This is a genomic window from Chitinophaga chungangae (genome assembly GCF_017742215.1).
GTDB lineage: Bacteria > Bacteroidota > Bacteroidia > Chitinophagales > Chitinophagaceae > Chitinophaga > Chitinophaga chungangae.
Map to the genome: position 1 here is coordinate 483,319 of NZ_JAGHKP010000003.1, position 57,671 is coordinate 540,989.

53 protein-coding genes and 1 tRNA gene (2 of these 54 only partly in view) are annotated in these 57,671 nt (G+C 53.4%); 37 read left to right on the forward strand and 17 right to left on the reverse strand.

The window, feature by feature from the left end:
- The 4 genes from J7I43_RS16305 to J7I43_RS16320 form a co-directional block, all read left to right on the forward strand.
- Positions 1 to 302, forward strand: the 3' portion of a protein-coding gene (locus J7I43_RS16305) for an SRPBCC family protein (RefSeq protein ID WP_209146914.1). It extends 238 nt beyond the left edge of the window; 302 of the gene's 540 nt are visible here — the last part of the coding sequence; the start codon falls outside the window, past its left edge; the stop codon is at positions 300 to 302.
- 58 nt (positions 303 to 360) lie between these two features.
- Positions 361 to 621: a hypothetical protein gene (locus J7I43_RS16310; RefSeq protein ID WP_209146915.1), complete on the forward strand. Its 261-nt coding sequence runs from the start codon at positions 361 to 363 to the stop codon at positions 619 to 621.
- A 17-nt stretch (positions 622 to 638) separates the two neighbouring features.
- Positions 639 to 1,100 (forward strand): hypothetical protein, encoded by a 462-nt coding sequence (locus J7I43_RS16315; protein WP_209146916.1) that lies wholly within the window; start codon positions 639 to 641, stop codon positions 1,098 to 1,100.
- A gap of 197 nt (positions 1,101 to 1,297) precedes the next feature.
- Positions 1,298 to 2,302: a DUF6528 family protein gene (locus J7I43_RS16320; RefSeq protein ID WP_209146917.1), complete on the forward strand. Its 1,005-nt coding sequence runs from the start codon at positions 1,298 to 1,300 to the stop codon at positions 2,300 to 2,302.
- A gap of 92 nt (positions 2,303 to 2,394) precedes the next feature.
- On the opposite strand, the gene J7I43_RS16325 is transcribed toward J7I43_RS16320, so the two are convergent.
- The 5 genes from J7I43_RS16325 to J7I43_RS16345 form a co-directional block, all read right to left on the reverse strand.
- Positions 2,395 to 3,126 carry a hypothetical protein gene (locus J7I43_RS16325; RefSeq protein WP_209146918.1) on the reverse strand — a complete coding sequence of 244 codons (732 nt, stop codon included), beginning with the start codon at positions 3,124 to 3,126 and terminating at the stop codon, positions 2,395 to 2,397.
- Between the two features lie 18 nt (positions 3,127 to 3,144).
- Positions 3,145 to 4,065 (reverse strand): hypothetical protein, encoded by a 921-nt coding sequence (locus J7I43_RS16330; RefSeq protein WP_209146919.1) that lies wholly within the window; start codon positions 4,063 to 4,065, stop codon positions 3,145 to 3,147.
- Between the two features lie 403 nt (positions 4,066 to 4,468).
- Positions 4,469 to 4,981: a DinB family protein gene (locus tag J7I43_RS16335; protein ID WP_209146920.1), complete on the reverse strand. Its 513-nt coding sequence runs from the start codon at positions 4,979 to 4,981 to the stop codon at positions 4,469 to 4,471.
- Positions 4,982 to 5,073: 92 nt separating this feature from the next.
- Entirely contained in the window at positions 5,074 to 5,817 is a 744-nt protein-coding gene (locus J7I43_RS16340) for a DUF2625 domain-containing protein (protein ID WP_209146921.1), read from the reverse strand.
- Between the two features lie 92 nt (positions 5,818 to 5,909).
- Positions 5,910 to 7,421, reverse strand: coding sequence for a choice-of-anchor I family protein (locus J7I43_RS16345; RefSeq protein ID WP_209146922.1), 1,512 nt, complete (start codon positions 7,419 to 7,421; stop codon positions 5,910 to 5,912).
- Positions 7,422 to 7,528: 107 nt separating this feature from the next.
- Between J7I43_RS16345 and J7I43_RS16350 the strand changes: the two genes are divergently transcribed.
- Positions 7,529 to 8,386, forward strand: coding sequence for an aspartyl protease family protein (locus J7I43_RS16350; RefSeq protein ID WP_209146923.1), 858 nt, complete (start codon positions 7,529 to 7,531; stop codon positions 8,384 to 8,386).
- Here J7I43_RS16350 and J7I43_RS16355 read toward each other — a convergent pair whose 3' ends face one another.
- A complete protein-coding gene (locus J7I43_RS16355; RefSeq protein ID WP_209146924.1) occupies positions 8,387 to 9,400 on the reverse strand; it encodes a phosphotriesterase family protein in 1,014 nt (337 codons plus the stop codon). It lies immediately after the preceding gene.
- Between the two features lie 148 nt (positions 9,401 to 9,548).
- Between J7I43_RS16355 and J7I43_RS16360 the strand changes: the two genes are divergently transcribed.
- From J7I43_RS16360 to J7I43_RS16370, 3 genes are read left to right on the forward strand one after another with little or no spacing between them, the layout of a single operon-like run.
- Complete coding sequence (locus tag J7I43_RS16360; RefSeq protein WP_209146925.1) at positions 9,549 to 9,872, forward strand: ArsR/SmtB family transcription factor; 324 nt, start codon at positions 9,549 to 9,551, stop codon at positions 9,870 to 9,872.
- A gap of 4 nt (positions 9,873 to 9,876) precedes the next feature.
- Positions 9,877 to 10,368, forward strand: coding sequence for an SRPBCC family protein (locus J7I43_RS16365; protein ID WP_209146926.1), 492 nt, complete (start codon positions 9,877 to 9,879; stop codon positions 10,366 to 10,368).
- Positions 10,369 to 10,389: 21 nt separating this feature from the next.
- Positions 10,390 to 10,797 carry a VOC family protein gene (locus J7I43_RS16370; RefSeq protein WP_209146927.1) on the forward strand — a complete coding sequence of 136 codons (408 nt, stop codon included), beginning with the start codon at positions 10,390 to 10,392 and terminating at the stop codon, positions 10,795 to 10,797.
- A 77-nt stretch (positions 10,798 to 10,874) separates the two neighbouring features.
- Here the strand turns inward: J7I43_RS16370 and J7I43_RS16375 are convergent, their stop codons facing one another.
- From J7I43_RS16375 to J7I43_RS16395, 5 genes are all read right to left on the reverse strand, one after another.
- Entirely contained in the window at positions 10,875 to 11,807 is a 933-nt protein-coding gene (locus tag J7I43_RS16375; protein ID WP_209146928.1) for a type VI secretion system baseplate subunit TssG, read from the reverse strand.
- A 68-nt stretch (positions 11,808 to 11,875) separates the two neighbouring features.
- On the reverse strand, positions 11,876 to 13,030 hold the full coding sequence (locus J7I43_RS16380; RefSeq protein ID WP_209146929.1) for a hypothetical protein: 1,155 nt from the start codon (positions 13,028 to 13,030) through the stop codon (positions 11,876 to 11,878).
- 25 nt (positions 13,031 to 13,055) lie between these two features.
- Positions 13,056 to 13,946: a TssN family type VI secretion system protein gene (locus J7I43_RS16385; protein ID WP_209146930.1), complete on the reverse strand. Its 891-nt coding sequence runs from the start codon at positions 13,944 to 13,946 to the stop codon at positions 13,056 to 13,058.
- Between the two features lie 26 nt (positions 13,947 to 13,972).
- A complete protein-coding gene (locus J7I43_RS16390) occupies positions 13,973 to 15,814 on the reverse strand; it encodes a type VI secretion system baseplate subunit TssF (RefSeq protein WP_209146931.1) in 1,842 nt (613 codons plus the stop codon).
- A gap of 3 nt (positions 15,815 to 15,817) precedes the next feature.
- A complete protein-coding gene (locus J7I43_RS16395; protein ID WP_209146932.1) occupies positions 15,818 to 16,255 on the reverse strand; it encodes a GPW/gp25 family protein in 438 nt (145 codons plus the stop codon).
- A gap of 257 nt (positions 16,256 to 16,512) precedes the next feature.
- Here J7I43_RS16395 and J7I43_RS16400 point away from each other — a divergent pair, with 257 nt between their 5' ends.
- From J7I43_RS16400 to J7I43_RS16500, 21 genes are all read left to right on the forward strand, one after another.
- The gene (locus J7I43_RS16400) at positions 16,513 to 17,025 is read left to right on the forward strand and encodes a hypothetical protein (RefSeq protein WP_209146933.1); all 513 of its coding nucleotides are present in this window, start codon (positions 16,513 to 16,515) and stop codon (positions 17,023 to 17,025) included.
- Between the two features lie 49 nt (positions 17,026 to 17,074).
- Entirely contained in the window at positions 17,075 to 17,575 is a 501-nt protein-coding gene (gene tssO / locus J7I43_RS16405; RefSeq protein WP_209146934.1) for a type VI secretion system TssO, read from the forward strand.
- A gap of 13 nt (positions 17,576 to 17,588) precedes the next feature.
- Positions 17,589 to 18,509 (forward strand): PKD domain-containing protein, encoded by a 921-nt coding sequence (locus J7I43_RS16410; RefSeq protein ID WP_209146935.1) that lies wholly within the window; start codon positions 17,589 to 17,591, stop codon positions 18,507 to 18,509.
- A gap of 31 nt (positions 18,510 to 18,540) precedes the next feature.
- Positions 18,541 to 20,955: a type VI secretion system protein TssR domain-containing protein gene (gene tssR / locus J7I43_RS16415; protein ID WP_209146936.1), complete on the forward strand. Its 2,415-nt coding sequence runs from the start codon at positions 18,541 to 18,543 to the stop codon at positions 20,953 to 20,955.
- Positions 20,952 to 23,381: an ATP-dependent Clp protease ATP-binding subunit gene (locus tag J7I43_RS16420; protein ID WP_209146937.1), complete on the forward strand. Its 2,430-nt coding sequence runs from the start codon at positions 20,952 to 20,954 to the stop codon at positions 23,379 to 23,381. The genes tssR and J7I43_RS16420 overlap by 4 nt, the downstream gene beginning before the upstream one ends.
- A gap of 97 nt (positions 23,382 to 23,478) precedes the next feature.
- The gene (locus tag J7I43_RS16425) at positions 23,479 to 23,925 is read left to right on the forward strand and encodes a type VI secretion system contractile sheath small subunit (RefSeq protein ID WP_209146938.1); all 447 of its coding nucleotides are present in this window, start codon (positions 23,479 to 23,481) and stop codon (positions 23,923 to 23,925) included.
- 95 nt (positions 23,926 to 24,020) lie between these two features.
- A complete protein-coding gene (locus tag J7I43_RS16430; protein WP_209146939.1) occupies positions 24,021 to 25,409 on the forward strand; it encodes a DUF5458 family protein in 1,389 nt (462 codons plus the stop codon).
- 45 nt (positions 25,410 to 25,454) lie between these two features.
- Positions 25,455 to 26,024, forward strand: a complete 570-nt coding sequence (locus J7I43_RS16435; protein ID WP_209146940.1) for an NAD(P)H-dependent oxidoreductase — start codon at positions 25,455 to 25,457, stop codon at positions 26,022 to 26,024.
- A 187-nt stretch (positions 26,025 to 26,211) separates the two neighbouring features.
- Positions 26,212 to 26,613: a type VI secretion system tube protein TssD gene (gene tssD / locus J7I43_RS16440; protein WP_209146941.1), complete on the forward strand. Its 402-nt coding sequence runs from the start codon at positions 26,212 to 26,214 to the stop codon at positions 26,611 to 26,613.
- 131 nt (positions 26,614 to 26,744) lie between these two features.
- Complete coding sequence (gene tssD, locus J7I43_RS16445; protein WP_209146942.1) at positions 26,745 to 27,137, forward strand: type VI secretion system tube protein TssD; 393 nt, start codon at positions 26,745 to 26,747, stop codon at positions 27,135 to 27,137.
- Positions 27,138 to 27,206: 69 nt separating this feature from the next.
- Positions 27,207 to 28,118 (forward strand): hypothetical protein, encoded by a 912-nt coding sequence (locus J7I43_RS16450; RefSeq protein WP_209146943.1) that lies wholly within the window; start codon positions 27,207 to 27,209, stop codon positions 28,116 to 28,118.
- Between the two features lie 2 nt (positions 28,119 to 28,120).
- Positions 28,121 to 28,909: a hypothetical protein gene (locus J7I43_RS16455; protein WP_209146944.1), complete on the forward strand. Its 789-nt coding sequence runs from the start codon at positions 28,121 to 28,123 to the stop codon at positions 28,907 to 28,909.
- A gap of 30 nt (positions 28,910 to 28,939) precedes the next feature.
- Complete coding sequence (locus J7I43_RS16460; RefSeq protein ID WP_209146945.1) at positions 28,940 to 30,760, forward strand: type VI secretion system Vgr family protein; 1,821 nt, start codon at positions 28,940 to 28,942, stop codon at positions 30,758 to 30,760.
- 5 nt (positions 30,761 to 30,765) lie between these two features.
- Positions 30,766 to 31,653 carry a hypothetical protein gene (locus J7I43_RS16465; RefSeq protein WP_209146946.1) on the forward strand — a complete coding sequence of 296 codons (888 nt, stop codon included), beginning with the start codon at positions 30,766 to 30,768 and terminating at the stop codon, positions 31,651 to 31,653.
- Between the two features lie 20 nt (positions 31,654 to 31,673).
- Positions 31,674 to 33,005 carry a PAAR-like protein gene (locus J7I43_RS16470; protein ID WP_209146947.1) on the forward strand — a complete coding sequence of 444 codons (1,332 nt, stop codon included), beginning with the start codon at positions 31,674 to 31,676 and terminating at the stop codon, positions 33,003 to 33,005.
- Between the two features lie 14 nt (positions 33,006 to 33,019).
- The gene (locus tag J7I43_RS16475) at positions 33,020 to 33,829 is read left to right on the forward strand and encodes a PoNe immunity protein domain-containing protein (protein ID WP_209146948.1); all 810 of its coding nucleotides are present in this window, start codon (positions 33,020 to 33,022) and stop codon (positions 33,827 to 33,829) included.
- A 22-nt stretch (positions 33,830 to 33,851) separates the two neighbouring features.
- Entirely contained in the window at positions 33,852 to 34,628 is a 777-nt protein-coding gene (locus J7I43_RS16480; RefSeq protein WP_209146949.1) for a hypothetical protein, read from the forward strand.
- A gap of 793 nt (positions 34,629 to 35,421) precedes the next feature.
- Positions 35,422 to 36,225 (forward strand): SDR family NAD(P)-dependent oxidoreductase, encoded by an 804-nt coding sequence (locus J7I43_RS16485; protein WP_209146950.1) that lies wholly within the window; start codon positions 35,422 to 35,424, stop codon positions 36,223 to 36,225.
- 5 nt (positions 36,226 to 36,230) lie between these two features.
- Positions 36,231 to 37,049, forward strand: coding sequence for an RNA polymerase sigma factor (locus J7I43_RS16490; RefSeq protein WP_209146951.1), 819 nt, complete (start codon positions 36,231 to 36,233; stop codon positions 37,047 to 37,049).
- Between the two features lie 37 nt (positions 37,050 to 37,086).
- On the forward strand, positions 37,087 to 38,193 hold the full coding sequence (locus J7I43_RS16495) for an AI-2E family transporter (RefSeq protein ID WP_209146952.1): 1,107 nt from the start codon (positions 37,087 to 37,089) through the stop codon (positions 38,191 to 38,193).
- Positions 38,194 to 38,203: 10 nt separating this feature from the next.
- Entirely contained in the window at positions 38,204 to 41,962 is a 3,759-nt protein-coding gene (locus J7I43_RS16500) for a hypothetical protein (protein WP_209146953.1), read from the forward strand.
- Here the strand turns inward: J7I43_RS16500 and J7I43_RS16505 are convergent.
- On the reverse strand, positions 41,959 to 43,401 hold the full coding sequence (locus J7I43_RS16505; RefSeq protein ID WP_209146954.1) for a hypothetical protein: 1,443 nt from the start codon (positions 43,399 to 43,401) through the stop codon (positions 41,959 to 41,961). The genes J7I43_RS16500 and J7I43_RS16505 overlap by 4 nt on opposite strands.
- An 84-nt stretch (positions 43,402 to 43,485) precedes the next feature.
- Complete coding sequence (locus J7I43_RS16510; protein WP_209146955.1) at positions 43,486 to 43,734, reverse strand: hypothetical protein; 249 nt, start codon at positions 43,732 to 43,734, stop codon at positions 43,486 to 43,488.
- Positions 43,735 to 44,093: 359 nt separating this feature from the next.
- Here J7I43_RS16510 and J7I43_RS16515 point away from each other — a divergent pair, with 359 nt between their 5' ends.
- The 3 genes from J7I43_RS16515 (at position 44,094) to J7I43_RS16525 (ending at position 48,668) form a co-directional block, all read left to right on the forward strand.
- Positions 44,094 to 44,534 carry a YqgE/AlgH family protein gene (locus tag J7I43_RS16515; RefSeq protein WP_209146956.1) on the forward strand — a complete coding sequence of 147 codons (441 nt, stop codon included), beginning with the start codon at positions 44,094 to 44,096 and terminating at the stop codon, positions 44,532 to 44,534.
- A 266-nt stretch (positions 44,535 to 44,800) separates the two neighbouring features.
- Positions 44,801 to 47,269, forward strand: coding sequence for a sensor histidine kinase (locus J7I43_RS16520; RefSeq protein ID WP_209146957.1), 2,469 nt, complete (start codon positions 44,801 to 44,803; stop codon positions 47,267 to 47,269).
- On the forward strand, positions 47,244 to 48,668 hold the full coding sequence (locus J7I43_RS16525; RefSeq protein ID WP_209146958.1) for a sigma-54-dependent transcriptional regulator: 1,425 nt from the start codon (positions 47,244 to 47,246) through the stop codon (positions 48,666 to 48,668). The genes J7I43_RS16520 and J7I43_RS16525 overlap by 26 nt, the downstream gene beginning before the upstream one ends.
- Here J7I43_RS16525 and J7I43_RS16530 read toward each other — a convergent pair.
- Together J7I43_RS16530 and J7I43_RS16535 are read right to left on the reverse strand one after the other, a co-directional pair.
- The gene (locus tag J7I43_RS16530) at positions 48,650 to 49,195 is read right to left on the reverse strand and encodes a hypothetical protein (RefSeq protein ID WP_209146959.1); all 546 of its coding nucleotides are present in this window, start codon (positions 49,193 to 49,195) and stop codon (positions 48,650 to 48,652) included. The genes J7I43_RS16525 and J7I43_RS16530 overlap by 19 nt on opposite strands.
- 204 nt (positions 49,196 to 49,399) lie before the next feature.
- Entirely contained in the window at positions 49,400 to 51,961 is a 2,562-nt protein-coding gene (locus J7I43_RS16535; RefSeq protein WP_209146960.1) for a TonB-dependent receptor, read from the reverse strand.
- 211 nt (positions 51,962 to 52,172) lie between these two features.
- On the opposite strand from J7I43_RS16535, the gene J7I43_RS16540 reads away from it, so the two are divergent.
- The 5 genes from J7I43_RS16540 (at position 52,173) to J7I43_RS16560 (ending at position 55,690) form a co-directional block, all read left to right on the forward strand.
- On the forward strand, positions 52,173 to 53,138 hold the full coding sequence (locus tag J7I43_RS16540; RefSeq protein ID WP_209146961.1) for a glycoside hydrolase family 43 protein: 966 nt from the start codon (positions 52,173 to 52,175) through the stop codon (positions 53,136 to 53,138).
- Between the two features lie 29 nt (positions 53,139 to 53,167).
- The gene (xth, locus tag J7I43_RS16545; protein WP_209146962.1) at positions 53,168 to 53,941 is read left to right on the forward strand and encodes an exodeoxyribonuclease III; all 774 of its coding nucleotides are present in this window, start codon (positions 53,168 to 53,170) and stop codon (positions 53,939 to 53,941) included.
- 38 nt (positions 53,942 to 53,979) lie between these two features.
- The gene (locus J7I43_RS16550; RefSeq protein WP_209146963.1) at positions 53,980 to 54,678 is read left to right on the forward strand and encodes a hypothetical protein; all 699 of its coding nucleotides are present in this window, start codon (positions 53,980 to 53,982) and stop codon (positions 54,676 to 54,678) included.
- Positions 54,679 to 54,710: 32 nt separating this feature from the next.
- Complete coding sequence (locus tag J7I43_RS16555) at positions 54,711 to 55,097, forward strand: VOC family protein (RefSeq protein WP_378108776.1); 387 nt, start codon at positions 54,711 to 54,713, stop codon at positions 55,095 to 55,097.
- Positions 55,098 to 55,243: 146 nt separating this feature from the next.
- Complete coding sequence (locus J7I43_RS16560; protein WP_209146965.1) at positions 55,244 to 55,690, forward strand: hypothetical protein; 447 nt, start codon at positions 55,244 to 55,246, stop codon at positions 55,688 to 55,690.
- A 92-nt stretch (positions 55,691 to 55,782) separates the two neighbouring features.
- On the opposite strand, the gene J7I43_RS16565 is transcribed toward J7I43_RS16560, so the two are convergent.
- Together J7I43_RS16565 and J7I43_RS16570 are read right to left on the reverse strand one after the other, a co-directional pair.
- Positions 55,783 to 55,856, reverse strand: a tRNA-Pro gene (locus tag J7I43_RS16565).
- Between the two features lie 97 nt (positions 55,857 to 55,953).
- A protein-coding gene (locus J7I43_RS16570) for a DUF3472 domain-containing protein (protein WP_209146966.1) crosses the window boundary here: on the reverse strand, positions 55,954 to 57,671 show its 3' portion. Its footprint extends 145 nt past the window's final position; only the last 1,718 of its 1,863 coding nucleotides appear in the window; its start codon lies beyond the right edge, outside the window; it ends in the stop codon at positions 55,954 to 55,956.

The following is a 57,671-nucleotide window of genomic DNA, read 5'->3' on the forward strand; positions in this document are numbered from 1 at the left end:
TCATTTATCACTGGGACAGTCAGCATAAAAGCGTAGGCAAAGGTTCACAGGAGATCAAACGGATCGTGGACAATGAAAAGATCGATTATGAGGTGGTGTTCATCAAACCTTTCGAAGGCGTGCTGCAAAGCAGCCTGTATACGGCGCCCGTCGGGGAAAGCGGCACAAAAGTGACCTGGACGTCTGCCAGCCGCATGAAATACCCGATGAACCTGATGTTGTTGTTTATGAATATGGAAAATATGATCGGGAAGGATTTTGATGAGAGTTTACAGAATTTGAAGAAAGTATTGGAGAAGTAAGTCTGAAAATATTTGAAAGCCGTTCCGGGAGGAGCGGCTTTTTTTTTAGTGTTACGGAATGAAGACAATTTACGCGATCATTTTAATGGTGTGTTTTTCACTTACGGGAGCAGCACAAAAACGCCTCAATAAAATGGACGGTACGTTCATATCAAAAGAAGATGCGAAGGTTAAGCTAACCATTATCAGTGGGAAATACGTTTTGGCCGATCCCGGAAGAATGGCCACCCTGCTGCTTGATGCTGCGACACCATCACTTTCGCAAAAGTACGTTACGACAGCGACGGGTTGCTCATATTCAACAGCGACCCTTCCCTGAACCCTATTTTTGTTAATATGGAAGTGACCGAAAAGAAAAAACAAGGCGTCGATTCTGTGTTTTTCGAGATCACTAATCCCGTTGAACAGGCCTATGGAAAATATAACCCCGCCGGCGGCGATCTGATTTACACGCTTCTTGTTCAGCCGGTTTCAAACAGCCTGGATTACTTCAAAGAAAATAACCTTCCATTTACCGGCCGGCGGATACGTTTTTATAATCCTTCAAAGGTGGACGTCTTCAGTTTTTTGATCACGATTGTGCCGAAACGTTCTATACCCGTTAAGAATATTGCTGTCAGGGAATTGTATACGATGGAATATCACGTGAAAAACAAAGGGTCGAATTATTTTGAGATCAATATGCCTCAGCTTAATTATGGTTATATCAGTTACAAAAGGCTGAAAGAGGATTCTGCTAAAATAACGGCCCCGGATACGATTGTTTGGGATGGGGTGACTTTTGTAAGGGAAAATTAACCCCCAGATGAGAAAGTCGGGTTTGTTTCAAAACCGATCATTTTTTGTTATTAGATGTTTCAAATACACTTTCGATTTGTTAATTATTTCTTCATTTGGATTTTATTTCCATAAATTTACTCCCGTTCCCGTAATGCAGCAGGCCGCTACTTTTTATTCATCAAACTCACGTCTAACACCCTAAAACCACTCTACCCATGAGATCACTATTTGTTGTGACCGCACTATTGATGGCATTGTCGTGCAAAAGAGACAGCCAGCCGGTATCGCCCTCCCCCGGAGAACTCAACACCCGATCCGTTGTGGACGCCGCCGAAGCGACCAAAAAAGAGATCATTATCTGCGATCAGAAAAATGCCCGCATCATTATGGTAGACGTTGCCAACGGCAACGCCATCACCTGGGAATGGAAGGCCAACGCCTCCTATGCCATGATCCGCAGCGGCGCGCAGGGCTGGTTTTCCAACCTGAGCGAAGCCAAACTGGTGTATAATAACAATTACATCCTTGCCACCGCGTCCGGCGGTGGCGTGGCGCTGATCAATATCAGCTCCAAAAAGGCCATCTGGTACGACTATGCGGGAGGCAACACCCATTCCGCCGAGCTGCTGCCAAACGGCAATATCGTAACGGCTTCCAGCACGGGAGGTTACCTGAAGATCTTCGTGACCGATTCCTATATCAACGACGAATCCGCCCAAACCGGGCCCATCGCTTTCCCGGACGTGCACAACGTGGTGTGGGACCATGCGCGCCAGCAGCTTTACGCGGCCGGTAAAAACATCATCCGCGTATATTCCTACAACAACAGCTGCTACAGCCCGGCCCTTACCCTCAAAAAAACCTGGACGATGCCCGAAGGCAACGCCCATGATCTTTTCCCCGTGCACGGCAGCACAACGGACCTTTGGCTGACCAACTCGGGGCACATCTATAAGTTTAACGTAGTAACAGGCGCCTTCACCCTGCAAAAAACACAGTCCGCCGTGAAGGCCGTTACCTCCGGTCCTTCGGGCTATGCTACCATCCTCGCCCGCGCAACGGGCGTTGGCGGAGAAACCTGGAGAACAGACCAGATCATCGACATTGCGGGCGCCGTGGTGTATAAAAACACTTCGCTCGGCCTGTACAAAGCGCGCTGGAGACTGATCAACCTCTTCAGCTACCCGGCTAACGACGGTTTCCACGAGTGCACGCACTAAAGACCGCAAAAATTGCTGCTATATTACGCGTAACAAAAAGTCCCGGCGAAGGCCGGGATCTTTTTTTATAGATGATCTGCGGTATCATTACATCAAAGCACTTTTACCGGGATGCTTTTTTCGTCGGTATCACCTTCAGGATTCACCGCCAGAACGGTCACCTTTCCTTCGCCGGGTTTTTCCGCGAGATAGACCACTCGGTCGTTTTCCTGCAGGATCTCCCCGTTGTCCGTGGTAAACCGGTACCACAAGGGCCGCTGCACCGGGTCTTCCGCGCGAAGGTTCAGCACGGTGGCCCGGCCCGCCGGCATTTCACGCAGTTCCGCTTCGAACTGCAATATTTCCGGCCTGGTTTTGCCGTTGCCGGCGTGTTGTTTCCGGGTGAAAAGATTATCCACGTCAAACGCCAGCTGCTCTGTCCGCACCGTTTCGCGGCCGATGCTGTTGAGCATCACGATCATGTTTGCGCGGATAAAAAGCATATTTCGCATTTCGTCAGACGGCCCGGTGTACGCCACATCGCCCAGCAGCGCCATTTTATCGGGTACCGCGGGCAGCTGCAGGATCATATGTTCCTGCAACAATCCCCGGAAACCGGCCTGCGCTTCTTTCCACGAGGCAGTTGGGATCACGTCTATTTTCACCATCGCGTTTTTTTCCTGGTGCCGCCAGTAATATTCCAGTATGGGATATTCCTTGAAATGCTGGTTGGCCTTGGCTTCCGCCAGCACCCATCCGGGCAGTTCCTTTCCGCCCAGCGCAAATTGCCAGATGAAAAGGTTTTTGGTGACGTTCCATTTTTCAGGATGATATGCTGATGTCATGTTGATGCGGTTTTAAGTTTAAATGAGTGCTCTTCTTTTTCTTGTAGCGGGCGCGGGATTGCAATTGCCGCATCCGCCGGGCGTGTTGGGCGATAGCCGGAGCCGGTAACCCAGGCTGCTGCAATCGCCGAACACCATGTTGGTGGCAAGCACCGGCGAATGCGGCGCGCTGTCCGGCGCTGCGTCCGCATCCAGTTGCAGGCATGCGTCGAACACCGCTTCGGAAGCCGTGCAGGCGCCTTTCCAGGCTACTTCGTGGTAGGAGAATGAAGTGCCGCCCCAGTTGCTGCAGCCGGGGTACCACGCGCCGTAACCGACGGCGATAAACGGGTTTAGCTGAAAGCCATATTCCATGCGGCTTTGCCAGAGATCGCAGCCGAGAATATTGGCGAAGGTGGAAAGGATCGTGGCGCAGTCTGTACAATTCACCAGCTCGCCGTTGCCGGGCCCGCCGCGCAGCAATTCAAGGAATTTGGTACAGTCGAAACTGCCGATCGCATAATGCGTAGCGCCGCCGCCGGGACAATCATACCGCATAGTGCCCGGCCCCAGCGCGTACACGCGTTCGGTTACTTTAGTAGCGGCCTGGTCTATATCCCCGGAAAGAACGCCCCAGTCGCAGGCGTAATCGAGCACTTCCGTCCAGGGCAATTGCGTGCTGCCCGCGGTTTGCACCCAGGGAAGGGTAGGCGTGCGAAGGACAACATAAATACGGTGAGCGGTATGGCGAAGTTCCTGCCAAGGATCGCGGGCATTCAGCCTGTATTGCCAGCGCCATTCTGTGGTGCGTTTGCTTACGCCCGCGTTGGCGAGGTTGGTGTTGATGAGGGAGAAAGGAACGAAGCCGGAATCGCCCGCCGACAGGTCTACCCATCTTTCCTGCACTTCTCCGAGCACGTTCCCGGCAATGGCCTTCACAAACAGCCGGATAAGCTTCACGATAACGCCCGCGCAGCCGCCCCGGCCGGGAGGATCGGTAACCGCGTCGAGCGCGCACCTGTATGCGGCGGACCTCGGGGTCCGTGCTCTGAAACCTTGCCTGGATGGTAACGGTGTTGCCGTTCGTGTCCGCAATGCTGTATGCGGCAGGAGAATCTTCAGGGTTCACGCTTACCCCTTCGGTCCATTCGGGAACATTCACTGTTTGCGTGGCGTTCCTGCGGATGGTCAGCGCGTCGGTATTGCACGAGCCTGCGCTGTGGTTGAACTTGATCGCTTTGAGGGATATCATAACAAACGGGATTAACTTAATGCGAAGGTCCCGCTTTTACCAAATACGCAGCCGCGTATTTATACCTGATTTAACCGCATATGATATTTGTCGATGCCTTCCGCGAACCCGTTAATTCTTCCCATTCACATTATAAAAGTTATAATCCGTCATCGGCGCATCGGTGAACCCGAGGTTGCGCCCGATGGTCGTGATCTGCCCGCGGTGATATGTGCTGTGCGTTACAGCGTGGATGATGTATTCGAAATTCGGGAAGTCTGACTGGAACCAGGGGCTTACGATCAACGTGGTGCCAAGCACGGCGTCGGCGTTCAGGGTGCGGATAAAGCCCGCCATTTCCCGCGACTGTTCAAGAATGCCGCTGTAAGTGTCTTCCAGCGTGCCGGTGTATTCGTCGTAAGTTTGCGCTTCTTCTTTACGGAGTATCGACAGCCAGTAACGCTGCGTCTGCCAGATATGCACCAGCGTTTTCTGGATGCTGGGAAAGCTGGACGGCACTTCCCGGCCTACCACTTCTTCGGGCTTGGTGCGCAGCCAGTTTACCAGGCGCTCGTTGGCCCAGAGATTGTAATCCGCATAGTTCTGCACTAAATAAACCATGGGGGAAACTGTTGTCTGTTGCATGATGTCAGGTTTTATGGTACAAATAAAATATGGGCTTATGACAGCAGTATGTCAGGAGGTTAACCGGCTTGAAAAAATAATTTTCATCCGCTTTATTCCAGCTTCAACGTCTTCCGCATCCCGGTCATCATTTCATACAATTCCCCCACCGGTACGGCCTTTTTTGCGCGCTGGCCTTCCGCCCTTTCCTGCCGCAGCCAAAGGGCGGGAGTGAAGAGGTAGGACCTTTCAGGCCCCAGTTTCGCCACGTCTTTTTCCCATCCTTCCCAACGCTGGCCTTCGTAAAAACCTTTTACGTCGCCGCTGAAGCAGAAAAGCAGGAAATCGGTATAACTGATCTCCAGGTCTTCCCACTGCAGGTTGTCCGGCGCGAGGTAAAACACGTTGCCCTGGTTGAAACCGAACTTGCCGCCGTTGATGGCGAAGAACCCGCCGATGGCATCGTCCGCGACTAACAGGAAAAGCGGCCTTTCGCCGGCTTCCCTGAAGGATTTCCCGCGGTTCCAGTCTGGCAGCGAACGTTTGAATTTCGCATGGCCGGAGCCGAGTACGCGTATCCAGCCGCCGTCTATCAAAATGCCGCCGGTGTTGTAAATTATTGCGCCCATGGGCGAACGGGTGGTCACCTGCGTGGTGTAAAGCGCTTTGGCGGATTTTGACGTGTCTGCCGGGAATACCTGTACTTTGTTCGTTGCGGAATCAATCCAGCCTTTTATGACCGGCCAGGCGGGATCGTCTTTAACGAGCAGCGAATCCAGCGGGCGCATATGGAATTGCTGCGCATGGGCGGCGATGGAAAAGAAGAAAAACAGGAAGAGGAACGGCAGTTTTTGCATAATGTAACAGGTTGCCGCTAAAGTAATCAAAAAAAGAAAAACCGGCCCGCAATGCATGGAGCCGGTTTTGTTGTATGACTACCAGGGAACGCCTAGTTTTTGGGAGCGTAGATCTTGATCACGCCATCGTCTTCGCTGCTTACGATCAGCAGGCTCTTTTTATTGGGACTGTTCTTCGCGTCCACGAACAGCACGCCTTCCGGCGCGTCGCCGGATTTCAGGATCTTCAGGAAAACGGGCGCGGTGGGATTGGTCACATCATATACCGCTACTGCATCTACTCTTTCCATGCCAACGAACGCGATGTTTTTGTTGCCCATCGTGCCGAGGGTGATGCCTTCCGGTTCAATGCTTTTGTCGTCGCTGCGGCCGTCGTCGTAAAAACCGGCTTCTTTCACTTTCACGTCGAGCTCATTTTTGCTGTCGAACATTTGTGCGCCGGTGTTGCCGTTCCATACGGAGAAAGAACGCGCGCCGAAAGAGTAGAGCGATTCGTACAAGCCGTCCGCATTAGCGTCGCCAAGAGTTTTGGTAACGTTCAGGCGGCCCAGGGAAGCGTCTGCTTTCAATGCGGCGGCGTCGGGGAACGCGGTAGGGTCCAGCGAAAGGTTTTTCACCCTTTCGGCTTCGGTGATCGCATCGTATTCACGGGCGTCGCCTTCGTTGACGGTGAACAGGTGAGGGATGCCCGTGCCGTTCTGCAATACCGCGATGGCGTCCGGCATGTAAATGCCTTTCACCGGCGATTTTTTGAAGGTGATGCCGCCGTCTTTGTCGGAAAGATCGGTAGCGTTGGCGTCGGTGTTATAATCTTTGAAACCAAGGGGGAAGATGTCTGTAATGGTTTTGGTTTCCAGGTTGATCTTCGCGATGGCGTTGTTTTCCTGCAGGGTAACCCAGGCGGTTTTGGAATCGGGCGCCACGGCAATGTATTCCGGCTCGATGTCCTGCGCGAAAGTTGCGTTGGGACCGAATATACGGAGCCCTTTCTGCTGCAACGCCGCCCGCTGGCTGGCGAAACCGCTGAAATCCAGGTTTTGCACGCTGTAATTGTTGTCTATGCTGATAACGGATACAGAACCTGCGGGGTCTACGGAATAATCGCTTTTCGGTTCGCCTTCGTTGGCGGTGAGAATGAATTTTCCATCGGGGGAAAACGTTACCATGTCTGGCAAAGCGCCGGTAGCGATGGTTTTGATCACGCTGAGGTTTTCGGTGTTGTATACCGTCACGCGGCCTGCGGCCTGTTTGTCCGTTGCCTCGATGGCGGCGGCCAGTTTACCGCTGTGTACGGAAAGACTGTTCACCGCACCGGCATTGGTCAGGATGTCTTTGTTCAGGTCTGCGGGGTGAGCGGGGTCGGAAAGGTCGAGTACTTTAATGGCGTTGTAAGTTTCTTCGTTTTTTACCACGAACAGGCGTTTGGTGATGGGGTCGTAAGCGCTGATCTCGGCTGCGCCGGTCTCACCGATGTCGATGGTGCCGATCTCTTCGAAGGAAGACGGGTCTTCCATGGTTTCAGGGTCGTTAACGTCGTTTTTGGAACAGGCGGCAAAAGCGATCATGGCCGCAAGCGGCAACAGGTACTTGTTTTTCATTCGCATGTGTCAATATAGGTTTTAGATGGCGCAAGAGTAGAAAAGGGATGTAAACGTTGTGTGAAGCGCAGGTTATGATTTTGTTATTTATCTTTATTGAAACGAACAGAACCATGCTGAAGCGACTTTTTATCCTGGCTAACTTAACCATATGCAGCCTGGCGGTTTTCAGCCAGGTGCCCATCCAGGTGATGGAATCGGGGCACATTACGATCAAGGCGAAAGTAGATGGGGTGGAAGGGAATTTTATCCTCGACACCGGCGCGGGCCTTACGGTATTCACGAAGAAGTTTTTTGAGAAGATACCGCATAAATCCCCGGTAGACGGTGGTTTTACGGCGCATCGCGCTACGGGCGAGCGGCTGGATATCGATCTTTACAAAGTCTACGATTTCCAGCTGGGGGCTTTGCATAAGTCGGAAGACGAAGTAAGTTTCCTCGACATCAATCTCGGCGGCCTCGACGGTATTCTTTCACTGAAACTATTCGAACAGCAGCCTTTCACGATCGATTTCACCAAAAAAGAACTGGTGCTGGAAACGGAACGTTCCTTGTCCAACGCGAGAATGTCCGGCGAGCGTATTCCCTTACAACTGGAGCAGTCGCGCGGCAAAGCGCTGGACATATTCGCGTATTTCAGGGTGAACGATTCGCTGACGCTGCAGCTGTGCCTGGACAGCGGGGCGGGTAAAGACGTGTACCGTTTCAATTCAAAATACCTGCAAAAGCTCGGGCTGAAAGCGATCGATTCCACCGAACGAAAAAGCGAGATCAATACTTCTTTTGTTTCCAAAACCTACCGCGCCAACGTGGCAAAACTCGCGGCGGAAAGATCGCCGTCGATTGCGGTTACCGCATTCCGTGCGCAGTTCGTGGACGGGCTGATCTACGACGGCATCATGTGGATCAACTGGCTGGGATCGCGCATCACCGTGGACATCCCGGGAAAGGAACTGGTAGTGGTGAAATGATCATTGTCGGATAGTGAGCGCTTCCGCCGGGTTATTGACGGTCAGCATTCGTATGTCCGTTTCCGTGAAACCGTTTTTTTTCAGCATCGGTATGAATTGTTCCCACAGGAAATTATAGTCCCTGAAACGCCCGCCGTTGGGCTGGCCTACGTTATACCAGCCGGCGTCGTGCGAGAGGAGTGTTCTGTGCAGCAATCCTTGTTGTTTAAGCAATGTCAACCTTGAGAGGTAGTCGTCGGCGGATGAGGAACCAAGCCCATCCAGCGAAATAAAGGCGCCTTTTTTGGCCAGCCGTTCGTGGATGGAGCGGTCCTTTTCATTTTGCGCATGCACCCAAACGTAATTTTCCAGGCTTAAGCCATTGGATTGAAGGATAGCCGCTTCTTCCAGCGCGGCGGCGCCATCGCCGGTATGTATCCATACGGGCAAACCGGTGGCTTTGCATGTAAGCGCCGCCGCCTGCACGATCTTCTTTTGTAAAGGCGTCAGCGGCCCTTTATCGACGCCGCTTTTGATGAATCCCGGCTTCACGCCCGTGTTGCCGATCCCATGCGTGTATTCTTTGATCCACATTTCCGCGAGCTCGCCTGCGGTGGACGTTTCCACGTATGCGGGGAGATATTTATGTCCTGCCGCGCCGTACAGCCCGGTATTTGTAATGAACGTGATCCCGGAGGCTTTGGAAAGCCGCTTCAGCAGCAGCGGGTCGCGGCCGAGGAAGTTGGGTGTGCATTCTCCCATAGCGCTGCAACCGAGCGTTTTCAGTTTTTGAAGATAAGGCAGTACGATGTTGAACACTTCGTCCGGCTGATACCTTCCCGGTTTAATCTTGTCCGCGCCTATAAAATCCACCATCACATGTTCATGCGGCAGCACCGGCCCGAGCGCGGAAGGTTGTATCGCACCGTTCACCGTCATGATGAAAGGTGCTTTGGAAGCGGCTTTCAGCCAGGTGGCCGTGCCCAGCGCGGCGGGCAGCAGGGTGAGGAAATGTCTGCGGGAAAGGGTCATCATCCTAAAGATATTGTTTCTTTTGAAGAGGGTTTGAAATTTAAATAGCTGGTTTTCAACCAATTCTTATATCCGCTCAAAAAAATATTTCTCCGCAACCGAACGATTGCATATATTTGCAACCGAACGATTGCGAATTAAACTCCGAACCATGAGAAGAGACGTATTCCAGGCCATCGCCGACCCCACTCGCCGGCAGATCATCAACCTGATCGCCCAGCAAAGCCTGACGCCCAATGCCGTGGCAGACAGCTTCGATGTGAGCCGGCAGGCGATTTCCAAACATATCAAAATACTCACCGAATGCGGCCTGATCGTGATCAACCAGCAGGGGAGAGAACGGTTTTGTTATATCCAGGCGGAAAAACTAAACGAAGTAAGCGACTGGCTCGAAGGTTTCAGGCAATTGTGGCAGCACCGCTTCGAGAAACTGGACAAGGTCCTGGCAGATATGCAAAAACAACCCAAAAAATAAAGGCATGAAAACGAACAATCAAACCAAAGTAACCGCGGAGCCGGGCAAACAGGAGCTTTTTATCACCCGCCAGTTTGAAGCCCCGAGGGAGCTCGTATTTAAAGCGTTTACCGACCCCGGTATTGTATCGCAGTTCCTCGGCCCCCGCGATATGGTAATGACGATCGATCATTACAACATGAAGACCGGCGGGAGCTACCGTTACATCCACACCGATCCGGCCGGCAACGAATACGCGTTCAACGGCGCCGTGCATGAAGTGACCTTCCCGGAAAGAATGATCCAGACCTTCGAATTCGAAGGCCTGCCGGAAAGAGGCCATGTAAGCCTGGACACCGCTTTGTTCGAACCGCTTCCCGGCAACCGCACGCAGCTCACCATGCATTCGGTATTCCGCTCCGTAGCCGACCGCGACGGCATTGTGGCCGCTGGCATGGAACGTGGCATCAGGGAAGGTTTCGAGCGGCTCGACGAATTTTTTGTAAAAAACAGCTGATCATTTCTAAAACCAAACTATATGAAACAATTCTGGATCAATCTCCCAGTCAAAGACGTAAAAAGGTCAAAAGAATTTTTTGGCAAACTGGGCTTTCAATTCAATCCCCAATACGGCGACCAGCCTAACTCCGCCAGCCTGCTGCTCGGCGATAAAGGCGTGGTGGTGATGCTGTTCGACGAGCCTACTTTCAAAGGGTTTACCAACACGGAAGTGGCAGACAGGAAACAAACCGAAGTGTTGCTTTCCATCGACGCGCAAAGTAAAGAGGAAGTGGACGAAATGGCAAAAAAGGCTGTGGAAGCGGGCGGTGCCAGCAGTCACAAACCTTCGCAGATGCAGGGCTGGATGTATGGCTGCGTATTCTCGGACCCCGACGGCCACCGTTGGAACGTGCTGTACATGGACATGAGTAAGATGCCGAAATAAGCTGAAGAACATTTATTTCGATTCAGAAAGCCTTCAGTGTATGCTGAAAGCTTTTTGAGTTTGTGCGCATTCTTCGTTTACGCCAGGTGCATCACATACCCCAATGCGCCTTCTCCGCCCAGTACCATCGTTTTTTCCTCTTCTTTGAGAAGGATGTCGAGCCGCACGTCCAAAGCGGCCGGTACAAAATAAGCCACCAGCCAGCGCAGGATCTTTTCGAGGCGGGCGCCGGGCAATAATTGCAATGCCTGCTTCGAAGAAACAGGGCCTGCCGCGATCACGACTTCCCCGTCTCCTTCGGCGAACGAATCGCCGCAGATCATGTCTACGCCCAGCGTACAATCGCCAGCGCGGTTGCCGTTCAGCGGTGTGCCGGTCATGTTATGAAGCGGGGTGCCGACGGTTACGCTGACGGGCATTTGCAGCAGCAGCTCGGTGATGCTGGCCAGTTTTTCCATAACGCCTTTGGTTTCGTTGAGGTAGGGGATCATGTGCAGGAAAATATTGGCCTGCTGCTGATCGAGCAACGGGAAAATTTCCCAGGCGGAATGAAAAATGCGGATGAGGTCGTCATAAATACTTTTTTTATCGATCTTGTTTTCCCGCAGTTCAATGAGAATGCGAAACAGGTTGATCTCGGCTTCCAGCGGCAGGAAAAATTTCCGCGCTTCTTTTTCTTCCTGTTTATGCCGCCTGATCTGGCCGATGATCTCATCGGTGGTGCGGGTGGACGAATAAGGAACGGGCTGATGGAAAAGCCCTTCCGGCAGCATGTCGTACAAACCCTCGCGGCTGCTGCGGATGCAGAGCATTTGTTTGCCGCTGCCTTCGGGAGTGAACCATTCCACGCTCAGCACGTCTTTGGCGAAGTTGCGGCGGCTGTTGCCGGAAGGCCAGATGAAAATGTCTTCCGGGCTGAAGCCCGATTCCACCAGCTCGGCCGCCAGCACAGAGGCTTTGTAGTCCGTCTCGAAGTTGTTGAGGTTGAAAGATCGGGAATTGTCGTTCATGACAGAAATTGATCGTTCTGGAAATGTATGATTAGCACTTGCAAGCAGATGGATGCTGCCTCACTCCGTCAATCCAGCAAACTCCACGAGCTGCGCACGCGCGTTTGTTCCACCAGTTTCTGCTCCGCCACCACGATGTTCTCTTTCCGCTGGCCGATAAATTCAAGACTGGCCAGTTTGTTCCACAATGCGGCAAGCACCTGCATGCAGCTGTTCACCTGCTCCAGCGAAATCCGGATGTTGTAATGATCGTACACCACATCGATCGTGCGCATGAGCAGGTCTTCGAAATTGCCCGGCGTAACGTCTTTCCACTCGTAAAAATATTTCAGCATCTCTTCTTTTTCCCGCGCACCCGGGTAGTGCAGCGACGTATGGAAGATGTGCGCGAGGTTGGAAAAACAATTCACCAGCATCACCGGCGGCTGTTGATGCACGATGTTGCGGTACGGGAAAAATATCTGCGCGATATAATCCAGCAAACGTTCCGCGAGCATTTTGATGTTGGAAGCCAGCGGCGTGCGGTTGTCTCGCGCGGCCACTTTTTCGATGATGCGCAGGCTGCTGAGCTGTATTTCGTTGAGCAGGATGCTGAAACGCTCGTAATACCGGATCAACCCGGGGTGACTGATAACGGCCGCCGATGGCGGGATGTACAATTCGTTCACCGTTGTGCGGCCGTTTTGCCGGGTGAGTTGACCGATCACAAGATGATGCAGGCCCATTTCCGCGGCTTCCACCTGCGAAGCGGGCAATATATTCAGTTCGTAATGATGCGCGGCATAAGGATGGCGCGGCGGCGTTTCCTCCGGGTCGGGCACGCCCGCGGGCACACGTTCGTACGGGTTCATCGCCAGTACGATGCTGTAGGGAATGTTTACGTTTTCCGCCTCATCGTCTGCCTGGAAACTGAACTGTTTCACCAGCTGATGATCATATTCCTGCGGCATAAAATGGAACCGCACACCGCCGGACGTAATGGCGTTGCAATGCCGCAGCCGCACTTCCACCTGGCCCGCCATCCGCTCGGTGATCTCGAAATCGCAGGAAAGGCGCTGGCCGCGGTAAGGCGGCAGCAAACCGAAATCGTAACTGCGCAGGAAAACGGACGCGGTATCGCGCAGCGTATCCGTAAAATGATTTTCCGTATCGTTGAACTGGCGGCGGGAAATTTTCATTCCATCCACCCAGTTCACAGCATGGTGTTTGACAGGATATAACATAAGAATTCCGTTTCTGTGTAATGCCTCAGAGTATCACCACCCTGTCTTCCCCCGCGGCTTCGTGCTGCAGGCGGGTAACTCTCCGGGCGAAAATGGTATACTTTTCCCTGACCTGGTTCTTACCCACGCTGAGCGCCGGGTCTATAAACTGTTTCCTCCTGAAGAAAGACGGCTTCAGGTAAAATATCCAGCCGTATGCCTCGCCTTCCTCCGAACGGAAATGAATGCCGTTGCGGGGGAATTTGACATTGTAGTCGTCGATGAATTTTTTGAACCACTCGCCGAAATTCATTTCCGGCGGGGCTTTTACTTTTACTTTCAGCGGCGAAGGATCGGCCGCGCCTTTGAACAATTCCACTTCCAGTACTTTCAGCTTGTCGAGATCAACATCGTACATGTCCAGCAGCGGCGCTTTTTCAGGATAATACCATACGGTGTAGATCTCTGACGGGATGTCCGTCATGGCAATGTATGCCCACCAAAATACCGGCGGCACAAAAAACGCCAGCACCGAAGAGCCGGCCAGCCAGCCGTAATCGAGGCCATTGAAGCGGTTGAACACGAGCTGGAACAGGTAAATGCCGAGCAGTCCTACGATGAGGCCGAACAACACCAGCATGCCTTTGCGTTCCACGAGCGTTTCCGGCATATGCCGGTTCAGTATCACAACAGCCGTAACGCCCAGCAGCAGGTATGCGATCTGTGCGAGCAAATATCCCCAGGGCATAAACTGCAGCCCGAGCAAACCAAAAAATCCCGGCAGGCCCAGTGCGAGGCCGGTCAGCAAAAGGGCTACCACCAGCCGGCGGCTGCCCATGATGCGGTTCTTTTTGTTCAGCACGATCATTACCGCCGCCATGATCACGGCGATCAGCGGGAACAGAATATAACTGACGAAGGTCGATTTTACATCCATAATTATGGTCAACAGTTCGGATTATCTCAATCAAGGAATATACGGTAGCTCGCCTGTATGCCGCTGCGCGTGTTCAGTTTGTGCAGCAGCTGCTTGCCGGCGAGCTCCCATTCCTCGCGTGAATAAGGGTGATTGGGCGCCTGCGTGATATATACGTCGGTCGTTTTTTTTAAGCCTTCTTTCGGATGAACGGACGCCATCACGCCGCGCTTCACTTTCACTTCGGCCAAACGCTGGCCCAGCTCATGTTTACAGAAATTGCGGATGTCGTCTTCCGTCACGATCCTGTCCCGCGTGGTAAGCGCATATTTGTACGCCTGCAACAGGTCTCCCTGGTCTGCCGCCCTGCGCCCGCCCGCCGGTTTGCTCACCAGCTGCAGCGAATCCGCCCGCGTGCCCGCGCCTTCGAACTGCGTCAGTGCCAATCCGCCGCGAAGCTGGTGCGCGGCTTCGCTTTGCGTGGTCCAGTATTCGAGGTACATCACTTCCACGGCCTGCTGCGGTTTTACGATCACATAACGGGTGGATTCGGTCATGTCGCTAAGACTGTGCCGCGCTTTCTGCTCCACCAGCGCAATGTTCTGCCGCAGGTTCCGGAGCACGTCGGTGAGGAAGTCGTAGCCGTATGCGGAAAACGCCGCGCTTTCGTCGCGCAGCAGCTCGAACAGGTAATCGATCATTTCGCGCGCGTTGCGGCTGTCGAACCGTTCGGCGCCGCCCAGCCGCACGGAATATGAATCTTCTTCCTGCGCCGCGCCGTCGTTGTACGACACGGGATGGTATTGCCTGCCTTTGCTGTCGGTCAGCTGGTGCACGCTGAAAAAAGATTCGTTCAGCTCCGGTTTCACGGGTATGATGCTGCCGATGCCCCTGAAGCGGTGTTTGATCTTGTGCAGGCGGCGGTTGAGCACGGGAAAGGTGTTCAGCTGCACGTCCATATTATCGAGCAGTGGCTGCTGCAATGCCGCGGGCATGGTAAGCCGCAGCCAGAGCAGCGGCTCCTGCAGGCGGTTCAGGTCGTTTTCCGCGAAGACGCCCTCAAACTCCGCAGGGTAGAATTGCTGTGCTTGTTCCTGCAGGTGGAGGGAGACGGTCAGGAAATGATCGCGGTAATATTCCATCACGTCGCGGATAATGACGGGCATGGTATCGAACGCGATGGTTTTGCCGAGCAGCCCGCGCGCGGAAGAAAGCGCGTCCGCATCGAAAGGGAAGCCGTTTTCCGCGGGCAATATTTGCCCGTTCACTGCGCATTCGCTGAGCGCCAGCAGTTTATAATATTCGTGATCGAAAGAAAAATGCGGCCAGTTGAAATACAACGGAAATTTTTCTTCCCCCGTTATCCCGCTGCCGGCGCGTATCCCGAGCCATACGCTGCGCCCCGGGAGAAATCCCTGCGCGGCGGCCTGCAAATTTTTCCCCTTTTTGAGGTCGTAGTGGTACAGCCGGTTGCCGGTAGCAAGGTATTGCACCTGTGCGTCGTGTATGCGTGCGGGCACGGCGGGCGTAAAGAACACGTCCTGCGCGGCGCCGGTATCGCCCGGTTTGCGCGGGCCATATATAAAATGTGTATGATCGGGCAACGTTTCGGAAGCGTCGAGCGGAACGGCCTGCATGAGCGCATGCGCGGGCAGGGGCGCGGTGAGCAGGTCCGGCGTGAGCAGCGAGGCCAGCTTGCCCAGCAGGCGCTTCTCGGTGTTGCGCAGGTCGTTGCCGAGACTGTACAGTTCCGCGCTGAGCGCTTCGACCAGGAGGCGCACCATCGGGTCCAGCTCGGCGGCGGAGCGGATGCCCCAGAAATCCGCCGCGCTTTGCAGCATGCGGGCGCGGATGTCTTCCCGCGATGTATAATGTAAAGGAAACTGCATAATTTATTCAGATGACAGCGGGCTCAAAAAAAGTGCCGTAGTGAATACGTAATTTTCTCCCGTGGCGGCCAGCTTCCCGGTAACGGTCACTTCCGCCTTTTTTTTGATCTCCGTGATGCGCCGCAGCGGGAACACCTTTTCAACGTCTTCCACTTTCAGGAATGCCTCTACGCCAGTCAGTCTCGTTTCCTGCGTGCGCACGCTGCGTTTGATGCCCTGCGCCATTTTATCTTCCCACATCGCTTCGTTGACGATCAGTTCAAAATCAAGCTCCCAGATCTCGCAACCGAAATCAGGATCGAAGCGGTGCTCGCCGAAGCGCGAGAAAATGATCAGTTCAATATGCTGGCTGATAGAAACGCCCGCATCGCAGGTTTCAAGGGGCTGGTGGGCATACAGCCTTTTGAAGTCGAACGGTTTTTTATAAAATATGGCATTCATGTGGTTAACAGGTTACTTCATTCAAATCTAAATAAATTCGCGATAAATTCATTTTTCAGCATAATTTTTGTTTGTATCTTCGGAACCACGGGAGATGATTTGCATATTAGTTAACCTTAATATGAAAAGCCTGGTGACGCGCAACATAGAGACCATATAGAAGAAACCATACTGGAACCCAGCGCCCGTTGTTCTTGAATTGTATAACCCGGTTACCCAAACATTTGGCCGTATCCGAAAGCCTGAAACCATGATTTATGAAGCCTGTCAATCAGCATGAACTGAATAAGGGATATTTCAACTTCATCATTCATTTCGTTGTGCTCGTGCTTTTCGTCGTGCTGTGCGCGGCCGGATTTTTTATGACTTCCCGCCAGGAGCTGAAGCTGCTTTCCGCGCAGGCGCACCGTTACGACCAGCAGGCATACCAGCGCGAAGAGCTTACCGCGCGTTTCGACCAGGTGCTGCACAAGCTGCGCGCACTAAGCCAGTACGTGAATGCGGATGCGCGCGAGCTCAGCAACCAGGCGCTGCTGATCAACGGCGTGCAGGTGGAAAACAACCGTGTGCGCGGCATGCTGGAGGCCGAACGCGGCCAGCCCGCACCGGGCCATGAATTGTACGGGAAAATGACGCGGCAGGTGGTGGCGCTCGCCAGCCTGAAAGATTCCCTTTCGCAAACCCGCTTCAGCACCGAAAGCCTTCGCCAGCAATTGGATGCATGCGGGCTCGCCACCAAAAATGCCATCAAAAAACTGAACCGGTATTAACGGTCAGGCAGTTTGTTTTTTATCATCCCAAACCCAAGCATACGTTTAAATGGCGCATCTGAGCATCAAAGAAAGGCAGGAACAGTTCATTTTCCTGTTCATCCTCACCCTCGTTACCACCGGCCTGCTGGCCTGGCTGCTTTTTGGCGCCGGCAATCACGCCGCGGGAAATATGAAGCAAAAATTATCGCAGCGTATGCTGGAAGAGGAACAATTCTCCAAAGCCGTGGCGGAAGTGCAGCCCATGGTCGATTCTACTTACAAAAGGATCATGGATTTCGATCCCACAGTAACGGCGCTGTTCCTTGAATCGGACATCCTCAACGCCATCGCGGGCATCAAAGCAGCGTACCAGCGCAAAGCGCACGACCTGAAATACAAGACCTTCAGCCAGGAAGCGCAGCTGCTGGAAATTCTCTTTTACGATAAAAAAGAACTGCGCGGCAATTACCGCAACATTCAAAAGCTCGAGCAGGACCTGGAGAATTGCAAACTCTCGCAGCGCGGCCTCCAGGAAGCCTTCATCAGCAGAAACCGCCAACAACCCTAACGGATAAAGATCAATGGAAGGAACTACACAGCATAAGGCCGTACGGACAGACAACCGGAACCGCATATACCTCTACATCATCCTCGCCGTGCTGGCGCTGGCGGTGGTTTTCCTGCTCGTCAAGCTGCTGATGGGCAACCGGGAGATCAACGCCCGCCTGCTGCGCAACGAAATATTCCTGAACGAAAACCTCGTGTATACAGACAATACGCCCGGTTCCGAAGAATGGAAATGGGAATTCGGGGACGGCAGCCGGTCGAAGGAACAAAGCGGGTATTACCGCTTCAAAGAAGCCGGCACTTACCTGGTGAGGCTTACGGTAGACCAGTCGCTGCAACAGCAGTTTGCCGTGGTGGTGAAAGACACGGTGCCGCTCGCGCTCACGGACAGTATCCGCATTTCCGGCCCCACCGCGGGCGTTACCGGCATGCAATTGCGGCTGGAAGCGGAAGGCGATGCGAATATCTTCGAATGGTCTTTCGGCGAAACCGGCCGCGTAGACGCGAAAGGCCGGAACGCTTATTACACCTACCGTTCGCCGGGAAGGTACACGGTGGCGCTGCAGACGGACAAAAGCCCGGTGCCCGTGTACACGGTGCTGAACATCACGGAGCCGGTGACGGACATCGGGCTGGTAGACCCGAACGCGGGCGGGCAGGCGTTGATGGACGATTTTAAAACAAGGCTCCAGGCTATCGCCAACGGCGCCAACTTCAATACGCATTATTATTATCTCGTCCGCAAATACCTCTGCAACGGCGAAAAGACCACTGCGCAGGCGGAAGACGAGACCGGCAAAAAGAACACGGATTTTTATTCCTATTGCATCGGCCTCACGTTCAGCAAAAACGTGGTGATAGATGAAGTGAGCCTCACCCTCGCACCCTCGCGGTGCGTAAGCCTGGTGCAGGTAAAGCAGCATCGCCGGCAATGATATTTTCGACTATTTAAACTGCCAGTAAGCAATGAGAGGATTTTTGGTTTTATTGACCACTGTATGCTGCCTTCAGGCAAAGGCCCAGTTCTACGCCGGCAAACGGATCGCGCGGATGCCGGGCAATTTCCGCTACCCGACCCCCGAAACAAAAGACCCCGCCGGCAAACCCGCCGCCACCGCATGGATCGTATTTTCGGACCGGGCGGACAATTACACCACCACCACGCCCGGCGGCTCGCTGGTGTTCAAAAAGCTCGGTTTTATGCAGCCCTTTTTTGTAAGCGATGAAAAAGATGGGTACCTGCGCCTCGTGAAATACGATCCCTCCGTGCTGAAAGGCACCCGGCTGAAAGACAAACGCAAAGCCGTGAGTTATGGCTGGCTGCCAAGGAATAAAGTATTGATGTGGCAAAAAGCGCTCACGGACGAACGCACCGGTTTTCCCATCAAAGCCGTTACCATTATCAGCAGCGGCGACCCGATCGCCCGGCCGGAATTTTATTTCGCACACGATTCCGTGATCGTGTTCAATTCTCCCGGGTTGCAAACCAAAGCGGAAGAAAAACTGAAACTGCACGACCTGGTGTATGTCTACAAATTTTCGGAAGACGGGCGCAAGGCGCTGGTGGGCCATGCCAGCCAGCTGACGGCAGATAGCGCTGCGGCGGCCGTTTCGGGCTGGGTGTCTTCAGATGTGGTGCATCTCTGGGGCAGCAGGTTGTACGTGGGAAATGAAAGAGTGTCCAATTACGAAGAAGATTCCGCCGCCGCAAAATATTTCAGCAGCAGGCTCACGCCCGCGAGGCCCGGCGGTGGGAAATTCGAATACGATCCGCTGCTGCCGCAGGGCAACCCCGTATTCCGCTCCATTCCCGTGATGCAGCACAAAGGGCTCGGCGTTGCCACGCATGCTTTTCCTTCTTCCATCGCCGGCAATGTGTTCGACAAGTCAGGCAATACGGTGATCAATATCAAAGGCACGCGCATCGATTATAACAATTACCTGCGGCTCCGCCGCTTCGGCAACCGGGTGAACGTGATGTTCGTGGTAGACGGCGGCAGCAGCATGAAAAATTATCTTCCCGGCATTACCAATACCATCCAGAACTTTGCGGACATCTTCGGGAAAAAGGCCTTTTCCAACTACGAATACCGCTTTGGCGCCGTGGTCTATCGCGGCAACGAAGGCTGTTATCAAAGCAAGGCGACCAATACCTTCGAGCCTACCGGCAATTACAGCCGCATCGTGGATTTCATCAACCAGCAGGCCGCTATCACCCAGCAATGCAGCGGCGCCGTTACCAACCAGCCTTATTACGATGGCCTTCAACAGGCAGTGAATGTATTGAAGAAATACCCGATGCAGACAAACATCATCATCGTGGCGGGCAGTACCGGCAACCTGAAAGGCAATGCCACGGAAGACCTGCTGGTGCGCGGGCTTACCGAAACGGATGCGCGCATGCTCATTTTCCAGGTCTACAACAAGTTCGATCCCTCGTTCAATAATTTCGTGCTCGAATCGCGGCAATTGCTGGAAAGAGCGGCGCAGCAACAGGCGGAGAATAAAAAACTGCGCATGGTGAAAGGCGAAGGGCTGGCGGTGACGCAGCAATTCAATACTTCATACACCGATTCCGTATCGTATTATCTCAATTATCCCGACGGCAGCCTGATACCCGGCGCCATCGTGTTCCCGGCGCGCGGCGAAGTAAAAACGAACCGCGAAATGATGATCGCGCTCGACCGTTTTCTCGGCGAAGTGTATACGGACAACAAACAGATCATCACCTCGCTGGACAGCGTGTTCATGACCTCCGGCCGCCTCCGCGAAAAGATCCCCGAGCCGGTGATGAACAGCATCAACCAGGCCGGCGTAACGCTGCCGCGCGATTTTGGGGAACAGCTGCCGCACAACGCTTTTAAATATTATTTCGATGTGAACGCCAAAGAAGGCATCGTAACGAAAAACGCGCCGGTGCAGTTCGCCATCCTGCTGAGCCAGGACGAAATGATCCAGCTCACCGACCTGCTGTCGCGCCTTTCGGGCGACAACCTGCAGCAGGACAGCAAGGCGTTTCGCAAGATGCTCTACAGAACTTACGTGAACTATGGCGCCAGTCAGTGGAAAGGCAACAGCACCCGTTCACTCGTCAAAAACATGAAACTGCCCGCTTACATCGAAAAGGCCACAGGCATGCCCGTAGACGCGGGAGAGCTGGGCGCTTTCAACGTGAGAAGCATCAAAAACGGCATGAGCGGCGAACAGTTCGAACAGTTGGTGACCTATCTCCGCAAATGCAACCAGGTATTGAAAGTGCAGCTGCAAACCGGTGATTATTTTATTTCGAACGGCCGGCCGTACTTCTACGTGGTGCAGGAAGACTGGAAATATGGCAGCAGGGAACCCGTTTCCGTGGCCGCCGCAAAAGACAATGAATGACCATGAATTTTCTGAACCTCAGCGAATCCGTCAAACACGCCGTGCATGTGGCGCAGGGCCTGGCGAAAGAAAGGAAACACGCGAGCTACGGCCCGCCGCACCTGCTGGCCGGCCTGCTGCACCGCGAAACGGGCCTGCGGCCCTTTTTGCAGGCGATCAACAAAGATGCGGGTTACCTGCAGGAATGGGCGGAAGTGCGCATGGACGAATACCCGAACGTGCAGACATTATCTTCCGATGTAAAAGGCACGCCGGAGATCTCGGACGTGCTGGAAGAAGCGGACGACGTACGCCTGCGCATGGGCCTCGACCTGATCACGCCCATATGCGTGCTGGCGGCGATCAGCAAGCCCAATACGGGTTTTCCTGCAGAGCAGATGAAATCCTACCCGTTGAAAGAACGTGAGCTGATCAGCCAGTATCTGGACGACAGCGCGCCGGTCACGAACGGCGTGCAGGTTGCGGAAGAAGAAACAACGATAGCGGGCTCGCTCGCGAAATATTGTATCGACAGAACGAAAGAAGCCCGCGGCGGCCATCGCGACCCGATCATCGGTCGAGATACGGAACTGCGGATGGTAATGGAAATACTTTGCCGGCGCACCAAACCCAACGTGATTATCACCGGCGATGCGGGTGTGGGAAAGACCGCGCTGGTAGACGGTTTGGCGCAACAGGTCGTGTCGGGCAACGTGCCGGAAGCGTTAAAAGACGCGGCCATTATGGAACTGGATACGGGCAGCCTGATCGCCGGCGCCGCGTACAAGGGCGAAATTGAAGACCGGTTAAAAGGCATCATCGCGGAGATCAAACGTTCCGGTAAAGTGATCCTTTTTATCGACGAGATCCATAGCTTGCTCGACCCAAAAGGCTCGATCGGCAGCGGGGCAGGCAACCTGCTGAAACCGGAGCTGGCGCGTGGGGACATCACCGTGATCGGCGCCACCACCATCGAAGAGTTCAGAAAACTGATAGAGCCTGAAAAAGCCTTCAGCCGCAGGTTTGAGATCGTGCAGGTGGCCGAGCCGGACGACAATACCGCTATCCGCATGCTGGAATGCCAGCTGCCGCTTTACGAACAGCATCACCGGTTGAAGGTGGAAGAAGGCACAGTGCAGGAATGCGTGCGGCTCGCCAGGCGATACATGAAAGACCGCCGGTTGCCGGACGCCGCGTTCGACCTGCTGGACAGAACGATGGCAGCCATCAGGATGATGAATGAAACTTCTTCGAAAGAACTTGAACAGCTACGGTTGTTTTTACAGGAAGAAACGGACACCGCGAAAGTATATACGGACATCAACCGGCGGATAAGCCCGGTGCTGCTGGGGAAGCTGGACAGCGTTCCGCCTGAAGGCGGCGCAGACAGACCATACCTGGAAAAAATGTTGCAAACGCTTTCAGGGCTGGCCGCAACGCAGGCCGAAAGCACCGGCCCGCAGGACGTGGCGGCGGTGGTGGCGTTTAAAACGGGCATCCCCATCGGGAAGATACAGGCGGGAGAGAAAGAGAAACTGATGAACATGGAAGGGCATTTGAAACAACGCGTAGTGGGGCAGGACCATGCGCTGAAAGCCTTGTCTGCCGCTATTCTTGAATCGCGCAGCGGATTGGGGAAGAAAAACCAGCCGATCGGCTCGTTTTTCCTGCTCGGGCCTACCGGTACCGGCAAAACGGAGCTGGCGAAGTCTATCGCGGAATTTTTGTTCAACGACGAAAAGGCGATGATCCGTTTTGACATGAGCGAGTTCAAGGAAGAACATTCCGCGGCATTGCTGTACGGTGCGCCGCCCGGTTACGTAGGGTACGAGGAAGGCGGCCTGCTCGTGAACAAGATAAGACAACAGCCGTATGCGGTACTGTTGTTTGATGAAATTGAAAAAGCGCATCCTTCCGTGTTCGACATTTTTCTCCAGATCATGGACGAAGGCATTATCCACGACCGGCTTGGGAAGGAAGGCGATTTCAGCAACGCGCTTATTTTGTTCACTTCGAACATCGGCAGCGAATGGGTCACGGAGCAGTTTAACAACAATAAGATCCCCACTGGTGCGCAGTTGATGGAGCTGATGACAAAACATTTCAGGCCGGAATTTTTAGCGCGGCTGTCGGAGATCGTGCCTTTCAGTCCGATCACGGAAGAGAACGTGGTGAAAATATTTCATATACAGCTCAAGAGTTTGCTGGACGCATTGGGGCGTCAGCAGATCGCGCTGGAGATCAGCGAGGAGGCCGGAAAGGCCCTGGCACTAAGCAGTTTCACGCCCAGGTATGGCGCGCGGCAGATCTCCGGGGTGATCAGGAACAAACTGCGCAGGCCTATCTCGCGGCACATTATTGCGGGGGAGCTCGGAGCGGGGCAGAAGATAAAAGTCGGCCTGGCAAACGGAAGCGAAGAACTGGAATGGAAGATAGAATCATCGTAAAAAATTAATGTCGTTTTGAATTGTTTTGAATCAAAAGACTTATTTTTATACAGACCCGAATTAATTTGTTAATCTATTATCTCAAAAAAGTTCAGATATGTTCAATTATGAAATCGGCGGAAACGAACGTAAAGTGGATGCATCAGAAGCATTCGTAGACATATCGCCCAACAAGACTTTATTTATTCAGCAGTTAACCGACACCGACCCGGTGAAGCCCGAGATCGTGGAAGGGCTCAAAACGGAAGAAGAAGTGTTCCGTCATTTTAAACCCAGTGTGGGCGTTAGTTTCGAGAATATCGACGGTTCGTCGAAAGACGAGACGCTCCGGTTTGATCATCTCGGCGATTTTTCCATAAAGAACATGGTGCAGCAAAGCGGCACGCTCAGCAATCTGAAAGTGGAAAGCGATATGTACCTGAACATCATACGCCAGCTGAAAACGAACAAAACATTAAAAGCGACGCTCGAAAACCCTGACACCCGCCAGGCATTCGCAGCCGCTTTGGAGAACCTTGCTAAAGAATTGCAGCAGCATACCTGATACGCACGACGATTGTTTTTTGACCTTTTTACGAAAGGACCATATACTTTAATTAATACCGCTGTTCCGCTGCTGGACAGTTAAAACCGTACTTCATGTCAGTACCCAACGAAAGAACGCAGGAAGCCCGGCAGGATCAGCCCGGCCTGCAACACGCCATTCCCACGGAAACCGCGCTCTCGCTCGACGAAAGTTTGCAGAAGCTCGTGAAAGCAGGAGGGTTCGATTTTCTCGAAGCCATTCTCGACGGCCTGCAAAATCTTAACCCCGAAAGAAAGGCGAGGAAAAAAATATTCCTGACCGACCAGGACAAAACGGCGGAACGCAAAGAACTGCTGAAGAAAATACAGATCTGGCAGGAATTGCTGCAACGGCAGGGCACGCTCAGCGAACTGAAAGAGGAATGCCAGCAGAAGGCGGACGAAACGGACGCGTTGCTGAAAAAGAACATCGGTCATGCGCTGGAAGCCACACGCAACCTCGAACAGGCTTACCGTACCGTGCATCTTTTTTTCAAGAACACGGAAAGCGATAAACTGGCGAACGTAGCGATCCTCAATGCTTCGATGGACCAGCTGGCCGATCTGGACAACCCGCGTTTTATCGAACATGTGGCGGCCGAGCTGAAACAGAACTACGACCGGCTCGACCTGCGGGATAACTATTCGTTGCTGGTGGTGCCCGGTTACCTGGGTTCCAACAAGGTGCTGGAACGCTGGGCGAAAATCGCGCATGCCAACAAAGCCATGCTGGTAACGGATTTCGTAAACCTCGACCAGCCGGACGATGTGATCGACCTGTTCACGGCGGCCAATCTTACCGGCGGCGACGTTTTCCGCTCCAACGTGATCATGACCTGCAACTGGCTGGTAGGCCGTGGCAAGGTGGAGGAAGCGGGAGAGGAAGACGATCTGCATGTGCCTGGATCTGCCGCGCTGGCGGGCAAAATGTATTATACGCTGATGAGCCAGGTAACGGCTGGCAAAAAACACGGCGGCATGAACGAGGCGGACGGCGTGCGGTTCGACCTGAAGAAAAGCGAGATCTCGCAGCTGGAAAGGCTGGGGCTGGTGCCGATGGTGAATGAATACGGGAAGGTGATGGCATTTTCGGCCAAAACGCTTTTCAACGGCGATAACATCGGGCTGCAAACGTACTCCGTGGTGCGGGTGTTCGACTATATCACCAAAGTATTGTTCGATTTTTTGAACAGGAGGGCGTTCGAGAACTGGAATACGAAGACCGAAAGCGATCTCCGCCAGCAGATCGTGCGTTTCCTGGACAGCATACAGGGGCCGGAACGACTGATCGAGCGTTTTAAGATCATGCGTTTTGAACGGGACGAGGTGCAGAAAGACCGCATCCACCTTGACATACATATCACGCCTTATTTCCCGGCGAAGAGTTTCGTGGTGAAGCTGGACGGGCATAAGGGGGAAGACGAGCATACCACCTGGAATACGGAGTATGCGGCGCAGGCCTAGCCCGTTTTGATATGAACGGCCGAATGTTATATTTGCAGGTATAACATGAAGCAGCTGTTAATATTACATGGAGATGCAGACAAGGCGGGCATCAATCATGAATTTGCAAAGGCGTACCGGAAGGGCGCGGAGGAAGCGGGAGCGACGGTGAAGGAGTTGTTTATCATGGATCTCAAGTTCAACAGCAATAAACAATTCTCCAACCAGATCACGCCGCTTGAGCCGGACTTGCAGGCCGCGCTGGAAAAGATACGCTGGGCGACGCACCTGGTGTTGTTTTGCACGGTGAACCATGATTCGATCCCGGCGAAACTGTCCGGTTTTTTTGACCGTCTTTTTCTGCCGCCGCAGGGCGTTTCGACCGGGCCGTCGTCGGGCCCGGGCTGGTACCCGGGTAAATCGGCGCGCATCGTGTCGGTGCTGGATGAAGACAGCTGGCGGGAATGGCAGCAAACGAAGCAGCCGACCTATCATTCCATTAAAAGGAATGTGATGGAGCGTTGCAGGATCATGCCGGTGCGCACATGCACGATCGGTTTCGTGCATTCGCCGGAGAATGATTATGCAAAAAAATGGATCGGGAAAATGCATGCTTTCGGTCAAAAATTCATGTAAAATTTAACGCGCTGAAACGCTTGCTGAAAGAATTTTAGTTTATTTTTAAGTCAACAGATATATTGTTTGGAACTCGGAAGAACCGCTGACTGATAGCTCAGATACTGCCATAGAAAAGGAAACCATACGAACCCGTTATAGTAACCATATTCATTTTTTTTTCGTTGACCTATAAATTTTAATTAACATGGCATTCAATGCAAGATTAAACATGGCAGGTAAGCAGTACGACGTACTGAGCTGCAGTTACACCCTCAACAGGGATGTAGACCACAAGGGCCGCCCTTCCTCAGGCGTTTACGGCGGCACCATCGACGTGGAAGTCGAATCCACTGAAGACACGTCCATCATCGAAGCGATGGTGAACAGCCAGTACAAGCCTTTCTCCGGCACTGTGCTTATCAAAAAAACAGAAGAAGACGCGAAGATGAAAGAAGTGACATTTGAAGGTGCTTACATCGTCAAATACACGGAAGGCCTCAACGTGATCGGCGCCGACCCGATGAAACTCAAATTCACGATCTCCGCCCGCAAAATGAAGCTGGGCAGTGCCGAGCACGTGAACGACTGGCCTGATGGAAAAGCCTAGTCTCCCTCCTGATTTTCCCTGCCTTGATCTCAAATGACCCATCCGCGTTCGCATGTTTGTATGCGAAGCGTGGTTGCGTTTGAAGGCCGGTGAAAACGAACCATTTTTTTCAGCAGTAAATTTTAAACATTATGGCATTTAAAGCAACGCTGCAACTGGGCAGCAAGGAATATGACGTACTGCAATGCAGCTTTTCGCTCAACCGCGATGTGGACGCCAAAGGCCGTCCTTCATCCGGCGTTTACGGGGGAACTATCCATGTTGAAGTGGAATCGACCGAGGATACTTCCGTGATCGAGTCGATGGTGAACAGCCAGTTCAAGCCCTTCTCCGGCAAGGTCATCATCAAAAAAACCGATGAAGACGCGAAAATGAAGGAGCTGTTTTTCAGTAACGGTTATATCATTCAATATAACGAAGGCATCAACGTGGTGGGCAATCACCCGATGACCCTCAGTTTCGTGATCTCCGCGCAAAGCCTCAAACTGGGCAATGCGGAGCATGTGAACGACTGGCCGAAATAGTCATTACCCGTAACACTTATCAGCGGTGTGTTGCCTTTTCCGGGCAGCACACCCTTTTCCTTCGGAACAATGAAGAAGAAAAAACATATTTCAACCACTGTTCAACCCAAAAGCAGGCCGAAGATCAAAGCGAAGGCGCGTGCAAAGGCCGCGGTGCCGTCCACGCCGTCTGACCTGGAATATCTCAACCTGTTCGATACCTGCGTGATCACCGCCGAAAAGGTGGCGCAGGTAGATAAAGTGATCGATGAAAAAGTGCTTGCCAACCGCGTGCGGTACGAGCAGATCGCCCGACTTGTGCAGGGGCCGACCGTGAACTTCGGTCTTCCCGGCATCGCGCCGGCAGCCAGTGCGCCCGTGTTCCAGCCATTGCGGTATGCGAGAAGCTTTGTTGGCGCGGAGGATATACAGGCGCCAGACCTGTCGTTTCAGCCGTTCCGTTTGCCGGGGCTTTCCGGCCTGGGCAATTCCGCCAAAAGGAGTAATCCTTTTGCACTCGGTTTCAGCAATGCGCCGCCCGATTTTTTATCGCTTACTTCCGGCCGCATCCCGTGGTTTTTTATCGCATGCGTACATTACCTGGAGTGCAGCTTCAACTTTAACAAACATCTTCATAACGGCGACCCGCTCACCGGTTACACCGTGCAGGTGCCGTCGGGGAGGCCGAAAGTGGGGCATCCGCCGCCGTTCACTTTTGAAGAAAGCGCGGTGGACGCGTTGCGTTTTATGAACTTCGACAAGGTGCGGCAATGGATACTGCCGCTGATCCTCCGCAAACTGGAGGCTTATAACGGCTTCGGGTATTTTAAATATAAAAAGATCAATACGCCTTATCTCTGGAGTTTTTCCAATCACTACACGAAAGGAAAATATGTGAAAGACGGGAAGTACGACCCGGAAGCGGTTTCCCAGCAAATGGGCGCCGCCGTGGTGCTCAAACGGATGGAAGAGAGAGGCCTGATCTATATTCCAAGGTTCTGAATATGATACGATCGCGTTTATACATTACATTGATATGCTGCGGCCTGTATACCGGCACGCAGGCCTGTCACAATTCACGCCCGCCGCAGGGCAGTTCCGCCGTTGCCGAAAAGAGCCCGCAGTCCGCAGTCGCCGCTGTGCAAATGTCAGCAACGGATTCGTCCGGCGGAACACAGTCTTCGGCGAATACGGCAATTGCACAATCATCGGCCACCGGCACGCCGTCTCCCCCGGGCAGCGGGCAGCCTGCGCCGGGTAGCGCAACGTCCTCCACAAGCAGCGTAACTCCCGCAACGCAGTCGGTCTCCCCGGTAAAACTGCCGTCCACCGACCCGGACGAGCAGCAGTTCCGCAGTTTTTTCACCGCTTTTCAGAAAGCCGTGCAGCAGAACAATCCCGGGCAACTGGTGAACCTGCTGTATTTCCCGCTCCAAACCGCGCAGCAGTGGACGAACCAGGACCTGAAAGACATGAACATCGACAGGGAATCCGGGAAGGTAAGCCGGCAGGAGTTCAACAGTTACCGGGAAAATATCTTTAACCGGGATGTGCTTCGTTTGTTGCCCAAAGCCAGGGAAAACCAGCTGTCCGAGATCGACGCCTCCAGCCCCGAAGATTATTACAAAGCGTTGCGGAAGTGTACGGACAAAGCCTCGAAAATGTATGAAGTATACATGCAATACCCGGAAACGAACGGGAATGCCGAAAATTATTTCGCCTTCGTTTTCGGCCGCGTGAAAGGCCGGTACAAGGTGATCGGCTACTATGCCAAATGGCCTGTAAAAGGCTGATCTTTTACAATCAAGCAAAAGTGTTAACCGATGGAAGGAAAACTGAATGTACAGATCAATATAGAGGATACGCCAATCCTTCATTTTTCATCCTTTACGCTGGAACAGCGGTTCAACGCGCATCATTATTTTGAGCTGCGTTTTAATCACGATGAAATGGGCGCGCCCGGCATTATTTCGCTGGATAAGTCGCGCAGTTTTATGGGCAAAAGCATCAACGTGCAATTCGGGAATGTGCCCGGGAAAGAGCAGCTTTTTACCGGCAAGGTAACGCGGGTGGAGCTTTCCCAAAGTCATGGCTATCACGGCACGCTGATCGTGAGCGGGTACAGCCCCAGCATCCTGATCGACCGCGGGCCTGACCTGGGTTCGTATCTCAATAAAGACCTGGCATCCGTGATACGCAAAGCCACGGAAGACGCGCCGGAGAACGATCTGAACATCCAGCTCAACCCCTCCCGGAAAGAACCGGTGGATTACCTGATCCAGTACCGCGAAAGCGATTACGAGTTCCTGAACCGTCTCTCGGCGGAATATCACGAATGGTTTTATTACGACGGCGTGAAATTGCATTTCGGCAAGCCGGACGAACAGGAGGAAGTGAAACTGGTCTACGGCCGCGATCTGCACAGTCTCCAGTATGCCATGCAGGTGGCGCCGCTGAAAAGCCGCAAATTCGCCTACAACCCGAAGGAAGACCAGCTTTTTAAATCCGAAGCCAAAGCGGCCCCCGGCGGTCAGCCCGACCTGGCGCATGCCGTGAACGCATCCAACGAGCTTTACAGCAAGATCTACTCGCAACCGCTGCAGGTGCGCATCGATTCGAAAAAGGAGATCGATACCTACGTGCAGAACGAAGAGAAATCCCATATGGCAGACCTGTTGCAGGTTACGGCCAGCGGCGACAATCCCGAGGTAGGCCTGGGCAAGATCGTAGATGTGAGCATGAGCGTAAAAGAAGCGCTGAGCTTTACGGTGCAGCAGCTGGGCCGTTTCCTGGTAACGGGCGTGTATCATCACCTGGACGGCGTAGGGCATTATTATCACACATTCGAAGCCATCCTCGCCGATTCGGAGAAGGTGCCCGTAAGGGAATACGATAAGCCGCTGGCGGACATGCAGCTCGCCATGGTGGAAGATAATGAAGACCCGAAAGGGCAGGGGCGGGTGAAAGTGAAATTCAAATGGGAATGCAACTGCAACGACGCCAGCGAATGGCTGCGGGTGGTATCGCCTAATGCGGGCAGCTCCGAGAAAGTGAGCAAAAACAGGGGCTTCACCTTTGTGCCCGAAAAGGGCGACCAGGTAGTTGTAGCTTTTGAAGAAGGCAACATCGCCCGGCCGATCGTGCTGGGCAGTGTATACCACGGCAACAACGGCAGCGGCGGCGGGGCGTCCAATTCGGTCAAAAGCCTCAGTACGCGCAGCGGCTCCACCGTTACGCTGGACGACAGCAATGGCAGCGTGACCGTGAAAGACCCCAGCGGCAACGTGCTCACCATGCACGGAGACGGCTCCGTTACGCTGGACGCGCCGCAGAAGTTCACGATCAATACAAAAGATTTTATCGTCAATTCCAGCAATAGTATCGCCATCAATGCGCAGCCCGGCGAGCAGGGCGGGGGCGAAGGGACCATCGTCTTCAGCGCTAAAAAGAGCATTTCCGGCACCGCGGATACGGAAAACATTTCCCTGACGGCCACCGCCAAAGATGTGGAGATCAATTCATCTGCCGGTTTGTGCAAGCTGGATTCCAAAGAAATGACGTTCACCGCGACGGAAAAATTCACGGCCAGCGGCGGCACCATCGCCAACATTTTTGCGAACGAAGTGGAGATCAATCAATGTTAGGCGGTATGGAATTTAATCTCGACAGGCCGTCGCCCGGCTCCTACGTACATTATCACATCACCAGCGCCAACAGAACGGCGATCGGCTCGCATATGATGCAGTTCGTACAGCACAAGCTCGTGAAACTGCGGGCGCTGGAGCGGAATGAAACGGAACTGGTGCTGGAATACACGCTGGTGGCGCAACAAATGGAAGGCACCGTTCGCATACACGATTGGGCGGCGGATATGGACGAGCTGCAATCGCCGCTGGAACTGGTGCTGGACAACAACGGCCGGCTGAAAGACATCCGGAATTTTTCCACGCTGCATCAGAAATGGACAGGTTTTTTCGCTGCGCGGATGCAAAAAAAATATAAACACCTCAAAGAAAGCGCGGATAACATGATCGCCGAAACGGACAAGCTGTTGAAAGACAAGGCGCGTTTCCTGCGGGCGTTTGAAGGGTACAGCGCCTGGCGGTTCTTTTTCCAGGACAATTACGCGGAAAAAAAGCCGCTGGTACGGGCGCCGTTTGTGCTGAAAACGTATTTCGGCGCGATAGACCTGCCGCTGCTGATGGAATCCCGCTGGAAGGAGGAATATGAACTGCACCGGCACCGCTACAGTCTTGAAAACAGGGCCCTGCTGGATGCCGCGCGGTTCGACCGCAAATCGTTTGCGCGGATGCTGAAAGACCTGACGGGCGTGTTTAATATCAACGCATCGCTGGAGGCCGACCTGGAAGAGCATTATGAATATAACGGGGAACATTGGCTGACGAAGGCGGAGCTGTTCCTCGAAACAAAAGTATCCGACTGGTACAGCATCGTGGCCGCGCACACGCTGGCGCAGGTGCCGGAAAACGAGGCGCTTCAGCCCGAAAAGTTGTTCCAGGCCGAAGCGGCCGCCTGACCGGTCAAAATTTGTAAAACATGGGCTCGAAAAAATATATTCCTGCAAACAGCTGGCTCACCTGCGACAAAGGCAGTGCTCCCTCGCGCCTGGCAGTGACCCATCACAACAATACCCGCATCTACGGGGAGAACCTCGCAAGCGAAATGGACATGGTGCCCGGTGAAAATATTTTCCCCATGGGCTCCTGTTCGGTAACAGGGGGTTCCTGCAAACCCGATCCTATTTATTGGGACAAATGCAATGAAGGCGTAAAGGTGAACGGCTACAAACTCGTCTTTGAAGACGCCTGCCTGCTTTGTAAACAAGGCGGTAAAGTAAAGGTTGATTTTGATGCGCCCTCCGGTGGAGGAACGGGCGCCGATGCGTTGACCGGTTTGGGTTTCGGCATGAACAACGGGGCCAACTATCTCGGTCAGAATTTTGCCGGGGGCGCTCAAACGCTAAAAGACATAGAAAAAGAATATTTTCGGGGTAAGACGATAGACGAGATCGCCGCGAGCAAGGGAGATTTCAAACGCATGTACGGGGAAGAAAGAGTGAAGCTGGATTTGAAGGCGAAGGGATATGTGATCAATTCCACGGACATGGGCAGCGGCCAGAATGGCCTGGATATTGGTGCGAAAGACCCGAAAGGCACTACAGACATTGTTTCTGACGGAAAGTTCGCTACGCGCGGCGGGAAGCCGAAGCTGGCGGGCACCAAAAGAAGCGGCAAACAATTGGGCGATCAATGGTTGTCTAAAGGCCAGCATCATGGCACCAGCCGGGTGCAGCAATCGTTGCCGCCAGACGACGCCGCCCGCGTGCTGGACAAGGTGAACACCAATGATCCGTCATTGAAGCGGCTGGCCGCGGGAGTGGAACCCGATGGAAAAATTAACTATCACGAAGTGGACAATACCGGTAAGGTGGGGAACAAAGTAACGCTGGAACCGGCGAACGTGGTGAGAGGCAGCTCCAGGGCCGCGAATGCGATCAACGGCATTTCAACCAGCATCCAGGGCAACAAAGCCGTAAGCGCTGCAAATAATTTCCTGGTGCGGAACGCGTCCACCGTCAGCAAGGTGGGCAAGGTAGTGGGCCGGGGTGCCATTGTGGTGGGAATTGTGATGGAAGGGTACAATGTATATTCGGCTTACCAGGAGGAAGGGCATTTCGGGGAAAAAACGAAAGAAGCCACCGGTTCCGCGGTGGGGGCGCTCGGCGGGGCGCTGGTGGGCGCAAAGATCGGCGCTGCCGTGGGAGCGCTTGGAGGCCCGGTAGGGGTTATTGTTGGCGGTGTCGTCGGGGGCATCATCGGCGGCATTGCGGGTAGTAGTATCGGCGGCTGGATAGGAGGTTTGTTTTAAATAATTTATAAGATATGTTCAGAGATCATTTCAAAGACGAAAGGTATTTTCAGGAATCGACAAACAGGCTGAAAGCGACACTGGATGTTAAAAAGAAGGAATTGCTGGCAAAACCGCAGCCCTATTACATGGAATATTACGCCATGGCCGACGGGCTGGGCATCTATATTTCCTTGGCATATTCGCGCGGCGTACTGGTGAAAGACCTCGTTGCCCCCTGCAGGGAAATGCTGGATTTTTATACGCTTTGCATCAAGCCGGACGACGACTACTCAGACGGCGGCGGGCTGATCTATTCGCAGCTGCTGAGCATGGTTGCCATGGGCGTTCTGCTGGATACCAGGGATGCGCTGGAACGGCTGGGCAATAAGCTCGCCGGGGTAGGGTATCATGATTATCTCATGAGTTTCCTGGTGCGTTACGCCATACCCGGTTACAAACAAACTGAGGAACTGCTTTGGCCGGAAGACGCGGGCTGTTTAAAGTTGAAGGAAATAACGCAATCGAACAAAGCGGATGCCGCTGATGGTATGTATGAATATCTTCAGAAATTCTATTATACCCGGAACAACCTGGAAGATGAATATAATTCCCATAAAAAATCCGATAACACCTACATCGGCTACTGGAGCTTTGAAAGTGCGGCCATCGCCAAGGTGATGCAGCTGGACGATTCGAAGCTCAAAACGAGCCCGTATTATCCGTACGACATGCTCCACGGCGACCCGCCGGGCGCAACCGGCCCGGCAGACCTGCCGCCCGCACCCGGCGCCAAAGGCCCGGACGAGGAAAAGACCGCTAAAAAGAAATGGTGGCAATTCTAGCATTTAATATTCCGCCTGATACATGGGAAACCGATCATATCTTATCATTAATAAGCCTGGAAAACCGCAGGAGATCCTGTTTGAAGGAAATAATTCCCTCGCGCATTTCTGGCTGCTGCTACTCAGCGAAGCGGATATCGAAGGCATTCGCGGGAAATACCGCAAAGCCTACCAGCCCGGAAGCGAAGACGTTGAAACGGATACCGATATCAAGATAGATAAAGACACTGCGCTGGAAAATGCCGGCCGCAACCGGGATTACATCGCGCAGGCATACCCCGGTCTACTTCCGTATTACGACGAATGGACGGCCTATATCCGGCTCCAGCCCAGCGAAGACAATACGCTGCTCGTGGATCTTGTGCAGATAGCCGGCTTTTACAATAATCCTGACGAGTTCCTGGACAGTCTCGCGGGGTTTTACAGGAAAGTGGCGCAGCGCCAGGCCGTGTTCGAAAGCACATTGTCCGATACCACGGGATGGGATGGCACAAGCGATAAGGCTTTTGCTTCGATTTCAGCCGGTTACCGCGGCTTCCCGCAAGCCCGGGACTATCGCCCTCCGGGATCGGACGTAAAAACGCCCGGGAAGATCAAAGCGCTGAATTACGTTTGGGGCGCGATCAGCCTGCTGATGGTGGGCGGCCTGTTTTACCTGTTCTCGTTGTTCCCCCATTTCTGGCAGCATATTTTGATCGCTTTGTTATTCGCGCCCGTGATCTACATTAGCATCAAAGGTTTCCTGCTGGTGGAAAAGTGGGGCAACCAAATGCAGAAGGCCGAAGGGAAGCAGGTTTGAGCCGGCAGTCTCGTAGTTCCGTGCACGAAAGCCGTTTGGGCTCGATGCGTCAAAGCGTGCCCATTATTGGATAGGCCGTCTCAGGGGCTATTTGAGCCATTTCTCCCGATTGGCCCTGGCGGGGCAGGAGAACGACGCCTGCAAGGCATAGTAAGTAACCCTCGCCACAAGGAGAAGACAGAGCTTGGGTTGGATACGACTTTCCGCGATTATGGCCACGCGGTGGCCATTACTCATCAGGCTATCCATCGCTACAATCAGGTCAGGATACACATGAGTTGCGGACTGAGAACACCACAACAGGTGCATCAAGGTCAGATTCCGTATTATTGACCCCGCTGTAAAGCCATAACAGGATCAAAAAGTAACCTGTAACGCTTATGCAGGATAAACCTGCCATACTGTAAAGTTTTTTCAGTTGAAGACAATCCGGGATATTTTTACCGGTTTACTACGGTCCTGCTACGGTATCATTACGGAGGGAACGCTTTTACCCTACCGTAGCACTACGGAGGGAACGCTTTTACCCGGGAATATGCTTGTGGAGAGACCACCTTTGCCGGCAGCCAGTCACACCCCGTTAATGGTGCTGGCCCAATGAACATTGTAAACCGATAACGGGATTTCCTGACAAGCGGTGTTAACCTAAATCAGGGCAAGATCAACCCGTATGCATGCAGTTTCTGGCTGAAAATATCCATTTTCTATGCCAAGCCAGGCGCCCCAATATCCCTAAACTAAAAATTTCCGACCGTTTTCCTCCTCCCATCCGTCTAAACCCTAAAACACCATTATGAACATCCTGGAAAACAAAGTAGCAGTAGTATTCGCCGCCAGCGGAGACATTGCCGGGGCAATCGCCGGCGCTTTCGCGCAGCATGGCGCCAAAGTATACCTTTCCGCGCTCGATCCTGAACCTGTTAAGCAACTCGCGGCCCGCATACACGACGCCGGAGGCTGGGCCAAGGCCGCCAAAGTGAACGCCCTCAACGAAGAGGAGATCGACAAATACCTCGGAAAGATCGTTGCGGAGAACGGCCGGCTCGATATCGTTTTCAATGGCATCTGGCCCAAACTGTCGGAGAATGGTTCCGGTAAACCCGTTACCGAGATCGCCTACACGGAATTCCTGAACGCGATCGAAGTACCCTGCGGCTCGCAGTTCCTTACTTCCCGCATAGCGGCAAGATATATGATCAAAACCCAATCGCAGGGAACCGTGCTCACGCTCAGCGCCGGCGTATCCCGCATGAAATTGCCTTTCAAATCGGGCGTCGCCGCTGCCTGTACTGCTATCGAAGGACTTACCAGGGCCATGGCGGCAGAGCTCGGCCGCTTCGGCATTAAAGTGATCTGCCTGAACACCGGCGCTATCGCCGAAACGAAGATCATGCGGGAAACCGCCATAGCCACCGCTGCAAAACTCGGCATCCCGCTACCGGACTTCATCGCCCGCAGCAAAGAAGCCCTGCTGCTGCAAACCGGCCCTTCCCTCAAACAAATAGGCGAAGTGGCCGCCTTCCTCGTTTCGGAGAATGGCGTTACCTTTAACAGTCATATCGTAGACGCCGATTGCGGTAGAACGGACGTAATCTGATGACCATGGAAGAAGATGTATTAAAAAAAGCCATGCAGGGCGATATCAACGCTTTTCAGTCGCTGTTCGCGGAGTTTCAGCCGCAGCTGAAATCGTACCTCTACCGCTTGCTGGCAGACAGGAACGATGTGGATGATCTCACGCACGATACTTTCATCAAAGCATATACGTCAATCGGCACTTTTAAAGCCGATTCGTCGCTAAAAACCTGGGTGTTCCGCATCGGCACCCACCTCGCATACGATCACCTCGGGAAACGCAAACGCTGGCAGGCAGACAACCAAGAGCAAACCACTGCGTACATTTCCGCCAGCAGCAAAGCCCGCGAGGCCTTGCTGGACGTGCGGCAAAACTCCGTAGCCGGGGCTTTCGAGATTCGCGAGCATATCGATTTCTGCTTCACCTGCATGTCCAAATCGCTGCCCGTCGAAAACCAGGTGGCGCTGATCCTGAAAGATATTTACGATTTCTCCGTCCGGGAGATTGCCATGATCCTTGGCAAAACGCAGGGCGTGGTGAAACACCTGCTCAACGACGCGCGTAAAGACATGATGCAGATCTTCGATAACCGTTGCGCGCTGATCGGCAAAAACGGCGTGTGCCACCAATGCAGCGAGTTGAACGGTTTTTTTAATCCCCGGCTGGATCACCGGCAGGAACTGATGAAACTGGAACTGAGCAAAGGTTCCAAAAAATATAACCGCGAAGAATTGTTCGCGCTGCGAACGCTGCTCATAAAAACAATCGACCCGCTGAAGGCTTCCGGCACAGAGCTGCACGAGCTGGCCATGAAGCTGACGCGCGAAGCGATAGGGGAGAAATGAGCCGGATTCATTATATTTAATTAAGAATCCTTACCGTATGCGCCTTAACCTCCCCAATTCGCGCAGCATCATCGAAACCATCCTGGTGCTGTTATTGTTGCTGGCCCTGCTTTTTGCGTTGTACGACGTGTTAAAGGTGTTCTTCGGCGTTTTCACCTTCGCGCTGATCTTTTCCGTTTCCTTTGCCACGCCGTACGAAAGGCTTGCAAATGCCATGGGGCAAAGACGCAAACTCGCGTCTACGCTTTACGCCATCGTACTTATCATTATCGTTGCGCTGCCCGTGGTGTACATCGTGAGCGCAATGGGCAGACATATAAAAGACGTGATCCAGGCATATGCGGACATCCAGACCAAAGGTCTGCCGCCTTTACCGGAAACGCTCACGGGCCTGCCGTTTGTCGGCTCCGGTATGGAAGACTTCTGGAAACATCTCCAGGAAAACCCGCAGGAAGCGCTGATGGGCTACGAAACCCAGATACGGCTGGTGTTGCACCGCATCGTGACCGGCAGCGCCGGCGTGCTGGGTACTGCTTTGCAGTTCGTTCTTGGCATCGTCATCTCCGCGATCCTGCTGGCAGGCGGCGATAAAGTGATGCGCCCCGTCAAAACCACATTGCAGCATTTGCTCGGCCGCCGCGACGGCCTGTTGCTGCTGGATGCCGCCACGCACGCGATCAAAGGCGTTTCCATCGGTGTGATGGGCACGGCTTTCGTCGCCGCTTTTATTTCATGGATCGGGTTTGTGTTCGCGGGATTGCATTTTAAAATATTGCTGTGCGCGCTGGTGTTTTTCCTCGTGCTCATACAGGTCGGGCCGCTGCTGGTATGGCTGCCGCTGGTGATCATACTGGCGGTGGACGGGCATACCGGCACAGCGATCTTTGCCGCGATATACGGTTTGTTCGTGATGCTGATAGACGCAGTGCTCAAGCCCGTCCTGATCGCGAAAAGCGGCGGCAAGCTGCCTTTTCTCGTGCTGTTCATCGGCGTGGTGGGCGGCCTCGCGGCCTGGGGTTTTACCGGCATGTTCAAAGGCGCGATCATTCTCGCCCTCTTTTATACCCTGTTCAATTCCTGGCTCGAACGCCGGAGCATGACCATGAAACCCGCTGCGGAACCGGGCGCGGGGGAGTTTATATAAAGTATTTGTTTTGAAGAAGGCCCTCAAACGTATATTGATCTTCGTAACGGCCGGCATACTTTTATGTGCCGGTCTGTTCTATTATCTGATCACCTTCCGCTTCAAGGAAAGCCTAAGGTACGCGGTGAAAATGCAAACAAAAGGCCGGTACGAGTTCAATGCGGGCAGCGCCGAAATATCGCTCGATAAAAGGGCCATCAGGCTGAAAACATCTTCCGTGCGCTGTGTAAGCCCGGAAAACGATGCGTCTGCCTATCAGATCATCATCCCCGAACTGTATTTTTCCCTCGCGTCCTGGAAAAACCTGCTGCTTGACCGAAAAATGATCGTAGACAGCATGGCTTTTATCAACCCGCAGGTAAAAATGAACATCCGGCGGAAATCTTCAACCGGCACGCCGCGCGCGGCATTCAAAGGGTCGGACATCCTGCATATCCTGGAAAAGACGCTCACCCATTTCAACGCCCGTACCTTCAGCATGCGCGGCGCGTCTTACGATTATATCGTGCAAGACACTACCGTACTGCATGTGAACGATATCAACCTGTACGTTAAAAATTTTACCGGCGTCAATAATGCAGACGATCATCTTTTCGGGTCAGACAGGGTGGTGCTTTCACTCGGCCGCCAGCGTTGGGTGTTGCCGAAACGCAAGCAGGAATTGAGTTTTAACGCGCTGCGGTTCGACAGCAAAGGCCAGCGCCTGGAAGTGGACAGCATCGATTACCGGGAACACGATTCCGCAGGCAACCCCGGCCTGCATCTCCGGGCGGAACAGGTGTTTTTTAATTCCCGCCACCTGCCCGCCGTTTACCAGCACAACCGCCTGCTGATCGATACGCTCAACTGCCTGAACCCGGTGCTGACCGTGCCGCCCGGCAAACACGGCAAGCCCGGGCAGGATACGCTGCTGGCGGGCAGCCGCATGCCTTTCGGTTTTATGCAGGTAGGATTTATCAACGTCGTGAACGCGGACGTGCACCTGCAAGGCCGGCAGGCCGCCAGCCGAAACAGCAATCTCCGCATCTACAACCTGCGCGTAGACCCGAAAGTGCCGCGGCCGCTGACGATAGACAGCGTGAGGATGGACCTCCGGCAAATGGTATTTTATTCGCGGGACAGTCTTTACCAGATGCGCATTGACGAATTTAAAATACAGAAAGACGGCATCCTCTTTTCCGGCGTAACCTACAGCCCTACGGAAAAAAATCATGCAGACAAAACGGTGTCTGCCACCGCGCCCGCCCTGAAACTGAAAAACGTGGACTTTGAAGCGCTGATGCGCAAACATCTTAAAGCGGACGAAGCCGAATTGCTCGATCCCGTGATCACGCAGCACCGCCAGGCTATGAAGCCCGGTCGAAAAGCCGCGACAGCCTCGCCGCTGCGCCCGTCCAAAAACCTCGATATTTTTTACCAGACGCTGCATGGCATCCGGGAAATGGTGAACGTGGAACATTTCCGCTTACGGAACGGTGAGCTTGGCTACAAAGCCGGCGGCGAAAAAGGAACGGCGCTTTCGGTGAAAAAGATCAACGCGCATATTCTTTTGAATAAACTTTTCCTTAGCGATTCGCTCGTCGATATCAAACATTCCATTCCCGACCTGCGCGTCGGCAATCTGGAACTGACCGCGCGCGGCATGAAGATCCGGTCGGAAGATTACCGTTTCGATGGCGTGGGGCGCCGCAGCTGGAGCAAACGAACGGAAATACGACTTCCCAACGGCTCGATGCTGCTGGCGCAGAATGTTTATTGGGAAGTGTTCGATTGGGACGTGTACCAGCAAACGCGGGACATCCAGGTGGATTATTTCCGTGCGGGCAGCATATTGGTCGTTGCAAAAACGGACGGAAAAACAAAACATGAAAAACCACGCCGCGAACTGCCCGTCATCAGGGTGGGAAAACTGGAAGCGGGAGAGGCGCACGTATGGCAAACAACGCCCGATGGCAGGATGATCGTAAACGGCGGGGACCTGCTGATCGAACAACTGCGAACGGATCAACATTTTTTTACCTGGAGGTCTGTGCGGTTAAAGATTCACGGGATGCAGATGGTAAAACCCGGTTTTACGTTTGAAACCGGCGCCGGGCACATCACCACCAATGGAAGCAGCACCCTGGACAGTGTCGGGTTTGTTTCAACCGACCGGTCAATAAAGTTTTTCTCGCGGCAATGCAGGTTTCAGTTACCACTCCATTCCACCGGTTTCAGCAATTTGTATGTGCCCGGGCTGCAGGTAGATGGACCGGTCGTGCAATGGGTGATGAAACGGAAACCCGGCCCCGGTTCTCCGTTTAAAGGCATTCATCTGCCATTCGACCTGCAGGTCGATAAACTGCGCGTTAACGATGCCCGGGTGGCATTGTCTGCGGCGGGTGAAAAAGATACGCTGAAACTCGATACGCGCGCGCAGGTCGATATTGGGCAGATCCATGGAAATAAGAATGGTATTGCTTTTCAGCCCGCAAAGATAACGCTGCGGGAAAGCGTAGTACGCCGTGGGCAAATGATGCTGGGCTTGCCGTTTTTTGTGCTGGATGTGTCGAAGGGGAATGTCGGGGAAGAAATTGAATTTGCTCTGCAACAGCTGGCCTGGTCCGGCGGGGAATTGCGTTATAAGAAAGACAGCGCCGCCATTGCCGCTGAAAAGCTGCAAGGGTCGCTGGCGCCGCTTACCATCAGGTTTGGAAAAAATAATTCCTTTGACTGGAAAAAGCTGGTGCCGCTTTTATCGGTGAAAGGAGGAAAAGTTCATTTCAGTAACGGGAAAATGAATGCCGGCGCGGATAATTTTGCCTGGACGGATAACCGCTTCCTCTTACAGCATATTTTTATGCGCCCGCAACGCAGCCGCGACGAAACATTCAGCGCCGAAAAATGGCAACAGGATTATATCACCGTGGAAGAAGGAGAGCTGGGCATTTCAGGCTTCAACCCTTCACAAACAGGGCCGCTGTATATCCCGAAACTTTCGCTGGAACATCTGAAAATGACAGTATCGAGAGACAAACACATGCCTTTGCAGCACGGGATCGAAAAAGAAATGCCGACGAAGCTGGTATCGAAGATCGGCCTGCCATTCAAAGTGGATACCATCTCTATTTCCAACAGCACGATCGTTTACGCGGAACGCCCCGCCAAAACAGACCACTGGAACGAAATGCCGATAACGGACGTGCAGGGTGCCATCTTCCGCCTGGGCAACCGTTTCAACGGCGGCGATTCACTGCTGGTGATCGCATCCGGCAGGGTTTTCAACGGCAGCATACAACAACTCGTATACCGCGAATCCTACGGCGACAGTCTTTCCGGCTTCACCGCCAGCCTCCACATATCGCCCCTGAGCCTGCCCCAACTGGGCCGCCAGGCAATGCCGAAGGGAAATGTAAAGATCACGAAAGGAAAAATAGACACCGTGCTAAGCCGCTGGGATGGCAACAAATACGCGGCTTACGGCCAAATGCAGTTTTATTATCACGACCTGCGCCTGCGTATCGGCGATAAACGGCATCCCGGTAAATGGCGGCCGCTTCCCGCGCTGAAAACCGGTTTGGCCAACCTGCTGCTGCCTTCGCGGGTATCGCGCCCGTCTTTTATTTTCGCGGAGCGAAACCAGGAGAAGTTTATCTTCAATTATTGGATCGTCGTCCAGAAAAACGGCGTGATGTCGTCGCTCGGTTTGCGGCGCAACCGCGCTTACCGCAAGAAATATAACAAATACCGGCAGCAATATTCCCTTCCGCCACTGGCCGTTATTCCCTAAAAGTTATGGATATACGAAACCAGCACGCCGGCCTGTAAAGTGCGCCCGGGCGTAACGCCGGGATCGCCGAGCAGGAAATTGTCTTCGTTCGGGTGATCGAAGTTGATCGTTTGCGGATAATTATTCGTGCCCCCGTAAGTCAGCATCAGCCCGGTGCGCAGGTTGTAACGCTTTCGCCGCATGTTGGCGCCGAGCTGCATGTGGTAAAGGTCCCAGTTGGTGATGTAGATGTTATAACCTTCGGTTAGCGCCCGCCTGTTTTTGCGCGCATAAGAAAAATCCGTGCGCAGTGAAGCGAACAGCGTAAGATCTTCCGCTACGAGATAACTCGCCCCGATGCCGCAATTGATCACCGCGCTGCGTTCGTCCTTCAGCTGCAGAAATTCCGCGGACGTGGCATTGCTGCCCGTATCCGGCCGGATAAATGCCGCAGGCCTGGGTTGCAGCACGCTGTGGGCTTTGATGGCCGCGAAATATTCCGCAGCGACGTACAATTGTCCCTTCCGATGCATATACGTATAACCGGCGGCGATACTCAGCGGGTTTTTCCAGTGGCTGGGCAGTTTGGCCTGCCGGGAGCTGGCCAGCAGGTTGAGGCCGGCGGCGGGCGTAAGATACAGGTTGCTTATCTGCACGTTGGAGATGGCCGTGCCTTTGCCTGCAGTTTTCAGAACAGGTGTGGTGAATACCAGTCCCGCATGATGATTGCGGGCGATTTCCCAGGCCATGCCCAGTTTGGCCCGTAAACCCACCTGCCAGTAAGAAGCGGTATAGTCTTCGGAAACGGTAGTGATCGGCGCCAGCAGGGTATCTGGCCCGGCGGGATTCATCATGGCCCGGGCGATATAATCAACGGTGAACGATTGCCGCTGCACGACGCCTTCCGCCGTAATGCCCAGCGATAATTTTTTTCCGGCCCGCCAGCCTGCGCCCAGCTGTACGGCCGTTTGGTCTATCCGGTTGGCGGCCTTGTATTGACCGATGAAAGTTTCCGGCCCGGGACTGTACGAATTGTCCAGCACGTCCTGCACCACGTCTTTCTGCTGCGTAACACCGTAATCGATCACCGGGTTGTGCACGATGGCAAACGCAAGGGTGAAAGGCAGTTTCTTTTTAACAGGCACGGCGCGGGAAGCCACCATGGGAATAATGCTGGCTCCCTGCGATTTAAGGCGGAGGCCCGTTCCGATACCGTCAGGATAAACGAGGGACTGGTATTGGTAAATGGTACCGCTGATGGAAGTGGTGCTGGTAGCCGTGTTCACGAGCAATGCGGGATTGTAGAACATCACGCCGCTGTCCCGGTTCTGGGAGATCACCGAGCCAGGCATAAAGTAACCAGCAGGCCCGTAACTGGACGACCAGTAATTCGCGTCTTGCGCGGAAAGCCTTGCCGGCAGCAGGGTCAGGAGCAATGGTAGTAAGCAGGATATCCTCATAGGCGTTAACAAAAAATTGAACTGCTGTACGCCGGGGCTGGCGACAGTCATTTTCAATCTGACAAAAAATGTGAATAGAGACAGTTAGCACTCCGAATAATCGGAAGTGAAAGTGCCGTTGAGCGCGTATAGCGAATCGATCGCCACGTCCAGGTTTCCGTTCAGCTGCATCCAGTGTTTGTTGTCTTTTTCAAACACGGAAGTAATGATGCCGTTGGCGCGGGTAACGCCGTTGTCTTCATACAGGATGCTCGCTTCCTGTTTGTTTTGGTAGAGCTCCATTACTTTACCGTAGAAGCTGCCGCCGGGTGCGAGGGTTTCTCTGGTGTCCATGTCCTTATTTTTTTATAAAGGTAGGCATTTCCTGCGGCATGGATCAGTCTTCCAGGAGGGCGGCCACGAAGTGTTCGTAGGCTGTTACCGGATGTTACCTGCTGTTTAGTTTTAGGATTGCATAGGTGAAACGAATACGGCAAAAGAAGATAGCTTATAGCATGGCGGGATTTGCATCCCGATTCGATGGGAAGCGTCATTTTTTTATTAACTTGGCAGCTTTATTGATGAACCATAGACGAATATGAAAATGCATGAACCGACGGGCGCAAAAAATGAGCACGGCAGTCCCAGGGAGCAACGGGAACTTAAAGGCAGCAAAGCCATGTTTGTAAAACCTTTCCAGCATTAATTTTTCCATGAAAGCCGGCATCTTCCTCCACAGCACCGTACAGCTCGACAGCGATTTTTTTGCGAAAGCAAGCATCTTTATCGCGGAGCACAACGAAAAAGGCGCGATGGGTTTTGTGATCAACAGGCCGTTCCCGCGAAAACTGAACGAACTGGCCGAATTCAGCGGGGGCGTAGCTTTCCCGTTGTACGACGGCGGGCCTGTAGACCGGGAACATCTTTTTTTCCTGCACCGCCGCCCCGACCTGGTCGAAGGCGGAACGCCGGTGACCGGGGATATTCACCTGGGCGGGGATTTCAGCCAGGCCCTCGTGCATTTGAATAACAAAACCCTCGCGGAAAAAGATATCAGGCTGTTTATCGGGTATTGCGGCTGGGACGCAGGCGAGCTGGAAACGGAAATCGCGGAAGGCAGCTGGACGGCAACCGCGAACGGTAACCTGTTTTGATACGGGGTGGATAAAACCCAGTTTTGCATTATCTTGTAAGAATTGTTCAGGTTGCCGGCAGGTACACGCAGGCATCCGCTTTTTATATGAGGTGGATTAAACCCGGTTTTATATTATCTTTGTAAGACTGTTCAAGCTGCCAAGGCATATTCATTAGTACATACATAGACACGTAACCTCAATTCTCCCGGCTGCCGGGTAACCTCTGCCGGTCAGGGCATGTATCGCGTGGACATTCCATCCGGCCGCTCTTTAAAAAATACTGTATGTCAAAGCGACTGTTTTCCTGCGCGGTCCTGTTGTGTGTTTTGTCCATGGCAAATGCACAAACACGGTTAAGCGAAACCCTTCAGAATTACAACGGCGCACAGAAGCGTTTGCTGGCGAGAAACATCGGCCGGTTCCTGTACATGGTGCACCAGGGCGAGTGGGACCAGGACAGCTGCGTGTTATATACCTGCAGATATTACAGCTTCAGCCGCCAGTTTCCCTACGACGAAATGATCTACGACGCGGGTATCCGTGAAGAAATGAAATGGCTGGACCAAAGGCAGGCGCCCGCCGTGGCCGCCGCGGCAGACCGTTCGAACGGGGAGAAACGGGTGCGCCTCTTGCTGGAACTGGCTATTTATTACCTGCATCAACCCGGCGCCCGCCCCGCTCACCTGGACAGCACAGCTGCCTTCATCGCCGCGGCCCGCAAAACGCCGCTGCCGGCTCCCGAAACAGGAAAATGGCAAACGGAATGTGATGCCCTGGAAGGGGAATTGCGCTACCAGCAAGGAGATCAGGCGGGCAGCGTAAAATGTTTCACTTCCATCGTAAACAGCTTCGCAAAGCAGGAACGCAGCCAGCGGAAAGCCCAGGCGTTCCATGAGCTGGCGCTTCACTTACCGTTCACGGATTCCAACCGGGTGAAAAACCTGGAAAGGGCTTATGCGGATTACCGGCAGCTCGGACTGAAAGAAAACGCCATCGAGGTAATGTCCGATATCGTGACGGCCTATTTCGTCACCGACTGGAGAAAAGCCAAGGTCAAACTGGACGAAGTGCTCGCCCTGGAAAAAGCAGCCGGTTACCGGCATGTGATGGACACTTATTATGTAATGTCTTACATGAAGAATATCGCCGGCGATTTTATGGGCGGTATCGGTTATACAGACAGCTGCATGGCTAATATTGCGGGTACCGGCGATTCGCTGATCTACAGCCTGGCCTGTCACCGCATGGGTGATACCTACCGCTTTTTCGACGAAAACGAGCGTGCGCTTACGTATTATGAAAAGGGTATGTTAAGGCGGCATGTGGAACCGCAATTATTCTGGTACAAGAACTTTTTAAGCTGGTCGTATGTGATCGGCAACAGGTATACGCCGGAAGTAACCATCGCCACGGTCAAGAACATTGCAGCCAAATATCCGCCGCAATCCGAGCACGACAAATTGCAGCTGAACATAACGTTGGGGTTTCTCAACGAACAATTGGGCTACAACGACGAAGCGGAGAAATATTTCGGGCATGTGGCAGATGGCATCAAAAATTTTCCGGCTGAGCACAGCCACTCGGACCTTGCGTGGTACAACCTGCAGGCAGGGCGTTTTTATTTCGAACGAAAACAATATGCAAAAGCGCGGAGGTTCGTGGAAAAGTCGTTGCAGTACAGCCTCAATAAAGAATACACTTTCGTGCTCCGTTCCAGTTATGATTACCTCAGCCAGCTGGATTCCATCGACGGCAATTACAGCGGTGCGCTGGCGAATTACAAATTATACAAACTGTATTACGATTCAGCGCAGAATATGAACCAGCGTTTCAAAATGGAAGAGCTCGACATCCGGTACGAAACCGCGAAAAAAGACCAGGACATCATGCTGCTGAAACACGATGGATTGATGCGGGAATCGGCGCTGCAGCGGGCGGAGCAGACGAGGAACATCATACTGGCCGGGTTTGCGCTGCTGGCGGTGATCGCAGGGCTGTTGTACAACCAGTACCGCGTAAAAAAGAAGAACGCGCGCATCATCGAACAAAAAAACGTGGCGCTGGAACAGCTGGTGGACGAAAAACAATGGCTGCTCAAAGAAGTGCACCACCGCGTGAAGAACAGCCTGCAAACTATTGTGAGCCTTTTGGAACTGCAAACGGATTATCTCAGCAACGATCCGCTGGCCGCCATCCAGTCCAGCCAGAACAGGATCTTCGCCACGTCGCTGCTGCACCAGAAACTTTACCAGGCGGATAATATGTCGTCGGTGAACATGAGCGTTTATTTGCCGGAACTGGTATATTATCTCGAAGAAGCGTTCCAGACGCGCGGGCAGATCCATTTCCAGACCGAAGCGCAGCCCGTTGAGCTGGATATTTCCCAGGCCGTGCCTATCGGCATCATCATCAACGAAGTGGTCACCAATGCTATCAAACACGCGTTTCCGGGCAAAACCGGCCACAATACGATCAGCGTTTCCCTTTCCATGGCCGGTAAAGACACCGCGATGCTCGAAATAACCGACAACGGCAGAGGGCTTCCTCCCGCAGCCGGTATAAAGGAAGAAGGGTTGGGAATGAAGCTGGTGCGCGGTTTAACGGAAGACATCGACGGAACGGTGCGGATCGTTTCCGGCGGAGAAGGAACGGTGGCGACCATCCTTTTCAAACCAAGACCAGCACTTACGAAACATTACGCCGGGCAAGAACCGTCAATTAAGCAATATGAAGAAGAAGCTACTCATAGTTGAAGATGAATTTATCGAAGCCAAAAATCTTGAGCGCATCCTGTTGAAAGCGGGGTATAAAGTGTGCGGCACGGCGAAGTCTGTAACCGATGCGCTGGACATAGTCGCGGAAGAACAACCGGAGTTCGTGCTGATCGACATTTTTCTCAAAGGCCCGCAAACGGGCATCGACCTGGCGACGGCACTGAGGCAGCGGGATATACCCTTCCTGTTTATTTCCGCCAACTCCGATCCGGCTACGCTCGAAGCGGCCAAAAAAACGAGCCCATATGGTTTTCTCGTAAAACCTTTCCGCGAAAGAGACGTGCTGGTGATGCTGGAGATTGCCATCTACCAGCACGAGCACGGCCTCGAAGCCATGATGCGGAAACAGCCGCCTGCGCCGAAATCCGCTGCCATGGGGAACCCTGCCGGATCGGAAGCCATCTGTGGTATTGTCGGGAAAAACCCTTCGCTGCGGCAGGTGCTAGACCATGTGCGTATCGTGGGGCCTTCCGTTACGTCGGTATTGATCTTGGGCGAAAGCGGCACAGGAAAAGAAAGGATCGCCAGGGCGGTGCATGAGATGTCTCCCCGGAAAGACCGGCCTTTCGTTACCGTGAATTGCGCGGCGTTGCCGGCTACCCTGATCGAATCCATATTGTTCGGCCACGAAAAAGGCGCGTTCACCGGCGCGGCCAGCCGCATGATCGGGAAGTTCGAGCAAGCAGAAAAGGGCACGCTTTTTATGGACGAGATCGGCGAATTGCCCGTGAGCGCGCAGGTAAAATTATTGCGCGCCCTGCAGGAAAAGGAAATAGAGCGCATCGGCGGAAAAGAAACGCTGAAGCTCGACGTGCGTTTCATTGCAGCCACCAACCGCGATCTTGAAAAAGAAGTGGGAGCGGGCCGCTTCCGGCTCGATCTTTATTACCGGCTCAATGTATTTCCCATATACGTGCCTTCGCTGCGGGAGCGGAAAGATGATATTCTTTTGCTGGCGAAACATTTCATAGACGTGTTCTGCGCGCAGGAAGGCCGGGCGCCCTTTGCGCTGCCGCCGGAGCTGGGCCATATGCTCGAAACGTATCAGTGGCCGGGCAATATCCGGGAATTGGAGAACGTGATCAGGAGAATGGTATTGATAGGCCCCGGTGAAACCGATCCTTCGCTGTATTTCGGCGGGCATGCGCAGCCGCAAAAGCAGGTTGCGGCGGAACAGGCGCCTTCCGCCGAAGACGAGGAAATAAAAACCTGGCAGGCCTATGAGCGGGAATATATCCTGCGCGTGCTCAAAAAATGTAACGGGAAGATCAGCGGCAGCAACGGCGCCGCGCAGTTCCTCGGCCTTGCACCCAGCACGCTTGAATCGAAGATCAAAAGGCTGGGCATTAAAAAACATGATTACAACGGCACGGTGTAAGCCCGTACGCCTGCCGCCTGTTCCAGCAGGGGATGGTTCTGCGCGTTGAAACTAAGGCAATACAGCAACCCGAGCAGGTTCGCCCTTTCCACGTGCGCCAGGATGCCCGTATCGCCGGAAAAACAGGCGGTCACGGAAGCGATGTATTCGCTTACATCCTGCGAAGGCTCATGCACCAATACCGTCTCAGGCTGCCGCCGGCGGGCCGACGTCAGCGGCGCGGACCGCACAAATTCCTCCACGATATCTTTTTTCAGAACGAACAGCAAAAACGATGGCTGGTTCGAAAGGGCCTGGTATTTCACTAAAGTGTTCTGCCGCAGGAAAACGAGCTGGGGCGCTTTTGTTTCGAAAGCCGCCGATTCGTGATGAAAAATAAACCCGCCTTCCATGATCGCTACAATAATGTTCTCTTCCGGGCAAAGACTGCCCTCGTCCGCGATCTGCCGGTTGAAATAATAAATACCGCCCGCGCTTTCCCGCGTTTTGGTTTCGTTCCCTTTTCGTGAAATAAATTTTGTATCCATGCCAATATGTTTTGCGTGGTGTTTTCAAAGCACATGCCATGAGTAATGCCTTTCTGGTACAACGCTTTACATATTTACCGGCAAAAACATTTCATGAGGTTTCGGGAATGGCGCGAAATTATTCCCGTTATTTCGGGATATACATGAAAAAACCGGCGTACGCTTCATGAAGCATACGCCGGTTTGCAATATTAATGGTTGGTATTAGTTGCCGGAGCTGAGTGCGTAACGCAGGGTGACGCCATAGGTCCTGGGGTCGCCGAGCACGGCTGCGTAATGGCCCGCGTTGCCCGCTGCCACCAGCAATTGTTCGAAATAATCTTTGTCGAGCAGGTTACGTCCCCACACAAATACCGAAATGCCTTTTGCCGCGCGGAAGCCGAGCCTGCCATTGAGCAGCACGTATCCGTCTACGTTCAGGTAAAGAGAGGGAGAGGGGCTGGAAGAAAATTCAGAGCGGTAATAACCGTCCAGCGCGATGAAAAATCTTCCTCCCTGGCCGAGGAACTTGCCACCGGTAGATGCTTCGCCGCCCAGGCTGGCCGTCCATTTGGAGATGCCGGGCAACCTGCTGCCGGAGATATCTTTAAATGCGCTGGGGCCGCCGGTTTCTTCGAGCGGTACGGGCGCGTTTTTGAAGGATTTGTATTTCCCGTCGGTATACGCTACCGCGCCGAAGAGGGAGAAATTATTGCTGAACCGGATGTTGCCGTCCAGCTCCGCGCCGCGCACCTGCACCTTTTCAGCGTTCGCGAGGTAACCGCGGTTCACACCCAGTTCGGCGGACTGCACCTGCGTCTGGTAGTCGCGGATGTCCGTATTGTACACGGCCAGGTTAAGGGTGGAGGAAGCAGACGGGGTGGTTTTGATGCCCACTTCGTAGTGCTGTACATATTCCGGTTTGATCTCGGCGAGCTCCAGCATCGGTTTGCCGCTGGCGGTGGGAAGGCCGCCGAGGTTGAGACCAACCGGTTTGTAGCTGGTGGCGAAGGTTGCGTAGGTGTTGATGTTGTTATTCGCTTTGAAAGAGACGGTCAGCTGGCCGGAAAAATTCGTATCGTCTGTATTGACGTTAAACACCTGGTCGCTGTACACGAGAGCTTTTAATGCCAGCAGCGCGGGGTCGGTGGTTTCGAGGCCGCCGTATGTTTTACGGTTGAAGTCCACTTTTTTGTCGTCGTAATTATACCGGAGGCCGGGGAGCACGTGAAGACGGTCGGTGATGGCCCAGTCCAACTGGCCGAACACCGCCGCACTCAGCGTTTGCAGGCGGGAAGTGGTGCGGATGCCGTAGCCGTCCAGCAGGCCCGGCGTTTTCCATAATTCGCTCGTGGTGCTTTGAGAAAAACGCCATTGTGCGTCGCCGGATTCTTCCACATGATAGGGATCGGTTTTAAGGTCCTGCCCGATCACGAAAGCGCCGATCACGCCGCTTAATTTGGAAGAGAAGTTACCGGCGTACCGCACTTCCTGCGACCATTGCTGGTGTTTGGAAGTGGCCTGCGAAAGCGAGAGCACGGCGAGGCCGGTGAAATCGCGGTCGTTAGACGGGTCCCAGTTCCAGTAACGCCATGCGGAGGTGGCGGTTAAGGTGCCGTTACCGATCTTGGCGTCTACGTTCAACGATACGCCGCCCTGGTCGTTGCCGGAGCGCCAGGTGGTGTTATGGTCTATCAAACGGTCGAAGGGGTTGCGGCTGGGCAGCTGGTATTTGAGATCGGCGATGATGTTTTCAAACTGCCGGTAATCGGCGCGCTGGGTTTTTACCACGCCGGCAATTACCTGTGCATACCCTTCGGGGCGTTGCCTGGCCGCGTCGCCGATGAGCGTGATGCTCACTTTTTCGCTGGGGGTGAAGAGCAGCTGTGCGCGGCCGCCGATGTTGTTCAGGTCGTTCACGTATTTGAGCGAAGAAACGTTATAGAGCGTGCCGTCGCGTTGCGTGCCGGAAAACGAAATTTTCCCCGCGAGGTTTTTCGCGATCGGCCCGGTAATGGAGGCCTTTGCCTGGATGTAGCCGTAGTTGCCGAAGCTCACTTCCGCGGTGCCGCCTGGTGTGAAAGAGGGTTTGCGGGTGGTGATGTTGAGGGCGCCGGCCGTGGTGTTTTTGCCGAACAGGGTGCCTTGCGGGCCGCGCAGTACTTCTATCTGTTCAACGTCCACAAAATCGAACATAGTGGCTGCCGGGCGGGCATAATACACGCCGTCAAGGTAAAAACCCACGCCGGGGTCGATGCCGTCGTTGGTGAGACCGAAGGTGGAGCCCAGGCCGCGGATGTTCAGCGTAGTGTTGCGCGGGTTGGAAGAGTAGAGCTGAACGGTAGGGATCAGTTCTTTCACGCGGTTCACGTTAAACGCGCCCGCGTCTTCAATAGCGCCGCCGCGCACCACGGAAATAGCGATGGGTACGCTCTGGATCTTTTCGTTGCGGCGCCGTGCGGTAACAGACACTTCGTTGAGCTGGCGGTTGTCTACCGTCAGGATCACTTCCACCGAATTTTGATTTTCTTCCGTTACGATCACTTCTTTCGGCGCGAAACCGATGGAGGTAACGCCAAGAGTGAGCGGGAAGGGAGCGTAGGTCTGTAAGCTGAATTGTCCTTTGTTGTCTGCAATGGCGTGATTGGTAGAGCCTCTGAGGCTAATGGTAGCGCCTGGAACGGGGGACCCTTTTTCTCCTTTAACGACGCCGGTGATCACTTTTTGAGCGGACCCGGCAGTACCGAAGAGGAGTGTAAGGAGCAGAATGGGAAATACTCTTTTCATAATTGGTTGAATAATATATAGGTTATGATTCATTAGTCTACTTAGTCTACTGAATTAGTAGACAAATATAATTCGGGAATTCGGATTTTATCAAATTTTTTTAGGAAAGGGGAATAAATGTGTTGTACAGGGTTGCCGAACTGCGGGCAGACGGCGTTCCCGCGTGTACATATTTCAGTATCCCCACGGTTTTATTTTTTATATTGAGGGTATGGCGACTTTGAAAAACATCTTCCAGGCGGCGCTTATCGTGGCGGGCATGGCATCCGGTATAAAAAGCGGGGCGCAGCAGCCTTCGATATTCCTGGCCGATCCGACGGTTTTTGCGGACAACGGGAAATATTATCTGTATGGAACCAGCAGCAACCGGGGGTTTCTTTTTTATGAATCCACCGACCTGGAAACCTGGCATCAGCTGGAAGACAGCGCCCGGCGGTTTGCTTTAAAGCGCGGTGAATCGTTTGGCAACGGTGGTTTCTGGGCGCCGCAGGTTTTTAAGTATAAAGGCAGTTATTACATGGCCTATACTGCAGACGAGCAGATTGCGATCGCCAAAGCGGACAGTCCGGCCGGCCCGTTCAGGCAGAACAAACCCGTTGCGCTGAGCGGCAGCGGCAAACAGATCGACCCGTTCCTGTTCTTCGACGAAAGCGGCAAGGTGTATCTCTATCATGTAAAGCTGCAGAACGGCAACCGCATCTTTGTAACGGAAATGAAACCCGATCTGTCCGACGTGATCCCCGGCACGGAAAAAGAATGTATCGCCAGTACGGAAGGCTGGGAGAACACCGCCGCCGCGAAATGGCCGGTGGCGGAAGGCCCGACCGTTCTGAAACATAAAAACGTTTATTACCTCATCTATTCGTCCAACGATTTCCGCAACAAAGATTATGCGGTTGGGTACGCCACCTCAAGCTCTCCGGCCGGCCCCTGGAAAAAATATGCCGGCAACCCGGTCATCAGCCGTCATACGGTCGGGCACAACGGTTCCGGTCATGGTGACGTGTTCATCGATAAAAAAGGCAGGATGCGGTATGTGCTGCATACCCATCATTCGGACGATCGTGTATCGCCCCGCGCTACGGCGGTAACGGGGCTTCAATTCAAGCCGGTAAAAGGCGGGGAAGACGTGCTGGCGACGGACGGGAAGTTTGAATGGATGAAAGGTGAGGAATGATTATTGCGGTAAAGGCTAAAAAAAATACAGTGAAAATCGCGACCTATAACGTGAACGGCATCAACGGCCGCCTGCCGGTGCTTCTCCGCTGGCTGAACGAATCAAAACCCGATGTGGTGTGTTTGCAGGAATTAAAAGCCCCGCAGGAAAAGTTCCCCGAGCAAAGCATCCGCGAGGCCGGCTACAGCGCCGTCTGGAACGGCCAGAAAAGCTGGAACGGCGTAGCGATCCTCTCCCGCAAAGGCCCCATCGAAGAAGTATGCAGAACCCTGCCCGGCGGCGATAACGATACGCACAGCCGTTATCTCGAAGCCACGGTAAACGGCATGTCGGTCTCCTGTATTTATTTACCGAACGGCAATCCATATCCCGGCGAAAAATTCGAATACAAACTGGATTGGTTCCAGCGCCTTTCCAAACACGCCAAATCATTGTTCCGCCAGGAGCAGCCCGTTATCCTCTGTGGGGATTACAACGTAATGCCCACCGACCTCGACGTTTACAAACCCGAAAAATACATCAACGACGCGCTTTTCCGCCCCGAATCCCGCGAGGCCTGGCAAGCTCTCCTCAAACAAGGCTGGACGGATGCATTGCGGCATCTTTATCCTAACGAACCGATCTATACGTTCTGGGATTATTTCCGGAATGCCTGGGGGAGGAATGCGGGGCTGCGGATCGATCATTTTTTGTTGAATGAGGCTGCGTTGCGGAAGCTTAAAGGTGCGGGGGTGGATAAGGAAGTTAGGGGATGGGAGAAGTCCAGTGATCATGCGCCGGTTTGGGTGGAGATGGGGGTGTAAGGCCTGCTTCATTGTCAAATGATTTCATATTTTGAATTATGACAGATTTATCTTCTGCTGAGAAACATATTCACTGTGTCACGAATTTTCAGGATCTTGTTTCTACGCCATTTAATGCAGAAATTAATGCGATTTGCTGGACACGTAAACTAACAGGTGATTTTTCTGAGATTGTTAAAAAGGTAGCGCAACGCGAAAATATAACGGAAATTGAACAAGAGGAACTATATGAACTTCAGTTGAGTGAGCAGGGGCAACTTGCCCGCGAAATTCTTTTAAACGACATGAAGGCATTGAAAGCGCTTGGAGCATCTCCGGTCCTTAATGTGATCAAATACTATGACCGGGATGATACCTACCCGTTTTTCCCAACCGATGTTTATTCTTTTCATGCGGACCGCTCTCCTATACCTGTTGATACCTTTTTATGCACTTATTATGGCGAGCCGAGTGAAATATTGCCAAATTCCAAAGGCCGGAAGAAAGTACTTATTCCGGAAATACGTGATGAGCTCAAAAAAAAATTTCATGGATCAGAGGAAGAGTTTGAAGCATTCTTAAGCGAACATTTTTTTGATCTGCACTATCAGGCTGAACCTGAATCACGTCCAATAAGCCTGGGGCTTGGTAATCTATGGAGGTTGGCGGTTGATCATCCTGGAAGCCGGGTTCCTCCATGTATTCACCGCGCACCAAAGGAAAAACCGGGGCAGAGCAGGCTGTTGCTGATCTGTTGAAAAAGTATATTTAATATACAATTCATACGCTTATGACCGTAAGATCATGTATACCTGTAATTCCCAGTGCCGACTTGGAGAAAAGCCTTCGTTTTTGGATTGAGGGCCTTGGCCTTATAATGGACCGTGCAATGAGGCGCGAAGACAAACTGATCGGCTGCATGGTTTACAACGAACATACCTGCTTCTGGCTCAACGAAAGAGAAGCGACAACAGTCAAGCCGGAAGACTATGAAGGTATCAAACTCTACTGGGCGCCGGCTGACCTCTTTGAGGTAAGAGATCGTCTTATGAAGCTTGGATACGAGGTGTCGGCCATCGAAGACAGGGACTATGGCCAGTCCGAGTTCTTTATCACCGACGACGACGGTCACTCACATTGTTTCGGAGTTGCTACCGGTTCAATAATTAAATCGTAGCGATTTATCGGTTTCGAACCGGCGGCCTCTTCATCCCGAACGAAGCGCGCTACCCGGCTACGCTACATCCCGAATGAGCAGCAGGATTTATCTTTGCCGTCAAAATTCAAAGAATATTTCGAACTTGGTCATAAACAATCCCGAACTTGATCATCAGCAAACTAATAGCGGCAATTGAACAACGGATGTACGGCCACAATTTCGAGGTGAAGCTGGGATTCGATGTTTTCAACGGCAGCTCGGAAGCGGACTTCTTCGCCGCGCTCAAAGGCCGTTACCCGGATGCGGACACCACACAAACCCTCATCGCAGCCACCACCAACTCCCTGGTTGCCCATATCCTTGCATGTTTCAATTACCGCGGAGATGATGGGGCCGGGCTTAAACTCTCCGTGGAAAAGGAGCGAAAGCTGCTTGATCTGCAACAACAGTATTTTGATGTGCTGGAAGGATTTCTCGGACCGGATGCCCAGCCGTTTGTGCTACCCAATTATAACGGCCTTCCGGGATACCCCGTTTGGTGGGATTTCCGGTACGTCATATTTTCGGATGCGAATAGAATTGCATTGGCATATGGTTCTTCGTCAGACTAGGAGTAGAGGAACGTCAAATTCCGCTTGATCCATTCTTTTCAGGCAAATAAAAAAGCTTCACAATTTACACTGCGAAGCTTTTTTATTCTTTGTCGGGATGACTGGATTCGAACCAGCGGCCTCTTCGTCCCGAACGAAGCGCGCTACCGGGCTGCGCTACATCCCGAATGGGCTGCAAATTTACTCTTTGCCGTCAAAAATCAAAAATATTTTTTCGGGCCATAAAGTAAACCCACGCCCACCCGGGTTTCCAGCGCAAAAATTTACTGCTTGATAAAACGAATTTGCTTCCCTTCAAAATGAATAATATACATCCCCGCACCAAACCCCGAAACATCCACCCGAACCCTCCCGAATAAATCCCCCTTCACCACCTTCACCAAAGCCCCGCTCATATTATACACCCTGAGCTCATTGCCTTTCACCGGCAGATCCACATAAACAAAAGAAGACGCCGGATTCGGAGAAACCTGCAATACGGAAGAGGAAGGAGCCATTTTATTATAAGAAAGCATCTGCAAAGATGCCGGCACCCCAGTGTCTTCGAGCATCCACTGCTGGTTAGGCGTTCCCGTGGCACCATTCGCCGCGTAAAGTATCATCTTCGTCCCATCCGCGGTACTGCTGCCGGGGTTGTCGATAATATTACCGCTGCTCATCGCGGTGCGGATCAGGTATTTGCCCGTGCCCGCGGAAACCAGCTGCCATTGCTGGTTCAGGCCATTAGTGACGGTGTATTGGATGAGCTGCACACCGGGCGACTGATCGCTGTTCGCAATGTCTATCGCTTTGCCGCTATTGCGGTTCACCAGCACGTAATTGCTCCCCTGCGCCACCAGCTTCCATTGCAGGTTGTTGCTGGCGCTGCTCGTATACTGCGCGATATAGGCGAGATTGACCGTGCTGCTGTTCTCTATGCCCAGGTATTTCCCGCTATGCACGTTTTTAATTTTATACCAGTTGCCGGTAACCCCGCCCGAACCCGCGGTAAACGTGACCGTCTTGGCGGCGGACACCCCACCGAAAATGTCCGTGATCGTTACCCGCGCCGTGTAAGTGCCCGCGGAAAGTGTTCCGTTGATCACCGCGCTGCGTTTCTGGGGCAGTGTTTCCGTGGAAGAACCTACCACCGTGTTCGACGCGTTCAGGATCTCCACCGTGGAAGAGAACTGCGGGCTTTTGGTGTTGTTGTTCGTCCAGCTGACGGTTACCGCGCCGCTGCCGTACGAGGCGCTCAAGGTGCTTACTTCGCCGGTGGTAACGGTGGGAACGCTGCCTTGGTTGGTCTGCGCCGGCAGGTCGAGCGTGCGGCCGCCGTTGAATGCGGCGCTGGGCGTAACGCTGCCGCCATGTTCCATGAAGTATGCGTCTTCGCCGCTGTCAAAACCGGCATTAAAGGCCCAGTCGTAAATGCCGTTGCGGTACGCATCGTTGGCGTTGCAGCTGAAATACCTGCTGCTGGATTTCTGCCATACGCCCGCGTCCGTGCGATTCCAGCAGTCCCTGAAATAGGCCTTGCGCACGAAACGCCCGTCGAACCGGGGATCGCTGCCATGCCAGTTTTCCAGGAAAGCGCCGGAGCCCGAACCGAGAAACGTCGTACGCGTGGGAATGGCGAGGGTAGAGGTGTGGAACCACTGATTGGTACTGAGGTTCTGCACGAATGTACCGATAAACAGCTCACCGTTTAGCTTCCACGCCCTGATCACGAAGTTGTACCAGGTGTTGAGCGTCCAGTTGTAGGGATTGATGGTTTTGGCGCCGTCGCCTTCGCCGCCAAAGCGGCTGTAGATCGTGCCTGCGCCCAGGTAAGCCTGCCGGGCCAGCACCCCGCCCGCGGTGTTGGGGTCCCATTGGGAGGCGATCAGGATCTTGGAGGAACCGGAGGAGCTGTCCGGCGTGTGCTGCAGCCCCGCATAACCGCCCGCCCAGTTGAACACCGAAAAATACGAGGTGTAGGCGGTTTGGGTGATCTTTACTT

Bases quoted from the DNA above. Each gene is read 5' to 3' on its own strand.
- J7I43_RS16310 (WP_209146915.1), top strand. From the start codon at position 361: ATGAAGACAATTTACGCGATCATTTTAATGGTGTGTTTTTCACTTACG.
- J7I43_RS16315 (WP_209146916.1), top strand. From the start codon at position 639: ATGGAAGTGACCGAAAAGAAAAAACAAGGCGTCGATTCTGTGTTTTTC.
- J7I43_RS16320 (WP_209146917.1), top strand. From the start codon at position 1,298: ATGAGATCACTATTTGTTGTGACCGCACTATTGATGGCATTGTCGTGC.
- J7I43_RS16325 (WP_209146918.1), bottom strand. From the start codon at position 3,126: ATGACATCAGCATATCATCCTGAAAAATGGAACGTCACCAAAAACCTT.
- J7I43_RS16335 (WP_209146920.1), bottom strand. From the start codon at position 4,981: ATGCAACAGACAACAGTTTCCCCCATGGTTTATTTAGTGCAGAACTAT.
- J7I43_RS16340 (WP_209146921.1), bottom strand. From the start codon at position 5,817: ATGCAAAAACTGCCGTTCCTCTTCCTGTTTTTCTTCTTTTCCATCGCC.
- J7I43_RS16345 (WP_209146922.1), bottom strand. From the start codon at position 7,421: ATGCGAATGAAAAACAAGTACCTGTTGCCGCTTGCGGCCATGATCGCT.
- J7I43_RS16350 (WP_209146923.1), top strand. From the start codon at position 7,529: ATGCTGAAGCGACTTTTTATCCTGGCTAACTTAACCATATGCAGCCTG.
- J7I43_RS16355 (WP_209146924.1), bottom strand. From the start codon at position 9,400: ATGATGACCCTTTCCCGCAGACATTTCCTCACCCTGCTGCCCGCCGCG.
- J7I43_RS16360 (WP_209146925.1), top strand. From the start codon at position 9,549: ATGAGAAGAGACGTATTCCAGGCCATCGCCGACCCCACTCGCCGGCAG.
- J7I43_RS16365 (WP_209146926.1), top strand. From the start codon at position 9,877: ATGAAAACGAACAATCAAACCAAAGTAACCGCGGAGCCGGGCAAACAG.
- J7I43_RS16370 (WP_209146927.1), top strand. From the start codon at position 10,390: ATGAAACAATTCTGGATCAATCTCCCAGTCAAAGACGTAAAAAGGTCA.
- J7I43_RS16375 (WP_209146928.1), bottom strand. From the start codon at position 11,807: ATGAACGACAATTCCCGATCTTTCAACCTCAACAACTTCGAGACGGAC.
- J7I43_RS16380 (WP_209146929.1), bottom strand. From the start codon at position 13,030: ATGTTATATCCTGTCAAACACCATGCTGTGAACTGGGTGGATGGAATG.
- J7I43_RS16385 (WP_209146930.1), bottom strand. From the start codon at position 13,946: ATGGATGTAAAATCGACCTTCGTCAGTTATATTCTGTTCCCGCTGATC.
- J7I43_RS16390 (WP_209146931.1), bottom strand. From the start codon at position 15,814: ATGCAGTTTCCTTTACATTATACATCGCGGGAAGACATCCGCGCCCGC.
- J7I43_RS16395 (WP_209146932.1), bottom strand. From the start codon at position 16,255: ATGAATGCCATATTTTATAAAAAACCGTTCGACTTCAAAAGGCTGTAT.
- J7I43_RS16400 (WP_209146933.1), top strand. From the start codon at position 16,513: ATGAAGCCTGTCAATCAGCATGAACTGAATAAGGGATATTTCAACTTC.
- tssO (WP_209146934.1), top strand. From the start codon at position 17,075: ATGGCGCATCTGAGCATCAAAGAAAGGCAGGAACAGTTCATTTTCCTG.
- J7I43_RS16410 (WP_209146935.1), top strand. From the start codon at position 17,589: ATGGAAGGAACTACACAGCATAAGGCCGTACGGACAGACAACCGGAAC.
- tssR (WP_209146936.1), top strand. From the start codon at position 18,541: ATGAGAGGATTTTTGGTTTTATTGACCACTGTATGCTGCCTTCAGGCA.
- J7I43_RS16420 (WP_209146937.1), top strand. From the start codon at position 20,952: ATGACCATGAATTTTCTGAACCTCAGCGAATCCGTCAAACACGCCGTG.
- J7I43_RS16425 (WP_209146938.1), top strand. From the start codon at position 23,479: ATGTTCAATTATGAAATCGGCGGAAACGAACGTAAAGTGGATGCATCA.
- J7I43_RS16430 (WP_209146939.1), top strand. From the start codon at position 24,021: ATGTCAGTACCCAACGAAAGAACGCAGGAAGCCCGGCAGGATCAGCCC.
- J7I43_RS16435 (WP_209146940.1), top strand. From the start codon at position 25,455: ATGAAGCAGCTGTTAATATTACATGGAGATGCAGACAAGGCGGGCATC.
- tssD (WP_209146941.1), top strand. From the start codon at position 26,212: ATGGCATTCAATGCAAGATTAAACATGGCAGGTAAGCAGTACGACGTA.
- tssD (WP_209146942.1), top strand. From the start codon at position 26,745: ATGGCATTTAAAGCAACGCTGCAACTGGGCAGCAAGGAATATGACGTA.
- J7I43_RS16450 (WP_209146943.1), top strand. From the start codon at position 27,207: ATGAAGAAGAAAAAACATATTTCAACCACTGTTCAACCCAAAAGCAGG.
- J7I43_RS16455 (WP_209146944.1), top strand. From the start codon at position 28,121: ATGATACGATCGCGTTTATACATTACATTGATATGCTGCGGCCTGTAT.
- J7I43_RS16460 (WP_209146945.1), top strand. From the start codon at position 28,940: ATGGAAGGAAAACTGAATGTACAGATCAATATAGAGGATACGCCAATC.
- J7I43_RS16465 (WP_209146946.1), top strand. From the start codon at position 30,766: ATGGAATTTAATCTCGACAGGCCGTCGCCCGGCTCCTACGTACATTAT.
- J7I43_RS16470 (WP_209146947.1), top strand. From the start codon at position 31,674: ATGGGCTCGAAAAAATATATTCCTGCAAACAGCTGGCTCACCTGCGAC.
- J7I43_RS16475 (WP_209146948.1), top strand. From the start codon at position 33,020: ATGTTCAGAGATCATTTCAAAGACGAAAGGTATTTTCAGGAATCGACA.
- J7I43_RS16480 (WP_209146949.1), top strand. From the start codon at position 33,852: ATGGGAAACCGATCATATCTTATCATTAATAAGCCTGGAAAACCGCAG.
- J7I43_RS16485 (WP_209146950.1), top strand. From the start codon at position 35,422: ATGAACATCCTGGAAAACAAAGTAGCAGTAGTATTCGCCGCCAGCGGA.
- J7I43_RS16490 (WP_209146951.1), top strand. From the start codon at position 36,231: ATGGAAGAAGATGTATTAAAAAAAGCCATGCAGGGCGATATCAACGCT.
- J7I43_RS16495 (WP_209146952.1), top strand. From the start codon at position 37,087: ATGCGCCTTAACCTCCCCAATTCGCGCAGCATCATCGAAACCATCCTG.
- J7I43_RS16505 (WP_209146954.1), bottom strand. From the start codon at position 43,401: ATGAGGATATCCTGCTTACTACCATTGCTCCTGACCCTGCTGCCGGCA.
- J7I43_RS16510 (WP_209146955.1), bottom strand. From the start codon at position 43,734: ATGGACACCAGAGAAACCCTCGCACCCGGCGGCAGCTTCTACGGTAAA.
- J7I43_RS16515 (WP_209146956.1), top strand. From the start codon at position 44,094: ATGAAAGCCGGCATCTTCCTCCACAGCACCGTACAGCTCGACAGCGAT.
- J7I43_RS16520 (WP_209146957.1), top strand. From the start codon at position 44,801: ATGTCAAAGCGACTGTTTTCCTGCGCGGTCCTGTTGTGTGTTTTGTCC.
- J7I43_RS16525 (WP_209146958.1), top strand. From the start codon at position 47,244: ATGAAGAAGAAGCTACTCATAGTTGAAGATGAATTTATCGAAGCCAAA.
- J7I43_RS16530 (WP_209146959.1), bottom strand. From the start codon at position 49,195: ATGGATACAAAATTTATTTCACGAAAAGGGAACGAAACCAAAACGCGG.
- J7I43_RS16535 (WP_209146960.1), bottom strand. From the start codon at position 51,961: ATGAAAAGAGTATTTCCCATTCTGCTCCTTACACTCCTCTTCGGTACT.
- J7I43_RS16540 (WP_209146961.1), top strand. From the start codon at position 52,173: ATGGCGACTTTGAAAAACATCTTCCAGGCGGCGCTTATCGTGGCGGGC.
- J7I43_RS16550 (WP_209146963.1), top strand. From the start codon at position 53,980: ATGACAGATTTATCTTCTGCTGAGAAACATATTCACTGTGTCACGAAT.
- J7I43_RS16555 (WP_378108776.1), top strand. From the start codon at position 54,711: ATGACCGTAAGATCATGTATACCTGTAATTCCCAGTGCCGACTTGGAG.